At 54.2% G+C, this 56,423-nt stretch carries 51 protein-coding genes, 3 tRNA genes and 1 other RNA gene (2 of these 55 running past the window's edge); 27 read left to right on the forward strand and 28 right to left on the reverse strand.

The genetic code is table 11. The annotated features are described in order from the left end of the window. On the reverse strand, positions 1-611 hold the 5' portion of the coding sequence (locus A3L09_RS10300) for a DUF835 domain-containing protein (RefSeq protein ID WP_232473534.1). It extends 415 nt beyond the left edge of the window; only the first 611 of its 1,026 coding nucleotides appear in the window; its start codon is at positions 609-611; its stop codon lies beyond the left edge, outside the window. A gap of 276 nt (positions 612-887) precedes the next feature. Between A3L09_RS10300 and A3L09_RS10305 the strand changes: the two genes are divergently transcribed. Both A3L09_RS10305 and A3L09_RS10990 read left to right on the forward strand, forming a co-directional pair. Beyond that, entirely contained in the window at positions 888-1,700 is an 813-nt protein-coding gene (locus A3L09_RS10305; RefSeq protein WP_088858873.1) for a hypothetical protein, read from the forward strand. A 53-nt stretch (positions 1,701-1,753) separates the two neighbouring features. Further along, positions 1,754-1,918 (forward strand): C2H2-type zinc finger protein, encoded by a 165-nt coding sequence (locus A3L09_RS10990; RefSeq protein ID WP_198362273.1) that lies wholly within the window; start codon positions 1,754-1,756, stop codon positions 1,916-1,918. Between the two features lie 56 nt (positions 1,919-1,974). On the opposite strand, the gene A3L09_RS10310 is transcribed toward A3L09_RS10990, so the two are convergent. From A3L09_RS10310 to A3L09_RS10330, 5 genes are all read right to left on the reverse strand, one after another. Then, positions 1,975-4,113, reverse strand: coding sequence for a hypothetical protein (locus A3L09_RS10310; RefSeq protein ID WP_232473535.1), 2,139 nt, complete (start codon positions 4,111-4,113; stop codon positions 1,975-1,977). A 53-nt stretch (positions 4,114-4,166) separates the two neighbouring features. Beyond that, positions 4,167-10,445 carry a carboxypeptidase regulatory-like domain-containing protein gene (locus tag A3L09_RS10315; RefSeq protein WP_157727234.1) on the reverse strand — a complete coding sequence of 2,093 codons (6,279 nt, stop codon included), beginning with the start codon at positions 10,443-10,445 and terminating at the stop codon, positions 4,167-4,169. A gap of 216 nt (positions 10,446-10,661) precedes the next feature. Then, positions 10,662-11,798, reverse strand: coding sequence for a glycosyltransferase family 4 protein (locus A3L09_RS10320; protein ID WP_088858876.1), 1,137 nt, complete (start codon positions 11,796-11,798; stop codon positions 10,662-10,664). 2 nt (positions 11,799-11,800) lie between these two features. Continuing rightward, the gene (locus tag A3L09_RS10325; protein WP_088858877.1) at positions 11,801-12,910 is read right to left on the reverse strand and encodes a glycosyltransferase family 2 protein; all 1,110 of its coding nucleotides are present in this window, start codon (positions 12,908-12,910) and stop codon (positions 11,801-11,803) included. 48 nt (positions 12,911-12,958) lie between these two features. Next, the gene (locus A3L09_RS10330; RefSeq protein ID WP_088858878.1) at positions 12,959-13,762 is read right to left on the reverse strand and encodes a hypothetical protein; all 804 of its coding nucleotides are present in this window, start codon (positions 13,760-13,762) and stop codon (positions 12,959-12,961) included. A 104-nt stretch (positions 13,763-13,866) separates the two neighbouring features. Between A3L09_RS10330 and A3L09_RS10335 the strand changes: the two genes are divergently transcribed. From A3L09_RS10335 to A3L09_RS10350, 4 genes are all read left to right on the forward strand, one after another. Then, on the forward strand, positions 13,867-16,215 hold the full coding sequence (locus A3L09_RS10335) for an STT3 domain-containing protein (protein ID WP_088858879.1): 2,349 nt from the start codon (positions 13,867-13,869) through the stop codon (positions 16,213-16,215). Further along, the gene (locus A3L09_RS10340) at positions 16,206-17,375 is read left to right on the forward strand and encodes a lipopolysaccharide biosynthesis protein (RefSeq protein ID WP_088858880.1); all 1,170 of its coding nucleotides are present in this window, start codon (positions 16,206-16,208) and stop codon (positions 17,373-17,375) included. Before A3L09_RS10335 ends, A3L09_RS10340 begins: the two co-directional genes overlap by 10 nt. Before the next feature lie 28 nt (positions 17,376-17,403). After that, positions 17,404-17,481: transfer RNA gene (locus A3L09_RS10345), tRNA-Glu, on the forward strand. Between the two features lie 13 nt (positions 17,482-17,494). Further along, positions 17,495-17,572: transfer RNA gene (locus A3L09_RS10350), tRNA-Ile, on the forward strand. Positions 17,573-18,017: 445 nt separating this feature from the next. Here A3L09_RS10350 and A3L09_RS10355 read toward each other — a convergent pair. Both A3L09_RS10355 and gcvT read right to left on the reverse strand, forming a co-directional pair. Continuing rightward, positions 18,018-18,881 carry a DMT family transporter gene (locus A3L09_RS10355; RefSeq protein WP_088858881.1) on the reverse strand — a complete coding sequence of 288 codons (864 nt, stop codon included), beginning with the start codon at positions 18,879-18,881 and terminating at the stop codon, positions 18,018-18,020. A gap of 133 nt (positions 18,882-19,014) precedes the next feature. Beyond that, positions 19,015-20,211, reverse strand: a complete 1,197-nt coding sequence (gene gcvT, locus A3L09_RS10360) for a glycine cleavage system aminomethyltransferase GcvT (RefSeq protein WP_088858882.1) — start codon at positions 20,209-20,211, stop codon at positions 19,015-19,017. A 101-nt stretch (positions 20,212-20,312) separates the two neighbouring features. On the opposite strand from gcvT, the gene A3L09_RS10365 reads away from it, so the two are divergent. Beyond that, positions 20,313-21,164, forward strand: coding sequence for a universal stress protein (locus tag A3L09_RS10365; protein ID WP_088858883.1), 852 nt, complete (start codon positions 20,313-20,315; stop codon positions 21,162-21,164). Positions 21,165-21,253: 89 nt separating this feature from the next. Here the strand turns inward: A3L09_RS10365 and A3L09_RS10370 are convergent, their stop codons facing one another. Beyond that, complete coding sequence (locus tag A3L09_RS10370; protein WP_088858884.1) at positions 21,254-21,841, reverse strand: endonuclease dU; 588 nt, start codon at positions 21,839-21,841, stop codon at positions 21,254-21,256. Then, on the reverse strand, positions 21,838-22,152 hold the full coding sequence (gene cutA / locus A3L09_RS10375) for a divalent-cation tolerance protein CutA (RefSeq protein ID WP_088858885.1): 315 nt from the start codon (positions 22,150-22,152) through the stop codon (positions 21,838-21,840). The genes A3L09_RS10370 and cutA overlap by 4 nt, the downstream gene beginning before the upstream one ends. Before the next feature lie 69 nt (positions 22,153-22,221). Here cutA and A3L09_RS10380 point away from each other — a divergent pair, with 69 nt between their 5' ends. Next, on the forward strand, positions 22,222-22,497 hold the full coding sequence (locus A3L09_RS10380) for an acylphosphatase (protein WP_088858886.1): 276 nt from the start codon (positions 22,222-22,224) through the stop codon (positions 22,495-22,497). Here A3L09_RS10380 and A3L09_RS10385 read toward each other — a convergent pair. After that, positions 22,481-23,074, reverse strand: a complete 594-nt coding sequence (locus tag A3L09_RS10385; RefSeq protein ID WP_088858887.1) for a regulator of amino acid metabolism, contains ACT domain protein — start codon at positions 23,072-23,074, stop codon at positions 22,481-22,483. The genes A3L09_RS10380 and A3L09_RS10385 overlap by 17 nt on opposite strands. 103 nt (positions 23,075-23,177) lie before the next feature. Between A3L09_RS10385 and priL the strand changes: the two genes are divergently transcribed. Genes priL through A3L09_RS10400 form a run of 3 tightly spaced genes read left to right on the forward strand, consistent with a single transcriptional unit; the run spans position 23,178 to position 26,267 of the window. Beyond that, positions 23,178-24,380 (forward strand): DNA primase large subunit PriL, encoded by a 1,203-nt coding sequence (priL, locus tag A3L09_RS10390; RefSeq protein WP_088858888.1) that lies wholly within the window; start codon positions 23,178-23,180, stop codon positions 24,378-24,380. After that, positions 24,373-25,413 carry a DNA primase catalytic subunit PriS gene (priS, locus tag A3L09_RS10395; RefSeq protein WP_088858889.1) on the forward strand — a complete coding sequence of 347 codons (1,041 nt, stop codon included), beginning with the start codon at positions 24,373-24,375 and terminating at the stop codon, positions 25,411-25,413. Before priL ends, priS begins: the two co-directional genes overlap by 8 nt. Beyond that, positions 25,410-26,267, forward strand: a complete 858-nt coding sequence (locus A3L09_RS10400; protein ID WP_088858890.1) for a DMT family transporter — start codon at positions 25,410-25,412, stop codon at positions 26,265-26,267. Before priS ends, A3L09_RS10400 begins: the two co-directional genes overlap by 4 nt. Here the strand turns inward: A3L09_RS10400 and rnpB are convergent. The 4 genes from rnpB to A3L09_RS10420 all read right to left on the reverse strand — a co-directional run bounded on the left by rnpB (position 26,253) and on the right by A3L09_RS10420 (position 29,074). Beyond that, positions 26,253-26,574: RNase P RNA component (rnpB, locus tag A3L09_RS10405), an RNA gene on the reverse strand. The genes A3L09_RS10400 and rnpB overlap by 15 nt on opposite strands. Positions 26,575-26,612: 38 nt before the next feature. After that, the gene (locus tag A3L09_RS10410) at positions 26,613-28,295 is read right to left on the reverse strand and encodes a COG1361 family protein (protein ID WP_088858891.1); all 1,683 of its coding nucleotides are present in this window, start codon (positions 28,293-28,295) and stop codon (positions 26,613-26,615) included. A 90-nt stretch (positions 28,296-28,385) separates the two neighbouring features. Next, positions 28,386-28,661 (reverse strand): hypothetical protein, encoded by a 276-nt coding sequence (locus A3L09_RS10415; RefSeq protein ID WP_088858892.1) that lies wholly within the window; start codon positions 28,659-28,661, stop codon positions 28,386-28,388. A 5-nt stretch (positions 28,662-28,666) separates the two neighbouring features. After that, complete coding sequence (locus tag A3L09_RS10420) at positions 28,667-29,074, reverse strand: DUF61 family protein (RefSeq protein WP_088858893.1); 408 nt, start codon at positions 29,072-29,074, stop codon at positions 28,667-28,669. 218 nt (positions 29,075-29,292) lie between these two features. Between A3L09_RS10420 and glnA the strand changes: the two genes are divergently transcribed. Continuing rightward, a complete protein-coding gene (gene glnA / locus A3L09_RS10425; RefSeq protein ID WP_088858894.1) occupies positions 29,293-30,624 on the forward strand; it encodes a type I glutamate--ammonia ligase in 1,332 nt (443 codons plus the stop codon). A gap of 61 nt (positions 30,625-30,685) precedes the next feature. Here glnA and A3L09_RS10430 read toward each other — a convergent pair whose 3' ends face one another. The 7 genes from A3L09_RS10430 to A3L09_RS10460 all read right to left on the reverse strand — a co-directional run bounded on the left by A3L09_RS10430 (position 30,686) and on the right by A3L09_RS10460 (position 39,241). Continuing rightward, entirely contained in the window at positions 30,686-31,558 is an 873-nt protein-coding gene (locus tag A3L09_RS10430; protein WP_088858895.1) for an EamA family transporter, read from the reverse strand. Positions 31,559-31,562: 4 nt separating this feature from the next. Further along, entirely contained in the window at positions 31,563-32,033 is a 471-nt protein-coding gene (locus A3L09_RS10435) for a hypothetical protein (protein WP_088858896.1), read from the reverse strand. A 30-nt stretch (positions 32,034-32,063) separates the two neighbouring features. Then, positions 32,064-33,071, reverse strand: a complete 1,008-nt coding sequence (locus tag A3L09_RS10440; protein WP_088858897.1) for an ABC transporter ATP-binding protein — start codon at positions 33,069-33,071, stop codon at positions 32,064-32,066. A 10-nt stretch (positions 33,072-33,081) separates the two neighbouring features. Next, positions 33,082-34,041 carry an ABC transporter ATP-binding protein gene (locus A3L09_RS10445; protein WP_088858898.1) on the reverse strand — a complete coding sequence of 320 codons (960 nt, stop codon included), beginning with the start codon at positions 34,039-34,041 and terminating at the stop codon, positions 33,082-33,084. Between the two features lie 10 nt (positions 34,042-34,051). Beyond that, a complete protein-coding gene (locus tag A3L09_RS10450) occupies positions 34,052-35,536 on the reverse strand; it encodes an ABC transporter permease (RefSeq protein WP_088858899.1) in 1,485 nt (494 codons plus the stop codon). Between the two features lie 11 nt (positions 35,537-35,547). Further along, positions 35,548-36,591, reverse strand: a complete 1,044-nt coding sequence (locus A3L09_RS10455; RefSeq protein ID WP_088858900.1) for an ABC transporter permease — start codon at positions 36,589-36,591, stop codon at positions 35,548-35,550. A 169-nt stretch (positions 36,592-36,760) separates the two neighbouring features. Further along, the gene (locus A3L09_RS10460; protein WP_232473536.1) at positions 36,761-39,241 is read right to left on the reverse strand and encodes an ABC transporter substrate-binding protein; all 2,481 of its coding nucleotides are present in this window, start codon (positions 39,239-39,241) and stop codon (positions 36,761-36,763) included. Between the two features lie 255 nt (positions 39,242-39,496). On the opposite strand from A3L09_RS10460, the gene A3L09_RS10465 reads away from it, so the two are divergent. Genes A3L09_RS10465 through A3L09_RS10475 form a run of 3 tightly spaced genes read left to right on the forward strand, consistent with a single transcriptional unit; the run spans position 39,497 to position 42,963 of the window. Then, a complete protein-coding gene (locus tag A3L09_RS10465; protein WP_088858902.1) occupies positions 39,497-40,714 on the forward strand; it encodes a dihydroorotase in 1,218 nt (405 codons plus the stop codon). Further along, on the forward strand, positions 40,704-41,405 hold the full coding sequence (locus tag A3L09_RS10470) for a dihydroorotate dehydrogenase electron transfer subunit (protein WP_088858903.1): 702 nt from the start codon (positions 40,704-40,706) through the stop codon (positions 41,403-41,405). Before A3L09_RS10465 ends, A3L09_RS10470 begins: the two co-directional genes overlap by 11 nt. A 43-nt stretch (positions 41,406-41,448) precedes the next feature. Next, positions 41,449-42,963, forward strand: a complete 1,515-nt coding sequence (locus A3L09_RS10475) for a HEAT repeat domain-containing protein (protein WP_232473537.1) — start codon at positions 41,449-41,451, stop codon at positions 42,961-42,963. Here A3L09_RS10475 and A3L09_RS10480 read toward each other — a convergent pair. After that, on the reverse strand, positions 42,960-43,298 hold the full coding sequence (locus tag A3L09_RS10480) for a nascent polypeptide-associated complex protein (protein ID WP_088858905.1): 339 nt from the start codon (positions 43,296-43,298) through the stop codon (positions 42,960-42,962). The genes A3L09_RS10475 and A3L09_RS10480 overlap by 4 nt on opposite strands. Positions 43,299-43,437: 139 nt before the next feature. On the opposite strand from A3L09_RS10480, the gene A3L09_RS10485 reads away from it, so the two are divergent. From A3L09_RS10485 to A3L09_RS10495, 3 genes are all read left to right on the forward strand, one after another. Then, complete coding sequence (locus A3L09_RS10485) at positions 43,438-44,193, forward strand: hypothetical protein (protein ID WP_088858906.1); 756 nt, start codon at positions 43,438-43,440, stop codon at positions 44,191-44,193. A gap of 279 nt (positions 44,194-44,472) precedes the next feature. Further along, positions 44,473-44,640: a transcriptional regulator gene (locus tag A3L09_RS10490; RefSeq protein WP_232473538.1), complete on the forward strand. Its 168-nt coding sequence runs from the start codon at positions 44,473-44,475 to the stop codon at positions 44,638-44,640. Further along, complete coding sequence (locus A3L09_RS10495) at positions 44,637-45,002, forward strand: type II toxin-antitoxin system VapC family toxin (protein ID WP_088858907.1); 366 nt, start codon at positions 44,637-44,639, stop codon at positions 45,000-45,002. Before A3L09_RS10490 ends, A3L09_RS10495 begins: the two co-directional genes overlap by 4 nt. Positions 45,003-45,036: 34 nt before the next feature. Here the strand turns inward: A3L09_RS10495 and A3L09_RS10500 are convergent, their stop codons facing one another. Genes A3L09_RS10500 through A3L09_RS10510 form a run of 3 tightly spaced genes read right to left on the reverse strand, consistent with a single transcriptional unit; the run spans position 45,037 to position 47,286 of the window. Beyond that, on the reverse strand, positions 45,037-46,068 hold the full coding sequence (locus A3L09_RS10500; protein WP_088858908.1) for a tetratricopeptide repeat protein: 1,032 nt from the start codon (positions 46,066-46,068) through the stop codon (positions 45,037-45,039). Then, positions 46,044-46,580, reverse strand: coding sequence for a methylated-DNA--protein-cysteine methyltransferase (gene otg, locus A3L09_RS10505; RefSeq protein ID WP_088858909.1), 537 nt, complete (start codon positions 46,578-46,580; stop codon positions 46,044-46,046). Before otg ends, A3L09_RS10500 begins: the two co-directional genes overlap by 25 nt. Next, entirely contained in the window at positions 46,567-47,286 is a 720-nt protein-coding gene (locus A3L09_RS10510; RefSeq protein WP_088858910.1) for an RNA methyltransferase, read from the reverse strand. The genes otg and A3L09_RS10510 overlap by 14 nt, the downstream gene beginning before the upstream one ends. A 47-nt stretch (positions 47,287-47,333) precedes the next feature. On the opposite strand from A3L09_RS10510, the gene A3L09_RS10515 reads away from it, so the two are divergent. The 6 genes from A3L09_RS10515 (at position 47,334) to A3L09_RS10540 (ending at position 51,884) form a co-directional block, all read left to right on the forward strand. After that, a complete protein-coding gene (locus A3L09_RS10515) occupies positions 47,334-47,870 on the forward strand; it encodes a hypothetical protein (RefSeq protein WP_088858911.1) in 537 nt (178 codons plus the stop codon). A gap of 4 nt (positions 47,871-47,874) precedes the next feature. After that, positions 47,875-48,804, forward strand: coding sequence for a 2-dehydropantoate 2-reductase (locus A3L09_RS10520; protein WP_088858912.1), 930 nt, complete (start codon positions 47,875-47,877; stop codon positions 48,802-48,804). A gap of 2 nt (positions 48,805-48,806) precedes the next feature. Beyond that, on the forward strand, positions 48,807-49,454 hold the full coding sequence (locus tag A3L09_RS10525; RefSeq protein WP_088858913.1) for a TIGR00153 family protein: 648 nt from the start codon (positions 48,807-48,809) through the stop codon (positions 49,452-49,454). Positions 49,455-49,465: 11 nt separating this feature from the next. Beyond that, positions 49,466-50,380 (forward strand): hydroxyacid dehydrogenase, encoded by a 915-nt coding sequence (locus tag A3L09_RS10530; RefSeq protein WP_088858914.1) that lies wholly within the window; start codon positions 49,466-49,468, stop codon positions 50,378-50,380. A 131-nt stretch (positions 50,381-50,511) separates the two neighbouring features. Next, positions 50,512-51,372: a fumarate hydratase gene (locus A3L09_RS10535; RefSeq protein ID WP_088858915.1), complete on the forward strand. Its 861-nt coding sequence runs from the start codon at positions 50,512-50,514 to the stop codon at positions 51,370-51,372. Further along, positions 51,363-51,884 carry a FumA C-terminus/TtdB family hydratase beta subunit gene (locus tag A3L09_RS10540; protein ID WP_232473539.1) on the forward strand — a complete coding sequence of 174 codons (522 nt, stop codon included), beginning with the start codon at positions 51,363-51,365 and terminating at the stop codon, positions 51,882-51,884. Before A3L09_RS10535 ends, A3L09_RS10540 begins: the two co-directional genes overlap by 10 nt. Here the strand turns inward: A3L09_RS10540 and A3L09_RS10545 are convergent. Next, complete coding sequence (locus A3L09_RS10545) at positions 51,859-53,163, reverse strand: NAD(P)-dependent malic enzyme (protein ID WP_088858916.1); 1,305 nt, start codon at positions 53,161-53,163, stop codon at positions 51,859-51,861. The genes A3L09_RS10540 and A3L09_RS10545 overlap by 26 nt on opposite strands. A gap of 135 nt (positions 53,164-53,298) precedes the next feature. Here A3L09_RS10545 and A3L09_RS10550 point away from each other — a divergent pair, with 135 nt between their 5' ends. The 3 genes from A3L09_RS10550 (at position 53,299) to A3L09_RS10565 (ending at position 56,332) form a co-directional block, all read left to right on the forward strand. After that, positions 53,299-54,918, forward strand: coding sequence for a metallophosphoesterase family protein (locus A3L09_RS10550; RefSeq protein WP_088858917.1), 1,620 nt, complete (start codon positions 53,299-53,301; stop codon positions 54,916-54,918). 84 nt (positions 54,919-55,002) lie between these two features. After that, positions 55,003-55,080: transfer RNA gene (locus A3L09_RS10555), tRNA-Ala, on the forward strand. 502 nt (positions 55,081-55,582) lie between these two features. After that, positions 55,583-56,332 (forward strand): lipoate--protein ligase family protein, encoded by a 750-nt coding sequence (locus A3L09_RS10565; protein WP_088858919.1) that lies wholly within the window; start codon positions 55,583-55,585, stop codon positions 56,330-56,332. Here the strand turns inward: A3L09_RS10565 and taw3 are convergent. Beyond that, a protein-coding gene (gene taw3, locus A3L09_RS10570; RefSeq protein WP_088858920.1) for a tRNA(Phe) 7-((3-amino-3-carboxypropyl)-4-demethylwyosine(37)-N(4))-methyltransferase Taw3 crosses the window boundary here: on the reverse strand, positions 56,329-56,423 show its final stretch. Its footprint extends 544 nt past the window's final position; only the last 95 of its 639 coding nucleotides appear in the window; its start codon lies off the right edge, out of view; it ends in the stop codon at positions 56,329-56,331. The two genes, A3L09_RS10565 and taw3, sit on opposite strands and share 4 nt — an antisense overlap.

Below are 56,423 nucleotides of genomic sequence, written 5' to 3' on the forward strand. Positions count from 1 at the left end.
AGCTCTTTGACCTCTGGAACAGTGGGAAGACCCACGAACCATTCTGCTGTCGAAAAGCGCACAACTGCCAACGCCAGGAGTATCGTCAGCGCAGCGCTTATACTAAAACCAATCGGGGCAAACCATCCCACCGGCCTCAAGAATGGATAGTCCATCTCATGGAGCCCATATAAGATAAGAAGGGTTCCAAGATACCTAACATCGTTTCCATAGAGCTCAGTCATGCCGAGCAATACAACGCCAGAGAAAACCATAAACAGACCGGAAACCCCGTAGGTAACTCCAACGGTGGCCATCCAGTCAGCGGACACCCCCAGGGCCTCAGAGGCTAGCATATACAGAGCCAGCGCAAAAGGAGTGGATGATATTACCAATCCCTTATGGAGGTTTAGGGAGAAGCCCTCCTCATTGAAAAGGAGCATCACCGCGTAAAAGACAAGAGAAGCGGCCATTGCTTCCATCACGGAAGTTATCCTCTCGTAAGAAAGAACGTCCCCCACAACCTGAAGGGCCATGAATAGAAAGGCAAGGGAGAATATCACAGCCGACTTTCGAAGGCTCTTTCGGTAAGAGCGCAACAGGTAAGCAAAAGCTGTTATCTTCGCGCCCACACTTAGACTTTGGCCTATTAGCAAAAAAACTGGGTTCACAGGATCACCATGGGATATACGAAAATACAGATAAATACCTTTCGGAAATTCGGCAAATTAAAGAGGGATCAAACTCAGACATCATTATTAAAAACCCCTGGCTATGTATATTAATCCCAATGAAGTACAGAGATAATTGAAGAAAAAACAAATGGGTATTTCCTGCCCCCTTCAGAGAACGCGTGAAAACCGTCTTTTTTATTAAGTACTTCGCCCAAATTATAGAAGGGTGGTACAATGCGGTTTGAGGTGCTGTCTAAGGAGGATATGAATGCTCTTTCCAGGGAGCTCAGCAGGGCAGGAATAATGAACAGAAAGGTTGAAGAAGTCTCCCACGAGACCGCCCACTACATTCTAATCAGGGGGCGATACGGAGAGATCTTCAAAAACGCTGAAGAGATCGAACCCGTTGAAGAAATCCTCCAAAATCTCGGGAAAGCCTATGATAAGCTGATTATGCCACTTGGACTAGGAGAGGAGATCTCGGAAGAGGAGTTCCTCAGCGAGCTGGAGGTTGAGAGGCTGATCCTGCTCACGGCGCTGATCGAAGCCAATGCCGCGGAAGAAAACAACGGTAGGATAAAGCTCCTGAAGAAACCCAAACTGGAAGACCTCATCATAGAGCTCAGATTTCCCGTGGAAGAGCTTGAAGAATACCTAGACATCCTCGAGGAGAAGTTCGATGTAAAGATGCTCAGTGAGGTTTCAATGGTAAAGAACTACTACGTCGATGTGCTCGAAGTCGACAGGGAGTTAATAGAGCAGGCGCTGGAAGTTGCAGAGGAGTACGCCACAGAGGAGAGCTATGTGGAGGCCATGTTCATCGGCATAGCAAGATCGATCCTTGCGGAGACCATTCTCAACCTGGCGGAGAAGTACAGGAGAAAGGACGAGCTGATCAAAGCCCTTCTCGAAGGGGAGCCCGTAGCAGTGGAGGGGGAAAACGAGAGGATCTACGTCTATTTTGATGAGGACGCCATCGAGAGCTTTCTAAAGGAGCTCCAGAGCTTGGGCTACATAAAGGTCAAGGGGAACAGGATATGGGCATGAACCCATAAATTTTAAAAAATCGAGCTGGGGATGAATGGAACGGAGGTGGGACGATGGTAGGGCTCAGGGCTCTCACCTTCGTTGATAGGGACGGCGAGCTCTACTATCGGTGCCCGCGCTGTGGGAGAATCTTCAAAAAGAGCAAAGACTACATCAGGCACGTTAACAAGGCCCACGGCTGGATCTTCAGGGAGAAAACAGCCCCAGAAAAGGCTTAAAGATTCTAACTTTTTTTCGGGATGAGGAGAGCTGGAGTCTGATCAATGATGAGCGGTTAGGGCTTTCCGACCGTTCCAGACTTCACAATTTTTATATCATCGCCGGGGCTGAAGCCGTTGTTGTCTCCCTCAAAAGCCCTCAAAAACGGCAGTACTTCTCCGTCCTTCTCGCGCCACTCTCCCACTACCCAGGAAGTCCTTTCCCACCTTCCCGGGTTCTGGAGGATATCTTTCGAGATGAACCATACACCGGCGGCAACGCCATCCATGGAGGGAGCACTTACTACCAGTGCACGGCTTCCGTTGACCTCAACAGCTTGAATCACAAAATACGAACGGGTAACATCCCCCCGCTTCATGCCCTCCTTCACCGCATAGTAGTACTTGAAAGTCGGCCCCACTATTATGGAGTAGTTAACCAGGATCGGGATCAGATACTCCCTCTCCAGAGACGCTATACCCGGGTTCAGTGTTGAGTTTCCCAGAAGGAGGAGGGAGCTATTGGAAGAGACCCGTCTCCCTCTCCCCCTAGAAAGGAGAGAGTTGGCCCATTCTTCGAGCCCCGCCGGTAGCGACCCAGGGACCACGCTCAAATTGTCGAAGTTCACGGAAAGAATGGGCACTTCAATGTATGGATACGGAGAGTGGCAGAGGGAACCGACGCAAGCGTCCGGGGGAATGAGCCCGATATCCCCCCCAGCCGGGCGGAGGTTCACACCATAAGCCCATCCAAGGAAGGAAATAGCAAGATCATTCTCAGGAGGGGCCCCACTTTCAGCTTCATACACAAAACCCGGTCCGACTTGGGGAACAAGCTTGAGGTCATCCCCAGTCCAGTAGTATGGATAGCTGTAGATCGAGGGCGGTCTGGCGACGTTAGCAATGGTGGTGACAATTCCCAGCAACAACAGCACCGCAAATGCCTTCCTCCTCCAGCCGCGGGATACAATGGCCCGGTTTATCCTGCCTGCAACTAACGGAATAGAAAAAACAACTAGATACTGATATACCCTCACCATCCAGTTGGTAAAGCCAAAGCTTCCAAATCCACTGGGCATTACAGCAGAGACCGCGAGAGCGAGGAGTCCAAGGAAAGCCAGGAGGAGAACCAGCAACACCGGCTCTCCAAACCGTTCATTCCCTAGGGCTTCTACGATACTCAGAATGAGAAGGACATTGAAAACCAAGTTCCCAAACTGCATTAGAAGCAGAAAGGCGAAGTTTTCGCGGTAGACCTCACCATAGGTAGTCCTACCCAGGTACACCTGAAGGACGATGGCCAGACTCATGATGATGATCCCCACGAGGACGTATAAGGAACCCCTCTTCCTGACTTCGGAGCGCACGAACGAGGAAATCCAATGGAAGATCCTCACCTTCCCTTCAAGAAGAAAGAGCAGGGGACCGGCGAGTATTAGAAGGAGGAAGCCCAGAAGGATGAAGGGAATGAAGTGCCACCCCACCATCCTGAGGGGGGACAGGCTCGAATGCTTGAGCATCCACTTCGCGGAGAAGAGGGTCATATCATACTGGGGCAGGAGCAGAACAATAATCGGGGCTGAGGTAGAGGGAAGCATCAGAAGAAGGTAGGTCTTAATGTCCGCGCTCCTGAGGAGATCTAGAAGAGAGAGAAACCAGACCAGAGCCACAACTATGACAAGGGAGAGAACGTGAGAAAGGGCCAGGATGATCCAGCCAACTGCCGTCATCACTAGGTACAAGTTCCGCCGAGCGGGGTTTTCCCTATCGTGGAAAATACCAGTGTAAAGAAGGAGAACCCAGAGACCAACCAAGAGCCCAATTCTCTGAGGCCTGACCTCGTTAGAAGACCAGAGGTAGTGACTGCTGAGAAGAAGGGCCAGGAAGAAGCCAACCACAGAACCTTTGTAGGTGCTGAACCTCCTGTGGAAGCCGAGGAGGAGAAACGGGTACAGGATAAAGAAAACGAACGAAGTCAGGAGAAGGGTCCAGACAGGATTTTGAAGTACTGAATTAAGAAGCCTCAAAAGGTAGGGGGTTAGAAGTCCAGAGTAGACGCCTCCAATTTTAACCGTTGAGATGTAGTACGCCTCGTCGAAGGTTGTGGTGATTCTCCCAAAGCTGAACCTTATGAAGAGCCAGATGAGAGCAAAGATGAGAGCAAAGATGAGAGCGAACAAAACTGAACGTATTTTATTGGAGGAGATCAAGAGCACCACCGGCAGAATTCAATAAAATCAATAGAAAAGAAAAGTTTGGAGAGAGGGCATCAGCCCTCTATTATTACTCCAATGTTGTCGCCTGGGCTGAAGCCGTTGTTGTCGTCGCTGGCAAACTGGAGGAACGCCGGGCTGTAGATGAGGCCGTCGGTCTCCTCCCAGTAGCCAACGACGTAGTTGCCGTGGAGCTCGCTGAAGTGCTGGCTGAAGTAGTAGGCGGCAGCCCAAGTGCTGTCGGCGTCGGTACCGTAGATCATGTAGACCGTGGCGCCGGTGTCCGGGTCAACGACCTTCTGGATGACCCAGTAGCCCTTGCTGACGTTCCACCAGACCGCCGGAGCGGTCCAGTTGGCAACGGTCTCGTTGTCGACGACGATGCTGATGGTGCCGTTCTCGGTGACCATCTTGACCGGAGCGATCTCCTGGTACTGGGCGGTTATGCTGTTGGCCTCAGGACCGCCGACCGCTATGATGACATCGCCACTCTCGATGCTGAGGGTGCTCGGAGTGTAGGTCGGCTTGACACCAACGAGGTCGAAGATGAACGACATTGCCTGGTAGTCGACTGAGGTGAGGGCGTTCTCACCAAGGACGATCTTAGCGTTGCCGGTCTGGACGTCGTGGACGAAGGCGGCGAGTCCCTGCGGGGCCTCGGTGTATCCGACGACTATGTTGGCCGGTGAGGTCTGGAACGGTGAGACTCCGACCTCCGCGAATCCAGCCGGGGTGTTGCCCATGAAGGCAACGACCCTGTAGACGCTGAGCGGCGGGAGGGCCGGTATACCGTCGATCTCGTAGTGGCCGTGGGCGTCGGTTGTAACGCTGAGCTCGTTGCCAGCGTAGTCAACGGCCGGGACCCACTCGGTTCCGTTGAAGGTGTAGACGACTACCTTGACTCCAGCGACCGGGTTGTTGTTCTCGTCCATGACGATACCAGCGACGCTACCGATTCCGCCGAACCTAACGGTCTCGACGTTGCTCATGATGCCGTCGTAGGTGGCGTAGACGTTGACGTCGCCCATGAGGGTGAGGAGTTCGTCCGGGGTCATGCCGGTCTTGGCAGCTGAGTAGACCTTGAAGGTGGCAATACCGTTCTCGTCGGTCGTGGCGTTGGTTGGCTCGACGTAGGCTATGTCGCTGTCGACGTTGAACTGGAGGAGCTTGTTGGCGAGCGGACCGTTGGCGGCGCTGATGTTGCCGGCCATGGCGTAAATCTCGTTGATGAGGTTCTCCTTCTCATCGTCGGTGAGGAATGTCCAGGCCTGGATCTGCGGTACTATCTTCTCCTGGAACTGCTGGTCGAACTGGTCCTTGGCGTTCTCGACATAGAGGATGGCCTTGAAGTCGAAGTAGGATCCCTCCTTGGCTGGCTGGATGTCCATGTCTGTGACGCGCTCGATCTCAAGGGTCGGGGTGAGCTGGATGATCTCGCTGAAGCCCTCGAGCGGAGTGACCTGAGCTATCTCCTTGGTGACCTTAGTGTAGATGGCATTGCCCCAGACTGATGAGGCCTGCGGCTCGATCGGGATGGCACCCGGAGCCATGGGCGGCTTGTAGGTGTATGTGAAGGTCGTTATGTTTCCGTCGACGTTGACGGTTATGCTCCAGGTGGTCTGATCGATCTGCTCGACCTCCGGGGTGACGTTCTTGTAGATCTTGGTGACGTTCCAGGTCTTAGCGAAGGTTGAGATGTCCTCGATGACCGGCACGTCCTTGGCGATCTCAAGCGGAACGGCTATGACGTAGAGCTTGAACTCCTCGACCGGAGCGAGCGGGAAGACTGCTTCGGTGGTTCCGACGACCTGCTTGTGGTTGACGAAGTCGTAGGCCGGGACGTACGGGCCTTCCCTGTTGTTGAAGGCGACGTAGATGACGGTGGTCTCGTTCGGTGACTCAAGGCTGCCCTCCTTCTTGATGCTGGTGTAGACCCAAGCGAGCTTGCTCATGTCAGGCTCGGTGACCGGAAGCTCAAGCTCTGCGGTCTTGCCGTACTTGTCCTCGCCGGAGATGAAGTACTTTCCGATGTCCGGAGCGTAGAGCTGAATGTTGGTTGAGCCAACACCATTGGTCATCTCAACGGTGAAGCTGGTCTTGATCGGGTAGAGGTCGGTGTTGTTGAAGACGGCCTCACCGGTGAAGGTGTCGTCGATCTGGGCAGTGATTGACTCGTTCCTGTCAAGGACGGCCTTGACGGTGATGGTTATGGTCCTGAGCGTTGCGGCCGGGAAGCTGTCCGGGTCAGCACTCATGACGAGGTGCCAGCCCTCAACGGTGATGTCCTCAGTATCGGTGACGTTGTAGACGGCGTCATAGACGGTGATGGTGTAGTTTCCAGCCTCGAGAGTGACGTCGGCAGCGTAGACTCCGTCGCCGATGTAGGTCAGCTCGGTTCCGTCAAGGGTGACGGTGATGTTCTCGTAGTCGTTGGCACCGGAGTGGACGTAGACCTTGACCTCGGTTGGGATGCCTGCGTAGATCGTGGTGGGCTCAACCTTCACGATCTTGACGAGCTCGTCGACCGGGATCTTGACGGTCTTGGTGACGTTGTAGGCGCCGATGACCTGGACGACGGTCAGGGTGGCGTTTCCGGTCTGGTTGATGACTGTCTTGCCGAAGTCGATGGTTCCCTCACCGTTGACAACGTCGAAGGTTCCGGTGAAGTTCTGTCCGTCCGGAAGGACGAGGGTGACGTTAGCGGTTCCGGTGAACGGGACGGTGTCACCGTTCTCGTCAACATAGGTGAACGGGAAGACCAGGCTGTTCTCGAACTGCGGGTGGACGTAGAGCGGGTGAGTGTCAACCTCGATACCCCAGTCAAGGACGTCGACGGTGTAGGTCTCGTTGTACATGAGGTACTTGTTGCCGAGGTCGCTGACGTAGTAGACAGTGACGGTGTAGTTGGTGTCCTCAGTTAGGACAACCTCCGGGAAGGACTCGGTGTAGAGCTCGCCGTTGACGTAGATCTCAAGGTCGTCCGGGCTGATGGCGGTGACGTTCGGGGTGGCCACGACGCTGAGGTTGACAGGGATGTACTTGTAGACCTTCTCCGGCTCGAAGGTGACGTCGACCTTCCACGGCTTGACGTTGACGGTGGCAACGCCAGCGATGGTCGGGTCGGTGAGGTCCTTGACCTCAACTGTTATCGGGCCGGTGGCGTCGAGCTTAATGCCGGTTATCGTGGCGTGGCCGTTGTTGTTGTGCATCGGGACTATCTGGCTGTAGGCGATCTCGCCGCCGACGTAGACGGTCACGTTGACCATGCTGTCGGCGTCGATCGGGTAGATGACGTTGCCGCTAACGCCCATGTACTGGAGGTCAATCGTGTAGGTGCCGGTCTGGTACTGGTAGATCTCGTCAGGGGTGACCTTGACGTCGATGTACTTCTTGTTGTACTCGATGTTCGGGAAGACCGGGATGTACTGGACGGTCTTAACGAGGCCGTCGCTACCAACGTCGCTGACGGTTATCTTGGCGACACCAGGAACGGTTATGTCCTCACCCGGTATCTCGAAGTAGACGTCGAAGTCCTTCCTGTAGTCGCCGGTGGCCAGCTTCCAGAACTTCTGGCCGTTCGGAAGCTCGATGGTGACGTTGTAGGTCCTGTACCTAAGCCTGCTGTCGTCCGGGTAGACGCCGATGTTAACGCCGATGATGGCATCCTGGCCGACGGTGAGGCTGTCAGGCGTGGGCTCGGCTGAGACGTACCACTTCTTAACCGGGAACTTCTCAACGCCGGCGTAGGTGAACGGGCTGATGTTGAGAGTATCGTCCCAGTAGGTTATGCTCCAGTCAACGGTGACGTAGCCGGTCTCGTTGAACTGGAGGTCCTCGAGGATCTCGTTAAACATGTCATTGAAGTCCGGACCGTCAGAGCAGACGTCCTCGTAGGTGAATGTCTCGTTGATCCACTTGTCGTAGTTCGGACCGGTGACGTGGACGCTGAGGTTGGCGTTGACCGGGAACGGGAAGGAGTCCTCGCCGAAGACGTGGAGGTCGTCCATCACTCCGATGTAGAAGACGTTGTAGTGAACATAGGCATCAACGTTCGGCCAGTCCTGGACGAAAATGGCGTGCTTGTCGTAGCCGCTTATTGTGGTGTTGTAGGTGCTGCCGTTGGCGAAGATGAGCATGGTCCACTCAGCCTTTACATAGCCGCTCTTGTTGAACTGCATGAAGTCGCTGACGTTGAGGTGGACGTAGGAGATCGAACCGCTGGTAAGACCGCCGTTGGTGGTGTTCACATAGTACTCGAACGGGCCGTAAACTGTTCCATCCGGGCCGGTGAAGGTGACGTTGACGTAGGCCTCGTCGATCGGGAAGTCAACCTCAATGTCGTAGGTGAGGTTGGCCGGGATGTGGTCAACGAACTGACCTGAGTTGATGTGAGTGCAGTGGGCGAGGTTGTTTCCGAGGTTGTAGACGGTGTGAGCACCGAAGTCGCTCTCAATCGGGGCGACGTAGATGTAGAAGATGTCGCTCCTTCCGTAGACGGTGTCGGTGATGGTAACCTTGACTTTTCCTTCGGCATTGAACTTGATGAGCTCGGATATGGCGTAGAGGTCAAGAACGTCCGTAACGTTGAGGAGGTAGCTCTTGGTGAAGCCCGGACCGCTGACGGTGACGTTGAGCTGGGTCTGCGGGACGAACGGGAGGTCCCCTGAAAGGTAGGTAACGTTCTTGTAACCAATAACACAGCCGCAGTCATCGTAAATGGGCACTGTGGTCACTACGGCCTTCTCAAAGTTCACCCAGAACGTGAAGTTAGCCGGTATGTCGACGTAGAAGTGGTTGGTCGCCGGAGGCTTACCGAAGGTGTAGATGTAATAATAGTCGTGCCAGGCGTTGATGCCCCAGTCGTAGACGTTGATCTTCTTGTCGCCCCACTTGGCATAGTTGTTGTCCTTAACGACGACCCTTATCTTCTTGGTGGCGTCGTGAGCAACGAAGCTGACGTTGGTGAGGTTGACGAAGATCTGACCCTGGCCGTTAACGACCGGAACCGAGTTGTTAACCCATATGAGGTCGTCACCGTAGTAGACCTCAACGGTTGCGGTGCTGTTTATAAGAACGAGGTGACCTGGGAGGGTCGAGTTGGTGTAGTTGAACTTGACGAGCATGGTTGCTGGGATGTCCTTGTAGAATCCGTAGCCATAGTCACTTGAGGTGAGGGTGTTCGAGGTGTTGTCGTAGATGTATATGTCAGCGTCAACGTTGATCTGCCAGTCGTAGACGTTTATGGTAACGGTCCTGCTGACGCCGTAGTCTGGCAGGCTGAATGTGACCACGAGCGGGTCGGCGGAGACGTTGTAGATCGTGGTGGTGTTGGTACCGTCGGTAAGGTTGAATGTGCCGCTCATCGGGGTCGCTTCGGATGCTCCCTCGAGCTGGAAGGTTCCAGTTGCATCGAGACCGAGTTTACCGAGGGAGCTGTTTGAGGTTATAGTGAAGGTCACGTTGAACGGGGCAAACTTAACGACCGCGGTGTTTCCGAGGGAGTTGTCCCAGCTTCCGCTTATAGCGGAGGTAACGTTGAGCCACCAGTTGTGAACCTCAACAACCTTTCCAGTCTCGTTGAGCGGTATGGTGTAGGTAAGGCCGTGCTTGGTGTCCTCGAGGACGAGGGTCAGGTAGCTTATGTTTGTGCTCTTAACGTTCGTGAAGTTAATGAAGTAGTCGTTCGGAGAAACGGCGAGTGTGGTGTTAACTACACCAGTGGCTATCTTGTCTGAACCAGCGTAGAGGTATGCCTTGAGCTCGGTCTCGTTCGGGAGGAGTGAGCCGTAGCCAGCCACGAGGGTGTCGTTGAAGTCAACCTGCAGGGTGAGGTTGAACGGTATGTTCTTGAATGCGGCGTTGTTCTGCCAGGCGGATCCGTCCCAGTAGGGGACGCTGCTGACGATGTTGATGTCGTTGTAGTCCTCAACCGGGCTCTCCTTAACGGGGATGTGCTTGGTGGTCTCGTAAGCGACTGAGATCTCTCCACCAATTATTGCGATAACCTGAGCCGAAACTATGACCTCGGAGGCGTTCTTCGGGATCTCAGGGAGGGTGAGGTTAACAACCTCCCAGAGGTCGTCACCGAGGTTGATAAGGCCGCTCTGGGTCTTAAGGACGAGCTGACCTGACTCGTTGTAGTAAACAAGAACCTGGAAGTTGTAGTTGTAGTCACCGCTGACATTCACTGAGAGGTTCGCTGGATACCCCACGAAGGGGTTTGAAACCTGGTTGCTGCCAAATGCTCCCAGGTAAAAGTCAGTGCTCTCAATCTGAATTTGAGGCGCTGCGTTCACTGGCTTAAAGAACGTCCCTGGAAGCACTGAAGCCACCATTAAAAATACCAACAACAAACTAAAGGTCTGCGCTTTCCTGCGCTTATTCATACTACTTCACCTACCTTCCTTTTTTGCCACACTTTGAGGCCGGCCTCATGGAAGGCCAATACCATATAAGCAGGCGAAGAAATATAAACCTTTCGCCCGATTACCGAGCATTATTTAATAATTGAAGGCACAAAAGCTAATTTCATAAGAAAACGCCCATTATCTTCAAAATTTTTCCAAAAGATTAGGGTCTTGAAGAAGCCTGGCCCACTTAGACCCACAGGACAGCCTTTTTAGTATGCCGTCTTTAATACTCCTCCTAAAAACCTTTTTTAAGGCTTTCGGATCAGAAAGTAGCTCGTCTAACATCGAGGAGAGTTCCGCTTTTTGTCGTAGGGTTATGAGGCCCTTTCCATCCTCCAACCCTAGAGTGGTGAAGTTGGGGGCAATGGCGGATGAAACCACCGGAACGGCATCAAAAATCAGCCCCTCAACCACGACCAACCCGAAGGACTCGAAGGAAGACGGAAGGACAAGGATCGTGGCTTTTCCATAGATCGCGGCAAGCTCCTTTGGATCCGCCACCTGACCAAAGAAGCGAACCCTCCCCGAGATCCCAAGCCTTTCCGAGAGAGAGCGGTAGTGATCAAGCAGGTCGCCTCCGCCGACGACCCAGAGCTCCCAATCAGGATGTCTCGGGGAGACCTCGGAAAAGGCCCTCAAAAGAAGGTCGAAGTTCTTGAAGCTGTGGTATCTGGAAAGCTGGCCGACAAAAAGAATGACCTTCTCTTTTCCCATAGGATTATCCAATTTAACGAGTTTAGATTTAGGTCTGGGGAGGACCACGGTAGAGCGGAATCCCTTCTGCTGAAGGGAATCTCTAACTGCAGGCGAGACGGACACTATCCGTTTTGCCCGGGAGAGGACGAATCTCTCAAGGGTCCTCGAGTACAGAGAAGCCAGGACATCGGTTGCAGAACCCTTCTTTAGTCCAACCGTGTGATAAACAATGAGGAGGGGAACGCCAAAGAGGAGGGAAGCCAGAGCGCCGGCATCCGCAGCAGAAGGAACCGGCGTGTGGGCTATTATCAGGTCCGGATTCCACGACTTCACAGTTGAGATTACCCTGAGAACGAACCTCAAGCTCAGGGGTGTGTTGGAGATGACAAAACCAGCTTTGACCCTTTCCACGGGAAGAACAGAGTCCCCAACGCGGACTCTCTCGCGGGAGGATCTCCTTCTGCTCATGCAGATGATCCGGACCTCGTGCTCCTTCGAAAGATCCTCCGCCATTGCCGAAGCATAGCTTTCGAGGCCGCCGCCCTCGGGTGGAAAGTAGGGAGCCAGCAGGAGGATCCTCAACCTCAGCCCTCCTTGAGCATGTAGACGCTTATGAAGAACGAGAAGAAGATAACCTGAAGTCCTAGGGTTATGAGTGTAAGGATGAGCACTGCCTCCCTTATGTGGAAGAGCGCGCCGTAGCCGGTCGCCCTCCACTGGAGGAAGAGCTTAAGCCCCAAGGCGAGGCCGATGAGGAACATCAGACCCCCAAGGAGAAGGCCCTCCTCAAGGATGGAGTAGCGCATGAAGAAGCGAGTTATCCTATCGGGCCTTTCAAAGCCCTCTTTGACGGCGTAGACCTTCGCAGAGACCCCAAAGCCGAGAATCTGGGTTCCAGAGATTACCAGAAGGGAGCCCAAGATGAGGGTGTGGAGCCTTATCGGCTCAAAGAAGTAGGTGTAGCCCATGAGAAACAGACCCAGCAGAAGGAGGAAAAGGCCCGGAAGGAAGAAGAGGTACGTTGGGGAGTAGAGGAGCATGAGGCGGAGGTGCCTCCAGCCGTCCCTAAAAGAGCTCAGCTTTGATTCACCGATCCTGCGGTGGTACCTTATCGGCACCTCCTTTATCCTGAGCCCGTGCTTCGCCGCTTCGATCACCATCTCGCTGGCGAATTCCATGCCCCTGCATTTGAGGGGCAACTTTTCAAGGGCGTCCCTTCTTATCGCCCTCATGCCGCAGTGGGCATCGGAGATGCCGGCTTTGAAGAAGAAGTTGAGGATCCACGTGAGAAGGGGGTTGCCGATCTTCCTGTGAAGCCACGGCATCGCCCCCTCGTCCATCTCACCCTTCAGACGGTTGCCCATGACGAGATCGGCTTCATCCTTCAGCAGGGGTTCGAGGAGCGCAGGTATGTCCTCTGGATCGTAGCTCCCATCGGGATCCATCATGAGGATGAACCTTCCCCTAGCGGCCCTAAAACCCTCAAGGTACGCATCGCCGTAGCCTCTGCCCCTCTGCCTTATAACAACCGCCCCGAGCTCCCTGGCGATCTGGGGAGTTTTATCGGTGCTCCTGTCAACGACTATAATCTCATACCTAAGGCCGGTTCTATCGAGCACCGCTTTTATCCGGGGCAGAACAGTTTGTATGGCCTCCTCCTCGTTCATCGTCGGCAGAACCACTGACACGTCCATGGGCCGCACCGGTGAAAATAGAAAAAGAGGCTTTTAGATTTAACGGAGCTACCCGAGCCCGGACTTCATCTGCTTCAGCATGTCTATGGCCTGGTCTATCATCGAGTCCAGTCCAAGATCGCTCGCTGTAAGGTTAACCGTGAACTCCATGTCTATGGGAACCTCAAGCTCCTCGTTTATGGGCACCTGGATGACGTCATCGAAGGGAACGTCAACCACTGTATCCACTGGAACGCTTAGGGTGTCCCTGAACGGGACGTCAACGGTGGTGTCGATGGGAACCTCAACTGTGGTGTCGAGGGTGGTGGTGACGGGCACGGTGGTCTTGATGTGCGTCTTCACAGTAGTGTTTATGGGGACGTCAACCCACTTATCTATAGGAACCGTGACGTTGAGGGTGAGGTTCTTTTCGGCGTTGTAGGCTGTGGTGTTGACGGTCTGTACTATGTGGACGCGGGTCACGGTGTTTATCGGCACGTCAACGACTTGATCAATGGGAACGTTGAAGCTGACCTCCTGGCTTATCGGAACGTCAACGGTGTCGGTAAGGTTCACCTTAAACGTCTTGTCCACGGAGACCTCGACCGTCTTGTTGATGTGCACTTGGAACACCTTGGAAACGTGAACGTCCACCGTCGTGTTGATGGGAACTTTGACAGTCTTGTGAACCGGAACCTTGACCTCAAAGGTCTTCCCCTTCATGTCCTCCAGGGAACTTATGGCGTCGTCAACGGCAGAGGATGCTTTTCCCTTGAGCTTCATTGCGAACATAACCGCCCCCAGATCCACGACGAGGAGCAGGATCACAAGAACAGTTAAGATGCTGAGCCACACCTTGGTTCCTTTTTCCATGATCCATCCCCCACGCTTAAACAATAAGGGATGAGGATGCCAAAGTATAAATCGTTTACCCTTAATATTTATAGGGATGAGGTTAACTCGAATGGGTGGCACAGATGGGCAGAAAAAAGAAAAAGACCGATGCCGGGGATACCCCAAAAAGGATGATCAAATCACCGCAATTTCCCGGATGGAGCAAGAGGCTTATCCCGTTCCTGATATTCCTCATGGCACTCACAATAAGGCTCATACCCTACAGACTCAAATACCTCGTCGGCTACGACCCATACTTTCACCTCGCGTACCTTGAGTACGCCTCCCAGCACGGGTGGGTCAACTACTTTCCCTACGCCCTCGGCCCGTGGGGCTTTCTGATAAACCACTTCCACCCAAAGGGAATGTGGCTGACACCCTACTCGATCTACAGGATTGGGAATCCCTTCGGCCTCTCAATCGAAGGAGCTTTCAAACTGACGCCCCCCATATTAGGAGCCCTAACTGTGCTGCTCGTCTATTACATGATGAAAAAACTGTACTCGTGGAAGGAGGCATCCCTCTCAGCTCTCATCCTGGCGCTCTCATTTGGTCACGTCTTCCGCTCCATGTCAAGTTACTACAGGGGAGATAACTACGCGCTCTTCTGGTACTCGGCAACCCTGGTTTTGATGGGCTACGGATTGAATGAGAAAGAAGATAGAAGAAAGGTCTTCATCTACCTGACGGCGGGACTGGTGGCAGGGTTCTCAAGTGCCTTCTGGAGCGCCTACTACGTGGTTCTCGCGCTACCCCTCTTGGTTTCAATAGCACTGGCCGCATATTCCCTCTTCCGCGGGGGCTACTTTGGGGATTCCACGCTCACCGCGGCATCGACCGCCGTCGGTGCACTGATGGCTTCAGCGCTGGGACACGTCTTCGGCTTCGGAATGTTCTGGATCCAGAACTGGCAGGGGGAACAGCTGAGATCCATAACCGGCCTGAGCCCGGGCCCCTTAGAGGACGTCTACCTAACACTTCACCTGCTCGTTCTCGTGCCCCTAACTCTGGCCCTCACGGCTTCTCTCTGGGCGGTCAGGTCCAGGCTTCCGGAGGGAACGCGCAGAACTGGCACCATAGGGGTTGTTGCCCTGGTCACAGTCATCTTCGTGGCGATTCTCTGGAAATACGGTGGAACGATGGAGATACTCTCCGCAGGATTAAGCTCCTTCGGAAGCGCAGCCACGGCGGAGATGTCCAGACCCGGCTGGTGGGACATCAAGATGGCCTACCATGCGTTTCTGGCGTTTCTCCCCTTCTACCTCCTCTCCTTCAGGCACTTCCGCGTCCGCGATGCGTTCATCCTGGGAGTTTCAGCTCCACTAATAGCACTGGCGTTCTACTGGACGCGATTCCTGTTCATAGGGTCCCTCGGAGTGTCGCTGGCGGCTGGAATCGGGGCGAGTGAGCTCGTTGAGTTAACAGGAAGATGGAACATGAAAAAGGCAGGGGTCGCTCTCATCATAGTCCTGGTAATCTTGGGCGGCTACCATGGGGTTAAGGCAGCGGCCGATGTCAAGCCAATAGTTGATGAAAACTGGGCCAGCGCGCTGATCTATCTTAAGGGGATCTCGAACGAGAACGACATCGTCTTAACTTGGTGGGATCACGGCCACTGGGTCACCTACTTCGCTCACAGGGCGGCGGTGGCTCAGGGGACACCTAGCAAGCTGGTATCGAGATTCTACCTCGGGAATGCCTCCAGGGAGGAGCTGCTCGAACTGGGGGTTGACTACGTTACTGTTTCCTTTGACACGATCCTCAAATGGGGCTCCGTCAAATCGACGGCGGGGTACACGGGAAGCGAATACGTTCTGATACCCCTGTTCCCCAGCGGGGTTTACGGGGATGCCGTGATCTTCGCCAATGGGCCGTATCAGGTGGGCGTGAGGAAGGCAGAAAACGGGACATGGAGCGTTCTTGTAAACGTGAAGGGCAACACTTTTATCCCCGAAGAGGTCTGGATAGAGAGCGGGGACAAACCTTTCCGGGCCAACGTAACCGGAAAGAAGGCCGGAAACGCGTACCTGTACGTTAATCTCAAGTACGGCTACGCGGTTCTAATGGACGGCAGGACGTTTTCAACGCCCTTTGCTAGGCTCATGTTCACCTCAGAGTACTCCAAGGAGTACAGGCTTGTCTATTCAGACGGGGGAAGGGTGAAGATATTCCAGCTCCTCCACCCCAACGTTGTCCTCGACAGGTCCAACGGACTCGTTCTGCGCTTCACAAACGCGACCGGAGACAGACTGAGAATATACGGCTACACTGACTCGGGGAAGAGAGTATTCTACCGGGAGTACAACGTCTCAGGCCTCAGCGAGTTCCGGGTTCCAGAGACAGTACCCGGGGACGTCATAAGGTACACCTACCTAAAGGGGAGCATCATACTCGACAGGGGTGTCTTCAGGAGGTCTGGCGGGTGGAGCTGAGGGACCTCGCCCGGCCCACTCTCCACCTAACCACCGCGACCCTGATAAGCGCGATAACGGGCTTGATATTCTGGTGGGCTGCCTCAAGGTTCTACTCGGCTGGGGATATTGGAACAGCCTCAGCGGTGATATCCTTCCTGAACCTGGCCTTCGCAGTCTCGACCCTCGGCCTCAACGTTGGCCTCATCCGCTTTTACGGCGAGTTCAACGGAAGAGGAGCCGGGACGACATTAATCATAATGACCGCGCTTTCGCTCGTCCTAACAGGGGTCTACGGGATTCTGAACCCCGGCAAAGCCCTGGGGAGAGAACCGAGCTTTTTTGGGCTCCTGCTGGCAACTGCAGCAGCAGGGGCACTTTACAACGTTCTAGGATACCTCTCAGTGGCATCGGGAAAAACGAGAACTTACGTTGAGATGAGCTTAGCTTACGGACTGAGGGTTATTCCGGTTCCGCTGATGAGATCCCTAGGGGCTCCCGGCCTTTTGGGATCCTTCGGGTTCGGGCTTGTACTTGGACTCTCCCACGGATGGAGAAAGCTCAGGAGCCACATCGTCCCGTGTCTTGATAGGGAATTCCTCAGGGCAAGCTTCGGGGTCTCCCTGAGCAACTACATCGGGAACATCGTCAACCTCCTCCCCGTTTACCTCATGCCAACAATAATCCTGGTCGAGCTTGGAAGGGAGTGGACCGGATACTACTACGTCGGATTCACCCTTGGGAACATCATCCTGGTGCCCATCACCGCCCTTAGCACGATTCTCCTCCGGGAGGAGAGAACAGGTCAAAAGTTCAGAGAGGCCCTTCTGCTGATTCTGATTTACTGGGGCGCCTCGGTGGTGGGAATATGGCTCTTTGGGAACTACGCCCTCCTGCTCTTTGGAGAGGGATACACCAGGGCCATGGACATGCTTAAAGCGGTGGCACTGGGAATAGGGCCCGCAGGGGTCACCTACGTTGGGCTGGCAAAGCTCACCGTGGAAAAGAAACCGGTTTATATCTCCATTCTCAACGTCCTCCGCGGTGGGCTCTTCCTCCTTATCGGATACCTTCTCCTGGGGAGGTACGGCATAGCAGGGGTTGGAATGGGATGGAGCCTCGCCCACACCGCAACTGGCCTTGGGATTGTTGTGCTCTGGAAAAAGCCGAAAAGTTTTTAAACCCTCCCCACTCCCTAATTTCGGACGCGCCCCGGTGGTGTAGCCCGGCCAATCATGCGGGACTCTCGATCCCGCGACCCGGGTTCAAATCCCGGCCGGGGCACCAGAACCTTTCTCGCGGGCCCGTGGCTCAGCCTGGTCAGAGCGCCCGCCTGATAAGCGGGAGGTCCGGGGTTCGAAGCCCCGCGGGCCCACCACAGAAACTTTGCCTTCGCAAAGTTTCATCAAAGTTTGTAGCTCTTTCTAAAAGGCAAATTCAATGTGATTTTCTCATTGACGGGGCCACTTGAATGTGAGAACTCTTAAAGTGCTCCCTTGGGGCAGTTTAACTCTAAAAATCGACGCCCTGAGGGCGTCAAAGAATGATAAACTTTTTTCAGGAGTCCAGATTTAACGTGTTCTCCTCTGAAAATGGGCACTTATAGTGTAAAATCCCCGTATACAGCTTTTTTTCTTAGGGGAGCTACAAACTTTTGGTCAAGCTTTTGGAAAAAGCTTCCTCTAAAATTCTCGAAGTAGCCCGGTCCCATAACCCTGTTTTTCTTAAAACTATCGGGGAACCAGCGCCCCACACTCCAAAATTATCTGTGTGACATTAAGGGTAAGCTTTAACGTACGGGACGATAGTCCCGTTGAGTTTGATCAAAGTTCATGGTCCCGTCTAGCAGGCCCTCTCCCGTTTTCCCGCCCGATGATTATCCCACCAACTATCATCGCCAGCCCCAGAACGGTAGCTGGGACTATCCTCTCCCCGACGACTATAGAGATGAAGAGGAGGCTCAGAAAGGGAACGAGGTATGCTAAATTAGAGGCGAAGGCCATGTCACCCTCTACTGCCCGGTACCAGAGGAGGAAAGTGACGCCCATCTCAAAGAGGCCGACATAAATAGCACCGGCAAGACCCTCAAGGGGAGGAACGACGAATTCGCCCGAAAATAAGAGGAGACCGGAGACGCAGGCGAACCCGAAGAGGAAGTTCCAGAACATCTTCTCTACGAGCGGCCTTTCGTCCCTGAGGTTGAGGAGCCAGTAAGAGGCCCATATCACTGCACTTCCGAGGCCAAGGATCACACCGAGGGGGTCGGAGAAGTTCAAACCAGTCAGGTTTCCCTTGGTGGCCACGACTATAGCTCCGAGGAAGCCTATGAAAAGGCCCAGCACTGTTCTCATCCTTGGTTTTCTCCCGAGAAGGGGGATTGAGAGGAGGACGAGCATGAGGGGCCACGTGTAGTTTAAAGCCTGCGCTTCCTGGGCCGGAAGGCGGTCGTAGGCCGAGAAGAGAACAGTGTAGTAGAGGAAGGGGTTTATCAGGCCAAGGTAGGCCGAGCGGAGGTTCTCTTTTCTGGGGGAGAACTCGCGAGAGTACAGAACCCCGAACAGGATGAGTGAAGTCAGGGAAGCGTAGAATAGAAGCTGGAATGGGGTTAAATATCTAAGCGAGACCTTGAAGGCAGAGGCAACCGTTGACCAGAGGAGTACCGCACCAACGGCGTGCTTCTTGGACATGGAGACTGAAGGGAGCCGCGGCTTAAAAACCAATTGTTTGAGTCCCCAAATAAAATTTGGTTATGCCCCCGTTACCAAGTAACGCCCCCATTACCTCGGGAATTGAGTTATAGAGAGAAAGAAAAAGGGGAACTCACTCCTCCCTGAAGGCGCCGTACTTCTTGGGGTCATAGAAGGGCGGCGCAACGGTAACGGCCTTCTTGGACTTGCCCCTTATCTCGACCTCTATCTCGACGCCCGGCTTGGCGTATTCCGGCTTAACGAAGGCTATTCCGATACCTATGCCGAGGAGCGGTGAGAGGGTTCCGCTGGTAACCTCACCGATGAGCTCACCGTTGGCATAGACCTTGTAGCCCTCCCTCGGGATGCCCTTGTCAACCATCTTGAAGTGCACCATCTTGCTGGGCAGTCCGCGCTCCCTCTGCTTCAGCAAAGCTTCCTTGCCTATGAACTCCTTGTCCCAGAAGAGGGCGAAGTCGAGGTTGGCCTGGAGCGGTGTCACCTCGTCGATGTCCGTGCTGAGGAGCTGCTTCTCCTTGGTCTCGTTGCCGTAGAGGGTGTAGCCGGCCTCAAGCCTGAGGGTGTCTCTAGCCCCAAGTCCGGCCGGCTTTATGCCGTACTTTTCGCCGGCCTCAAGGATGGTCTCCCAGACGTGGAGGGCCTTCTCAGGCTTTCCGCGCTTGCTCTCATCCGGGTGGTAGGGGTTGGCATCCTCAAAGTAAACCTCCCAGCCGTTCTCGCCGGTATAGCCGCTCCTTGAGAGGAGCATCTTTATGCCGTCGAGCTCGACCTCCTTGGCCTGGAACCACCAGAGGTCGTTGATGTCGATTCCAAAGAGCTCCTTGGCTAAATCTCTAGCCTTCGGTCCCTGGATTGAGAACATCGCCATGTCGTAGGTCTTGTTCTCTATCTCAAGGTCGAGGTCGCCGAACTTCTCTATTCCGCCTTTGATGGCGTTGAACCAGGCCTCGAGCTTCTCAAATGCATCGCTGTCGCAGACCATCATGTAGGTGTCGTTACCCATGTTGAAGACGAGGGTCTCGTCCTTTACGGCACCCCTCTCGTTGAGAACTAGTGTGTAGGTTCCGCTTATCGCGGGCGGCTTGCTTATGTCGTTGGTTGTTACATACTGGAGGAACTCAAGGGCGTCCTTACCGCGGAAGATGAACTCTCCCATGTGGGAGACGTCGAAGATTCCGACGCCGTTCCTAACCGCTAAATGCTCCTCCTTTATGCTGGAGTACCATATGGGCATCTCCCAGCCGGCGAACTCCTCAACCTTCTTAGCGTGCTCCTTATGCCAGTCGAATATGTGAACCCTCTTAACCATTGACATCACCGATAAAACTCCGGCCTGAGCGTTATAATCCTTTCCAATTCATGGGCAACTATAATAAACACTGGAGTACAAACTAATACTGGGGTGATCACATGTTTGGAAAGATCCTATACCCTACCGACTTTTCCGACGTCTCACTTCATGCACTAAGGAACTGCATATCCGACGTGCTGCGTCTGGGGGTCAGAGAGCTTCACCTCGTTCACGTGATAGACATCACAGCCCTCGACTTTGAGGCGTTCTCGGTTCAAGAGATATACCGGGAAAAGATCTCCGAGCTCGCAGAGGAGCTGAGGAAGAGCGCTGGAGGGGAAGTTGAGATAGTAACGGACGTTCCGATAGGGATACCCTCAGTGGAGATAGCGGAGTACGCGAACAGGGAAAACGTCGATCTCATCATCATTCCAAGCGCCGGGGAAAACATCTGGAGGAGAATGTTCATGGGGAGCACGGCATCCAACCTGGCCAGAACCTCAAAGAAGCCGGTCCTCATCCTCAAGTACAAGGAGAAGGGAGATGGAAAGTTTGAGCCTGCCTTTGGCCCCTGCGGGGAGATATTCAAAAGGCCCGTTATCGCCCTGGACTTCTCGAAGTGCTCCCTTCGGATCGTTCGGGAGATCAAGAAATTTGAAGAGGCCGTAGAAAGCGGGCTTCTCATTCACTCCGTCGACTACGGGAAGATAGATGAGCTCGAGCACAACATAGAGCTGGCCAAAGAAAACCTCAGAAAAACATCAAAGGCCTTCTCGAAGCCCCTGGAGATAGAGGTAACAGTAGGCACCGCTAGCCAGGCGATAATCGGAATGGCCCTTGCAAAGAAGGCCACGCTCATCGTCATGGGCAAGAAGGGAAGGAGCTTCATCAAAGACCTCCTCCTTGGGAGCACCGCCGAAAGGGTCATGAGGGACGCGAAAATGCCGGTGCTTTTAATCCCATGTGAGTGAGCTCAGACTGGAACGGCTTCCACATCAACTTCGGTAGCTACCCTGTTGCCATCATCGCTCAAGAACCGTACTCTTCCAATTTTATAAAGCTACTCCCTCGTGCTCTCCCCCCTCATGACGGCACTCGCGATCATGTGTGCCAATCGGAGAGGCTCGGGGATCAGCCCGGTTCTTGTGGTAACCCGGACTATCTCCGCGGCAGTTCTCTCGTCGATCCCAACCGCCTGAAGGTAAAGTCTGTCAGGAATGATCTCAACAAGGGGCGGGGCACTTCTGAGGAGGCGCATCCTACCCTCCGCGTCGGGAAAGTGCTTCCTAAGCGCCCTCTCCATTGCCGCCAGATCCGGCTTCTTCCTAACGACGACGACCACGGGGAGCCCGGTTTCCTCATGAAGCCTCTCAAGATCGACGACGTTGAAGCCGCCGTAGGTTATTCCCTTGAGCATTAACACGCGAAGATCCTTAAAACGGGAAGAGACCACTGCATCCACCATCGCATCTGTAACATCGGTTCCATCGACGGTTATCCAGCGCGAGAGAACCCCGACTACCTCCTGAGAACCCTTCATGAGGACGCCTATGAGGATCGTCTTTTCACGGCCGAGCTTGGAGGAAAAAGAAAACGTGCCGTCATCAAAGCCGAGGACGCGGATCTGAGGTTTGACCTTCCGGATCATTCGAAGAGCACCTTCCCCATCCATTCCGAGTACTCCCTGTTGAGTTTGTCAAGGTCTATCCTCGCTATCACTGGCACCTCGTAGGGGTGGAGCTCCTTTATGGCCTCCCTGAGTTCCTTCCACTTGCTCACCTCAGTCTTGAGGATGGCGCCCACCTCTTTGCCCTCCTCGATCTTTCCTTCCCACCAGTACATTGCCTCGTGTTCACGCATGTTGGCGCAGACTATTAGCTTTCTCTGAAGAAGCTCCCTAACTATCCTCCTCGCGCTCTCCCAGTCGGGAAACGTTGTATAGACGAACACCGCCTCCATGCTCCCACCATCCAAGGATCGATGGATAAGCTTAAATCGGTTGCGGGAGTAATAACAGGGGGATGAGAGATGGAGAGGATAAGGGCCCACCTTAAAATCTACGGCCGCGTTCAGGGGGTTGGCTTCAGATGGAGCATGCAGAGAGAGGCAAGAAAGCTGGGGGTAAGCGGATGGGTTCGGAATCTGCCGGACGGAACCGTTGAAGCTGTGGTAGAAGGGGACGAGGAGAGGGTGGAAGCCCTAATAGGGTGGGCGCACCAGGGGCCGTCTTCGGCCAGGGTAACGAGGGTGGAGATAAAGTGGGAGGAACCGGAGGGGCTTGAGGGCTTCAGAGTCGTTGGCTGAGGCGCTCGATGAGAACCCTCTTGGGGCAGTACTCTACCTCACAGTACTCGCACACGTACTTCTTTTTGTCCTTCTCCGGTGTGCGTATTATCAGCTTTCTAAAGCCCTCCGCTTCCTTGATCCTCACGAAGGCCTCAACCGGTAGCGTGCCGTCTATGACGATGTAGAGCTTGCTGGGCTCATCCCGGAGGTTCCTGCTGAAGACTTCCATGACGGGAACGCTGTGCTCGTGGAGGAGCTGGAGAACCCTGTGGAAGCCCTTCAGGTAGGAATCCTTGTCGAGCTCTATCTCCAGCACTTCCCAGCCCATCAGGGGGGCGACGTCTATGAGGCTTGGAAGGGGATTCAGCCTCTCGAAGATGAGCTTGAGTGGATAGGTTTTCTCTATGTACTCGATTGTGTGATAGATTATCTTCCTGTTGACCCCTATGACCCGCGCAAGCTCGCTGATTGGCACCTCCACATCACGGAGGTATATCTTGCCGTTTTTAACCGAGAGACCGTTCTCAAAGAGAAACTCAGCCACCTTCCTCCTGGCCGGGTAATTTTTGAAGTACTCCTCAAGGATCAGCATCATTTTTGTCCACCTCTTACTCAAAGATGGGTAGAAATGGATATTTAAGCTTTTCCCCGAAAGTGTTTTATCCGGTTTCCACAACATCACCCAGGTGTACCTCGGAATGCTCGACCCGTTCGGCAGGAAGGCCCGGGAAACAATAAGCGAGTTCGGTGGAATCGAGGACTTCCTCCTTAAAATCCCCGAGTACATTGATATTGAGGAAGCCCTCCAGAGGGTCAGCTGGAAAGATGAACCCCCGGAAGACGTCTTAAATATGGAGGACTGGAAAGACCTCATGACGTTCTATGCCCTCCTTGGAGCACTCTCGATTTCCCCCTACGGATTTGAGATGGAGCTGGTAAGGGACAGAAACGTCGAGATCTACCTAAGACGGATCAGGGATAGCCAGAGCCTCGAGGAGCTCTCCCTCAACGTAAAGCGGGTGGATGAAAAGGAGATCCCTGAGAGGGACAGACTGATCCTGGAAAAGCTCGGGCACATGGAACTGGGGGATGAGGAGAGGGAGAAGTTAAGGATAGCGTACAAGATGTGGCTCAGACACTTTCTCCCCCTCTGGGACGGCAACTTGAAGGGGATCTACATAAAGAACAGCTGGGCGTACCTGCGGAGAGACGACGTCCTGAGCCTCTGGAGAAAGGCTTTCGAGAGGAACATCGAGAGGGCCGTGAACCTCCTCTACGACCTGAGGGACGATTTACCGGGTTTCTACTCGGAGCTCCACGAACGGCTGAGCGAACTGGCGAGGGAGCAGTTCAAGGAGAGGATAGAGGCGATTGGGTCCGTGGGTGCCGAGCCGCTCCGCTTTGACCTGTTCCCTCCCTGTGTTAGAAGGGCCCTGTCCGGCGTTGGAAGCGGGCTGAGAAACTACGCGATAACCGTGCTCTTAACGAGCTTCCTGAGCTACGCTAGGATCTGTCCAAACCCACCGAGAAGAAACGTTAGGATAAAGGATTGCGTGAAGGATCTAAGCGTCATCGAGAGGGAGATTCTTCCGCTAATAATAGAGGCCGGGAACCGCTGCTCACCGCCTCTGTTCGAAGACCAGCCGAACGAGATAAAGAACATCTGGTACCACCTAGGCTTCGGCTTCACTGAAAAGCCGAGCATAGAGGACAGCGGGAACACTACATGGTACTTCCCCCCGAACTGCGATAAGATACGGGCCAACGCACCGGAGCTTTGCAGGCCAGATCGGTTCTGCAGGGGGATAAAGAACCCGCTGACGTACTACCTCAAGAGGCTCTATATCGAGCGCAGGAAAGGCGAGGGAAAGAAAGAAGGAAAAGGTGAGGAAAATGAGTGAACTCTTCAGGGAGGCGAGGCCAGAGGAACGGCGGGAGTACTACCGGAGGGAATGGAGCGCCAAAAGGCTCCCGGATTTCATCCTCGAAACCCTTGAGAACAGGGAGTTTGGCTTTGACCACACCGGTGAGGGACCGAGCGACAGGAAGAACGAGTTCCACGACATCAGAGATCTTGAGGACTACGTAAAGGCCACCGCCCCCTACGCCATCTTCTCAAGCGTCGCCCTCTACGAGAACCCCCGGGAGATGAGCGGATGGCTGGGAGCCGAGCTGGTCTTCGACATAGACGCAAAGGACCTGCCCCTGAGGCGCTGTCAGGGAGAACATCCCAGCGGGCAGGTGTGCCCCATCTGCCTTGAGGACGCGAAGGAGCTCGCGCGCGATACCCTGATCGTTTTAAAGGAGGACTTCGGCTTTGAAGACGTCCATGTGGTATATTCGGGAAGGGGGTATCACATCAGGGTTCTAGACGACTGGGCCCTCGACCTGGACGCAAAGGCGAGGGAAAAAATCCTCTCCTACGTAAGCGCCGCTGAGGAGGTAACATTCGACGACCTCAGGGAGAGAAAGGTGATGCTCTCATCCGGCTACTTCCGGGTTTTCAGACTCCGCTTTGGGTACTTCATAAAGAGGGCAAGCCCCAACCACCTCCTCAACATCGGCCTCAAAAAGGGTCAGGCCGAGAGGATAATCGAAAAAAAGGAGGAGATATACGAGGGCTTCGTCAGAAACGCCCTCCTCACAGCTTTTCCCCAGGGCGTAGGATATAAAACACTGATCAAGCTGTTTGCCCTCTCCAGTACTTTCTCGAAGGCGTACTTCGACGGCAAAGTTACGATAGACGTGAAGAGGATCCTTAGGGTTCCATCGAGCCTCCATTCCAAAGTTGGACTGGTGACCACGTACATAGGTCCGGACGAGCGGAAACTGAAGCGCTTCAACCCGTTTGAGGACGCGGTTCCAGAGTTCAGGCACAGGGAAGTGAAGGAAGCCTACCAGCTGTGGCTAGAAGAGCACGGGGATGAAACATGAACGGTCGAGCTAAAATAGCGGTTTCCATGCTCATATGGGGTAGTGTAGGAATTTTTGGAAGATTTTCAGGCCTGTCAGGTCTGGGAGTGGCCTTCGCAAGAGTTTCCCTTGGAGCCCTCGTCCTCGTCGGGATAATAGAAATCTTAGAGAGAAACAAACTCCCTGATCTCCTCACACTCTTCAGAAGGCGGTGGAAATCCCTCCTGGCCCTTGGAGCGGCTTTAGGCCTTAACTGGGCGTTTCTCTTCACAGCCTTCAACTACACGACCATAGCTAATGCCGTCCTCGTGTATTACACGGCCCCAGTTATAGCGACACTAATTTCGTGGCGCTTCCTTGGTGAGGAGATGAACGCGAAGAGGTGGGGGCTGATCGGCCTAGCCTTCCTCGGGCTGGTACTCATAATGAGCGGCCAGGAGGTAAATCTGGGCAATAGGGACTTTACCGGAATAGTTCTGGCTCTCATCGCGGCCTTCTTCTACGCCCTCATTCCGAACTTCGGCAGATCCCTAAGGGACGTCGATGGGAAGGTTTTAACCCTCCTCCAGCTGGCTATAGCTTCCATCGTCCTCGCACCGTTCGTGGCCGTTCAGAATACGGGAAATCCAGTCTGGTGGGCGATTCTCGTCCTCGTGCTGGTTCACACGGTCCTGGCGTTGTTCCTCTACATGGACGGGCTAAAAGAGGTTGAGGTGAACGAGGCAGCTTTGCTGAGCTACCTAGACCCAATGAGCGCCGTCGTCTATGCTTTTTTAGTCTTTGGCGAGGTTCCGGGGATTAGAACCGTCTTGGGCGGGGGACTCATACTTCTCGCTTCTGCGCTCGATGTTGTGAATAGGGCGAGGGGGCCGTAGCCCGCCTTCTGTATCAAGGGGGCATTCGACTGAGCGGCCTACCACGGGGCTCACACCGGGAACTCATCGCCCCTTCCTCGGCCTTGCACCCCGCGGGACGGCCGTTTCACCGCATCCCCCGGGATCGTCTGCGGGTTAGCTCGGGCGCCGTCGCCGGGCCCTTCGCCGCTTTCATCCACATCCCCCGGAGGCCGTGTCGTTTCTGCGCCGTTGCCCCGCCTCTCGGCGGGTGCCTTGCGGCACCGCGGCCCCGGTGCGGTGGGCGGAACTTCCTCGGGAGCACCCCGAGGGCCCCCGACCCCCTCGCCTGACGGAAGTTAGAAGAAGAGGGATAAAAAGGTTTGGTCACTTCTTTTTCTTCCTCGTCTTTGCAACGGGCCTTCTCCTGAACTTCCTTGGGAGCTCGCGGTTCTCAATGAACTTCGGGAGCTTTGGCCTCTTGAACCTGCCGAGTGGAGAGCGGCGTTTGGGCTTCGGCTTCGTTCTGGGCTTTCTAGCCCGCTCCCACGGGCTTACATAGCCCTCCTCTCCACGGGAACCGAGGAAGAGGCCAGCCAGTATAACAGCGATGATAAAGATCAGACCTGCTACAAGGACAGCCTTTTCGTCATTCCCACCCCCTCCTCCTTCAACCGCTTCCCCGCTAGTATTCACGGGAGAAGACGAAGGCGATGGCTGTGCGGCGGGAGGTACAAACAGAGAACCCGAACGCCTGTCGAACTCAGTTCCATCCTCACCGAGCAGGAGGAAGGTATAGCTTACTGTGGTATTCCTGGGAACTTTGAACTCGAATTCTTTCTCTTCTTCGCCCGGATCAACAACAATAGATTCAGAGTCAGAGTACAAAATGGCGTTCCCCCCGCTCATGTTGTAGTAGAGGCGGAGGTCGAAGGGCAGGGAATTTGGATTCACTATCGAGACGTTCACCTGGAGCGTGTCCCCCCTGGGTGAGGCAGAGATCTTCTCAAAGTACGGGTACTCAAGAACGGTGTACTCTGCTGTGGAGCTAGCGAGGACCCTTCGGCCGTAGGAGATGCTAGCCTTCAGGGTGATCTCACCGGAAACGTTCGTTGGAAGGTTCAGCTCAAAAACGTTGGTGCCCGGCTTAATAAGCAGGGGGTTTTTGTAGCTCCAGATTTCGGAGCCCTCTTTCAGAGCCGAGACGGAGAGATTGAGATCAATGCTCCTCTCAGAGATTATGGTGGCATATCCTTTGAGGGGCTTCCCCTTGATAACGGAGTCGTGGGCAATGGAGACGTTCATGTAGTCAATCCCAGTGGAGAGGCCTATAACCTTCCAAAAGCCCTCGGAGCCCCTTAGGGATTCTACCGTGAGGCTGAGGTTGTATTTCCCAGAAGGCCAGTCCCATCCAAAGGGCACCCTGAACTCCACATCCCCTGGTCCCGGGGGCATAACAAGGTTCGTGGAGTTTTGGAAGACAGCTGCACCACTCTCAAGTGAGGTGAGGTTTAATGAAACCAAGACGCCTTCCGGGTGTCTTCCTATGTTCTTCACATGGGCGATGACCAAAAGGGTCTCCCCGTTGAATGGATTGAGCCCCGACTTCGGCCTCTCAAGAACGCGAAGTTCAACGGACTTGAGAACCACAGGGTTGAGGCTCACCCTCACGGGAACCTCAAGGGACAGGGTGTGGATAGACCCATCCTCAGCCATGGCCCTGAAGTTCAGAATCAGTGTGTAGATCCCGGGAGAAACCTCGGGAGAGAGGGAAACGTTGAACGGTATCTCCTGGACCTCCCCGGCCTTCCAGTCCTTGAAGATCGTGTAAGCGGGCGTGAAGTTCAGGGATCCCACCGGAAGCCCCCCTGTCGAGTAGCCGGTGTAAACCACCGCGGTGAAGTTTAAACCTGCGAGGTTCAGCGCACTTATGGTGTCCGACGTTTCCTCCCCAGGAAGCAATATGAGGACGTCACTGGTTTTAAGTCCCGGGGACTGGGAAGCAGAAGAGACGTGGGGAATGAGAAGAACCGAAACGATGATTACGGAAAGAATTACAGCCTTCTTCATACGTAGCACCACCGGGTTGTTCTGAATCATGATAATAAGAGGCCCACAACTTAAAAATATTTCGAGAGGCCCCTGAGAAGTATAAACAAGCTAGAGAGAGGAATAAATCAAAAACACGCCGACCAGCATCAGTAGAATCGATCCAAAAAGCCCAAGGCGGTATATCCAGTTAGAGCGAAACTGGGGATAGACAATAGCGTGAACGATTAAAAGCATCAACCCGTAGAGTGCCGAAAACACCCCCAGTGCGAGGGTGATGCTTATCCTTAGAACGAAGAGGAGCCCCAGAACGGCCCCCACAAACACCGAGATATGGGGAATCGTGAAAGTGTAGTAATCCCGAAGGATTCTCGTTTTCTCGTCCATTCCCATCACTCCGATATGAAAGCGTAAGTTGTGGCAGTGGGGAGGATCCTCCGTATCCTTGGAAGGAGGTATCGGGGGTACCTCCCCTCTTCCCTCTCGTTAAGGGGGTCGAACTGCTCAAAAATTTTGTCCACAACCTTGACCGCGAGCCTGCCCCGAACCCTAAAGTACCCCCTGTCAACAGTGCTTATCTCCAGAACTATGGGTAACCTCAGCCTGTCCGCCTCCCCTGGATCGAGAAGCGAAGCAAGATATTGGAGCTCCGACCTTTTAAAATAGTGCCTGCTACCGTCCCTCAGCAAGACACTCGGATCGTCCATACCCAGAAGCTCAGAAAGGCTGACCCTCTCCCTCGGGAGGTGGAGGTTTATCCTGAAGATCTCCCTCTTCAATACATCCTCAGCGGTCGGCATGGGCGCACTTCTCATTCATCCCTGAAAAACCTTGGTTGACATGTTTATGACTATTTTATCATTTTAAAAAAGAACTTTAAACATTTTTAAATTAAAGAGCGATGGGAGGATGACCTGTTGACGATCCGACAAAAAATCAAACAAAAGCGTTAAATAACAGTTATCGTTCATAAAAAAGCGTTATTTACTGATCAATAGTTCATTAAGGTGATGAAAAAATGAACGACATTAAAACAGTCGGGACTTCCCTCAACGGAAGCAGCGAGAAGCCCAGGTTCCTGCAGCTGGTTTTTGTCGATATCAACGGTGCCTCAAAGGGCATGGAGATCCCAATGGAGAGGTACGAGGAGGCCATAAACGAAGGGATAGCATTCGACGGCTCCTCCATACCCGGGTTCCAGGGAATAGAGGACAGCGACCTCGTGTTTAAGGCAGACCCCTCAACCTATGCAGAAGTGCCGTGGGAGGGAATAGGGAGGGTTTACGGCTACGTATACAAAGGCGGAAAACCCTACGGGGCGGATCCCAGGGGAGTCCTCAGGGAGGTGTTAGAGGATCTCGAGAAGAGGGGGTTCAAAGCATACATCGGTCCAGAACCAGAGTTCTATCTCTTCAAGAAGAACGGCACCTGGAAGTTCGATATTCCTGACGGCGGCGGTTACTTCGACCTCGTAACCCTCGACAAAGCTAGGAACGTCAGAAGGGAGATAGCGCTCTACATGCCTTCCTTCGGCCTGATTCCAGAGGTTCTCCACCATGAAGTAGGAAGGAGTCAGCACGAGATAGACTTCCGATACGATGAGGCCCTGAGAACGGCGGACAACGTAGTGAGCTTTAAGTACATTGTTAAGGCAGTGGCGGAGATGAACGGTCTCCACGCCACGTTCATGCCCAAACCTATCCACGACTTCCCCGGCAATGGAATGCACCTTCACATAAGCCTGTGGGGGGAAGGGGAAAACGTTTTCATCGGCGAAGAAGGGCTCAGCGAGACGGCCCTCCACTTCGTAGGGGGAATCCTTAAGCATGCGAAGGCCCTTGCCGCGGTCACGAACCCAACGGTCAACAGCTACAAGCGTCTGGTTCCCGGCTATGAAGCCCCGGTCTACGTGAGCTGGGGATATCGGAACAGGAGTACTTTGATCCGCGTTCCAACGTTCTGGGGCAATGCTGCCAGGATAGAATACCGCTGTCCGGACCCCAGTGCAAACCCGTACCTGGCATTTGCGGCGGTTCTCACCGCGGGACTCGACGGGATAAGGAAAAAGATCGAACCGTCGGCTTACGTTGAGGAGAACGTTTATGAAATGGGCGAAGCGGAGAGGACCGAGCTCGGTATAGAGACCCTCCCTTCGAATCTCGGAGAGGCCCTCGAAGAATTGAAGAGGGACAGAGTCATCAGGGATGCCCTCAGCGGGATATACAGGAACTTCATTGAGTACAAGGAGAGGGAATGGGAGAACTACGTCGAGTTCCTCAGCTCTCGGGAACTGCCACTGGAGACGAAGGAAGTAACCGAGTGGGAGCTGGAGAGGTATTTCTACATTTGACCCTTCATTTTCTCCTGCGGGATGCGTAGAGGTCAGCCAGAGGGCGGGAGTGGCCCCACGTCTAATGGGCCTCCTCAAGGACGGCCCCTTCCGGCTCTTCTTTCCCGCCTATGTGGACGAGGATGGAGCCCCCGATTATCATGGCGGCACCGACGAGCTGTTTTGGTGTCAGCCTCTCCCCAAAGAGGAGAAAAGCCAGGAGTATTGCCACGACAGGCTCTATTGTTGCTATTATACTCGCCCTGCTAACCTCAACCTCTTTGAGGGCGTGGTTGTAGAGAATGTATCCAAAGAACGTCGGAAACAGGGCCAGTGCAAACAAGTAAGGAACTGCACCAAAGGGAACCTTGAAGTCGGTGAAGGGCACCAGGAAAAACAGGCCGAACAGAAGGGTGTAGAACAGCGCTTTCTCAGGTTCTTCCTTCCTCACCGCGAACTTGGCCAGCACCCCGTATAGGGCATAGGTGAATCCGGTGAGGAGGCCGAAGATAAGGGCTCTGGTAGAGAAACCGTTTCCAGCGCCGTTGACGAGCACAACTCCAACCATCACGAGGAGGAGGGCAAAAAGCTTCTCTGAAGTGAGTTCCTCTCCAAATATCAATCTCCCCAGGATTATAGAGTACACCGGCGCGGTGTAGAGGAGGAGAACAGCAAAGGAAACGGAGGATATCGTGACCGTGTAGAAGTAGAGGGTATAGAAGAGGAATATGCTGAAGAAGCCGTAGAGGGCGTAGAACTTGAGCCTGGAGCGGTCAATTGAAAAGCCGATGCCCCTAACGCTGAGATACGCCGCCAGAAGGATTATGGCAAACAGAACCCTGTAGAAGACCATCGTGAAGGTACTCAGTCCAAAGCCGTTGAGGTACTTGGCGAATATGCCGAGGGTCCCCCACATGCTCGCGGCCAGAAAAACGAAGAGGTAACCGCGCCTCATTGGCTCACCTCTTTCGGGAGGATCTTATGTCACCTATCATACGGATGTAGCCCTGAACGGCCAAGACCAGGCCAACTATGAAGAACAGGAACGCGAGGAGGGAGAGGTACGCAAGCGGGTAATCTGTAGCCCTAACCGTGTAGTCGTAGCTGACGTTCCCAGATAAAACCTCAACACTGGGGCGAAGGGAGGGGGTCACGTTAACCAGGCCGGTAACCGAGTAGGTGACGTTGTTAACTGAGACGCTGGCGTTAGTCGAGTTCAGAAGGAGAACCCTTTTGTAGGTGTAGTAGGCTCTCTCAAAGTGATCGTCACCAATAACGTGGAGTCCGGGGCCCAGATGGCCGCTCTCATGGTAATTCTTCTCGATCCCGTACATGCTCGCCAGGGAGAGAACGAGCGCAAGGACCAGAAGGAGAAAGCCCACCTTTATCAGGGCGTACTTAAAAGCCAACCTTAGGGGTTCGAGAACCATTTCCACCACCAAAATAAAAGTTGAGAAAGGTCAGAACTTGCCGACCAGGTGGCACTCCGCGAAGTGGTTGTGCTCGTATTCTATCAGCTTGGGGTGCTCCACGTCGCAGAGACCCTTCTGGGCGTAGATGCACCTCGGGTGGAAGCGGCATCCGGGCGGCACGTTGGCGGCGCTAGGAACCTCACCCTTGATCGGAAGCTCCTTGATGACGTTCCTCCTCTCGGGCTTCGGCTCTGGAACTGCAGCGAGCAGGGCCCTGGTGTACGGGTGGAGCGGGTTGTCAATGACGCGCTTTGCCGGTCCCATCTCAACGATCCTTCCGAGGTACATGACAGCCATCCAGTCCGCGAAGTACCTTGCCGTGGACATGTCGTGGGTGATGTAGAGGTAGGTGACGCCCATCTTCTCCTTGAGCTCCTTCATGAGCTCGAGAACCTCTGCACGGATCGACACGTCGAGCATCGAAACCGGCTCGTCGGCGACGATGAACGTAGGATTGAGGATCAGCGCACGGGCGATGGCAACACGCTGCCTCTGACCACCTGAGAGCATGTGCGGGAACCTTCCGACGTAGTCCTCTGGCGGCGTTATCTTGACCATCTCAAGGGCCTTGTAGATGAGCTCCTCGCGCTCCGCCCTGGTCTCACCGATGCCGTGTATGAGGAGCGGCTCCTCGAGGATGTCGAATATCCTGAACCTCGGGTTCATTGAACTGAATGGATCCTGGAATATTATCTGGACCTTCCTCCTGTAGGCCAGGACGTCCTCCTTGGACCTTATGTCGGTGACGTCCTGCCCCTCGAGGTATATCCTGCCGTCTGTCGGCTCCAGGAGCTTGACTATTAGCTTTCCAGTTGTGGACTTACCACAGCCGCTCTCACCCACGAGGGCAAAGACCTGCTGTTTCTCAATCTCAAAGTTTATGCCATCGACGGCCTTGACGTACCTCTGCGGAGCACCCTTGAGAGTGTCCATGAACGTCCTCTTAATGGGGAAGTACTTCTTAAGGTTCTCAACTTTAAGTACCGGCTCGGCCATTTCTCACACCTCACAGCAACCAGCATGCGGCGTAGTGGTCCTTATCAATCTCCTTCAGCTCGGGGATCTGCTCCCTGCAGACGTCCATGGCGTAGGGGCACCTCGGGTGGAAGCGGCATCCGCTCGGCGGGTGGATGAGGTTGGGCGGCTGTCCGGGGATGAACTCGAGTTTGTCAACGTCTTCGTGAAGCCTCGGAATGGAAGCCAGGAGCTTCTGGGTGTACGGGTGGGCCGGCTCGTAGTAGATCTTCTCACTGTCGCCAATCTCGACTATCTTTCCGGCGTACATGATGGCAACGCGGTCGCTGATCTCGGCGAGGATGCTGAGGTCGTGGGTGATGAAGATCATCGAGAGGCCCAGATCCTTCTTGAGCTTCTTCAGGAGGTTTATGATCTGAGCCTGAACGACGACGTCGAGGGCAGTGGTTGGCTCATCCGCTATAACGACGTCCGGCTCAAGAAGGAGCGCCGAAGCTATGACGACACGCTGCTTCATACCACCCGAGAGCTCGTGGGGATAGCGGTAGACGATGTCCGGATCGAGACCGACGAGCTCGAGGTACTTCTGAGCCCTGTCGATAGCCTCGTCCTTGCTCATGTCGGTGTGGAGCAACAGCGGCTCTATCATCTGATAGCCAACTGTGTAAACTGGGTTAAGGGCGTTCATGGCACCCTGGAAGATCATGGCTATCTTCTGCCAGCGTATCTCCCTTCTCAGTACGTCCTCGGGGAGGCCAACTATCTCCCTTCCATCGATCTTAATGCTGCCGTCGACTATCTTTCCCGGAGGGGTCGGCATGCCCAAAAGGGTGAAGCCGAGGGAGGACTTGCCGCATCCGCTCTCGCCGGCAAGTCCAAGGACCTCACCCTTCTTGAGGTTGAAGGTCAGGTCGTCAACGGCCCTAACGACACCCTTACTCGTGAAGTAATACATTTTGAGGTTCCTAACTTCAAGGACGTTCCTTGCCATTCAAACCACCTCACAGCCTCCTGAGCCTCGGGTTGAGTATCCTATCCAGGGCCGTACCTATGAGGACGAACGTAAGTCCGACGACCGCAATTCCAAGTCCAGGTGGAAGAACCCACCACCAGTATCCCTTAGTGGCCGCGGACTGCACCTCTGCATCGTGGAGTATCTGGCCCCATGTAACTGAGGTCGGATCACCGAGACCGAGGAAGCTCAGGGAAGCTTCACTGATAACCGCGATTGGAACGTTGAGGGCTATAACTGCGAAAGCGTACGGGAGGAGCTGCGGGAGCATGTGCTTGAATATGATCCTTCCCGTTCCGGCACCAAGGGCCCTTGCAGCCTCAACGTAGGTCTGCTCCTTGATCTGAAGGGCCATACTCCTCGATATCCTCGCTATTCCCATCCATCCGAAGACGACGAGCAGGAGGACTATCATGCTGAGGGGAATGTGTCCCATGGTGGCTCCTATGAGGATCAGGATCGGGAGCGAGGGAATTGAGCTGAAGAGCTCGTTTATACGCATGAGCACTTCATCCGCGTTTCCTCCAAGGTAGGCGCTGGTAACACCGTAGACTATTCCTATGATAGTGCTGAGGAGCGAGACCGTGATACCGATAACGAGGGAGACCCTGCTTCCCCAGATGATGGCCGCCCAGAGATCCCTGCCCTGATAGTCGGTACCCATGCTTCCATAGACGCGGCCGAGGAAGGTTACGTGCAGGTTGTCAACTTTCACGTCAGTTCTGAATGGTTTGGTGATAGTAACCTTTAGAGTGTAGGTACCGTGAAGGGTCTGCGGGTTGCTGATTATCTCATCCACGAGCCCAGTGGCGTTCTTGGAGCTGTATGCGCTGGGATCCACAACGGCGAAGAGGGGCCTGACCATATCCCTGATGAGGACGACCTCAACCGGAACGTCATCGGGGCTGATGGTCTTGCCGGTGACCTCCTTGTAGAGCCAGATGTAGGTGGCCTTCTTGATGTTTCCGTCCCTTCCTATGGCTATTGACATACCCGAGCTGAGAGGCTTTTTCTCCACGAGGGGCACGGTCCTCCCATCCGGCCTCTCAAGGTAAACGCTTATTTTGGGCTGGAACGGTGATCCAGGTGGGACTGTAACGTTGAAGCCCTTGATCAGTATACCCTTCGGCCCGTAGTAGTAATCATCGGAGAGGTTGTACTGGACCTCTATCGTCATGCTCCTCTTCTGGTTGTCAACGTGGACGTTGGGGGAATCAACAGTGTAAACCTGCTGGGGCACGAGATCCTTACTCGTGAACATGTTGTACCAGGTTGGCGGAACGGTCTGGGGGTAGGCCTCCCAGTACTGGGGGTCCCTCCACTTGTCCGGGAAGTTGGGCTCGGTTATTATCGGGGCGGCGGCCGCCACGACCACGAGCAGGATAAGCAATATCAGACCCAGCATTCCAGTCTTCTCTCGTTTGAACTCGTTAGCGAACTCTGATAGGCTCTCCTTAAAGTCAACCCATCTCATTCCTTACCACCTCACATCTTGGCTGAGGCACCGACCTTGACACGCGGGTCGAGGAATCCGTAGATCATGTCCGCAAGCACGACGCCGCTGAGGTACAGAACCACCGAGAAGTAGGTAAGACCTATGACGATGTTGGTCTCACCCTGGTTGAGCGCCATCCAGTAGAGCATTCCCATTCCCGGGTAGCTGAAGACCTGCTCGCTGATTATTGCTCCACCAAGGGATCCGAGGAGGGAGAATATGACCATTGTCACTATCGGGGGAGCTGCTGCACGGAGGGCGTGGCCGTAGATGACCTTCCTCTCGGGGAGACCCTTGGCCCTGGCGGCCATGATGAAGTCCTCCTGGAGGGTTCCTATCATGATGTTCCTAGTAGTCCATGCCCATCCACCGAAGGCCACGAATACGAACGTCAACACGGGGAGGGCGAGCTTGTGTATCTTATCAAGTATCGTGTCAGTTGGGAGGAAGTTGGACTGAAGCGGGAACCAGCCGAGCTTGTAGGCGAATATGAGGATGAACATCATTCCTGTCCACCATGTTGGAAGACTGTACGTCAGGAGGGCGAATATTGAGAGGCTTCTGTCAAAGACGCTTCCAGGCATGTTAGCGGCCCTGACTCCAAGGTAGATACCAAGGATCATTGTGATGATCGTTGCCGTGGTGAACAGCACTATGCTCCTCGGGAGGTACATGAAAACTATGTCGCGGACGTTGTTCGTTCCACCAATTGAAACGGTGCTCTGTCCAAAATCCCACATCAAGGATCGTTTGGTTTTTTCAATGACCTGTCCCCAGAAGGATTTGTCCAGGTTGTACTTCTTTCTGAGGTTCTGCTCTTCTATAGCACGCTGCCTCCAGTATTCTTCCTCACCAAGAGACTGTTTTATCTTTTTACCTTCCGTCTGATCCCAAGATCTAAGCTCCTCAAACAGTTTGGACTTGTTGTCCTCCCTAGCGACTTTAACGAAGAGGGCGGACATAATAAGGGTGGCGATCACCAGAACCAAAAGCGCGTTGAGGATTCTAAACACGAGGTACTTGCCGTATCCCATCTAGGTCACCTCCAAGTTTCTCGGAGTTCCTGAGCGATCTTTTTCGGCTTTGTAAAACTGCCTTTAAATACCTTACTGAACAGAAATGAGCATAGCAATCAAACATGTACATCAAAAACGTGCTCGATATCTGGATAAACGCAACGAACAAAAGAAAGAAGGGAAGGGATCACTTCCTCCTCCTGAGGAGGAGCGGTATTATTGCCAGGCCGACGAGAGCGGCCGGACCGCAGATTCCTCCACCACCCTGCTTGCTGGTAGTGGTGGTCTTGCTCGGTGATGAGCTGGTGGGCTTGCTGGTTGTGGTCGGCTTGCTGGTTGTCGTGGGCTTGCTGGTAGTAGTCTGCTGGCTGGTAGTGGTGGTTGGCTTGCTGGTTGTGGTCGTGGTCTCTTCGGAGGAGGTGGTCGTGGTGGTCTCGGCCGGACCAACGAGCTCGCCGACGAACTTGAGGAACTCCCTCACCGTAACGGTGTTCCTGTGGCCGTGGTCAACACCCATACCGTTCGGGGTGTATCCGTACCAGTTGGTGTAGAAGAACGCCATGTAACCGTCAACCCACTGGGTCGGGAGACCGCTGGTACCCCAGCCGCCGGTGTAGAGGTTCCACTTGTAGTTGGCCGGGTCCTCAGCAAAGACGACGCTACCGGTCTTCTTCCTGTCCCACAGGTACTTCTCGACCTTGAAGCCGACCTTGGTCTCAAGGAGCCTGGCTATGTAGAGACCGATCTCCTTCCTCTCGTCCTCGGTACGGATGAGGAACTTGATGGAAACCGGCTTTCCGTCGAAGTACCAGTAACCGTCGCTTCTCTTCTCAAGGGTGTGGCCGTACTTGGCGACCTGCTCCTTGGCCTTCTCCATGCCCTGCTCGATGAGGTAGAGGGCATAGTCCTCGTTGCCGCTGGTGGTCATTCCAAGGGTGTCGTAAACGATCTGGAAGTACTTGTTGGCCGGGTGGCTGGGCCTGATGCAGCCGAGCATTGGGGCACCGCTACCCTGGTAGATGTTCTGGACGATGTAGTCCCTGCTGATGAGCCAGTTCATAGCGTACCTGACCTCCCTGATGGCGAACGGGTTGAAGTAAACGCTGTCACCAACGGTGACTATCGGGGCATCCTTGTCCGGGTCGTGCCAGTCGTTGATGGTCAGCTCGTTGTAGGAGCTGGCGCTCTTGAAGAGCTTGAGGTTGTTGAGGACGTCCTCACCAAGGCCCTGGAACTTGCCGGCCGGGAACGCGTAGGAGAGGATGTCGTAGTCGCCCTTGGCAACTGAGAGAATGGCGGTATCCTGACCCTGGACACCCACGTACTCGATCTCGTCAGGCACACCGTCGATCGGAAGCCCGCTGTCGGTGCCGAGGACGTGCCTCTCGCCGGTGAACTTCTTGAGCTTGAGGTAGAGGGCGTTCGGGTCATACTTAACGAGCATGTAAGGACCGTTGCTTATAAAGAGGTGGTTGTACTGGTTGAAGAAGTTGATGTCAGCCTGGAACCTGTCCTTGGCGGCGCTCCAGTCGATTCCCGGGAAGTTGTCCTTGGCGTTGCCGTTCATTATCTCCTGCATGATCTTGACGACGTCAGCGGCGTGCTCCTTGGTGATGAGGTCGAGCCAGAGGATTCCCTCGCCAGAGCTGCTGAAGGAGTAGGTCTTGTCGATGCCGTACTTCTTAGCGTTGGCGACGAGCTCGCCCATGGCCCAGTAGAGCTCCCACGGAACGCTCGGGTACATGCTGTAGTAAGCAGCGATCTGATCGTCCGCAAGCGGGTGGGTGTACTTACCGTAGACGGTGAAGCCGTCGTCAGTGAACTCGTAACCGAGGATGTTCTTGAGGTAGGCACCAGTTGAGGAGAGGCCAGAGTCGTAGTACGGGTCGTTCGGGTAGTCCTCGTATGCCCAGGTGTAGTAGAAGGCGATGTAGTTCTTTATGTCGTTGATGTCGCCCTTAACGCCGTTGTGCCACTCGCCGATGTCGCAGTGGAAGGTAACCTTGGCCTTATAGTCCTCGCCTGCGTGGGCGGCTATCCATCCCTGGGTCTGGTTGTAGATGACGGCATCATCTGGAACCTTACCAGGGGTCTTGTCGATTTCCCAGGTGCACCTGTATGGGGAGTAGATACCGTCGAAGTTGGTGGCTCCACCGTAGTCAGTTATGAGGGTGGAGACCCTAACGCTGTAAACGTCGGTGAGGCCGCCGACCGGGTTGAACGGGCTCATGAACATGGCACCGGTTGAGGCGAACTGGGCGATTTTGAGCTTTCCGTCAGGGGTCTTGGCGGTCATTGGGCTCCAGCGGGTTGCAAGACCAACGTTCGGGTCGGCAACGATGTCCTGGATCCTGTTCTTGTTGGCCGGGAAGAAGGTCCAGGTCTCGACGATGAAGACGCGCGGGCTCTCGAAGATACCGAGACCCATATTGATCTTCGCGAGATCCCAGAACTGGTCTGGGTTGGTAACCTCAATGGTCTTGTTGTGGAACTCGGCGGTGAAGTATGCAGTCAGCTCCGTGGAGTTGTCAAGGGTCATGTCGAGGATGTCTCCAAGATCCTCGGCCGTCTTGTAGTACTTCGTTTCAAACGCCTGAAGGGCTGCATTGATGTATGCATTCTCATCCTCTGCAGCCGCTGGCTGGACAAAGAAAACACTAAACACCATCAAACCTATTATAAACAAACTGAAAACTTTCCTGCTCATATTTCACTGCCTCCTTTCAGTTTTGGCACGTCTGCCTTCTATAGGCTATGGCAGCATTAGTTTATACATCCGATCCCTTTTAAGGATTACGATACTCAGGAGGTTATCCCCGTTAGGGATAAAGCTCTGTGGCGTCGATCAACGAAAAGGAGGAAGATCTTAGTCGAAATCCAAAAGCTTTTTTAAAGACAACCCCCAAACGTCTTGCGGGCTCTCATGCACGAGCTTGTGATCGCGGGAAAATTCGTAACTGAAGAGGGCATCTTTAGAGGGAGCGTTGGAATCGACGATGGAAAGATTCGGGCTATCTCCACAGGCCTTCTAAGGGGAGAGGAAGTTCTGAACCTTGGGGAGGACCTTATCCTTCCAGGATTAATAGACGTCCACGTCCACCTCAGAGATTTTGAAGAGAAGCACAAGGAAACAATCGAAAGCGGGACGAAAGCGGCAATACACGGGGGCATAACCACAGTTTTTGATATGCCAAACACGAGACCGCCGATAATGGACCTGAAAACCTTTGAGAGAAGGGAGCACACTTTCAGGGGACGAGCTTATTCCGACTACGCAATGGGTTTTCTGGTCTCCAACAACTGTGAAGACGCCAAGATGAGCGGTGCTGACTTCTTCAAGGTGTTCATGGGCGCGTCCACTGGGGGGATTTATTCTAAGGACTTCGAGAGTGACTACTCCTGTGCGCCGGGTGTTGTGAGCGTCCATGCCGAAGATGCGAGGACAATTCAAAAAAGGCCGGAGAGGCCGCCAGAGGCAGAGATAAAGGCAGTGGAGCGAGTACTGCTGGCGGCAGAGAAGCTGAGAAAGCCCCTTAACATCTGCCATGTATCAACCGGAGGGGCGATAAAAGCTGTTACACGCTCAAACCTGCCATGGGTCAGCTTTGAGGTGACTCCCCATCACCTATTCCTCAGCAGGGGGGATTATGAGAGGAACGGGCTCCTGAAGGTTTATCCCCCTCTCAGAGGGGAAGATGACATAAGGACGCTGTGGGAGAACTTCCGCAGAATACCCATAATAGCGAGCGACCATGCCCCACACACCATCGAAGACAAGAAAGAAGGAGCCGCGGGGATCCCGGGTCTGGAGACAGAAGTGGCCCTTCTTCTTGATGGGGTAAACAGGGGCCTGTTGAGCATAACAGACATAGTGAAAAAGATGCACCTCAACCCAATTAGGGTATTTGGGATAAGGAACAAAGGGTTCAGGCTCGGCGCAGATGCAGACTTCACGGTAGTCGATCTAAAGAGGGAGTGGATCGTGAAGCCCGAGGAGTTCTACACAAAGGCGAAATGGAGCCCATGGGAAGGGAAGAGGCTCAGGGGGAAGGCCGTAATGACCCTGCTTCGTGGTGAAGTCGTCATGGAAGAGGATGAGATAACTGGAAAGCCACGGGGGGTTAGGATAGATGTACGCTAAGGTGCTCATCAATGAGGTATTTGAAGCGGCAGATAGCGTCAGAGTCTTCAAGTTTGATAGAGGATTCCAGTTCGAGCCGGGACAGTTCGTTATGGTGTGGCTACCAGGAGCAGGAGAGAAGCCGTTCAGCTTGGCAGATCGGGATACCCTCATCGTCAAAAAGGTGGGGCCGTTCACTTCCAGACTCTTCGAACTGAAGGAGGGGGACTCCCTCTGGGTACGGGGCCCTTACGGGAAGGGTTTTGAACCGGTTGGAGAAAGGGTAGCTCTCGTCGCAGGGGGGATAGGGATCCCACCTATATACGCCCTGGCAAAGCTCTGGGGAGACAGATTCAAAGAAAAGATACTTCTCTATGGGGCAAGAACTTCCGATGAACTAGCCCTCCTTGACATAGAGAACTACGTCGATGAGATAGTCATTTTCACCGACGACGGATCCACTGGCAGAAGGGGTTATCCAACGGACGGTCTTAGGGAAATAAAAGGTGAAGTCGAACAGGTCTATGCCTGCGGACCGGAGCCCATGCTGAAAGCCGTCCTTGAAGTAATGAACTACGAGAGGGTGCAGGTGTCTATGGAGAGGTATATGAAGTGCGGCATCGGTGTGTGCGGGAGCTGTAACCTCGGGAAGTACCTGGTGTGCAGGGACGGTCCAGTCTTCAGGGGGGAGCTCCTCAGGGGAGTTATATAAACCAAAGACTTAAATCAAAAAGCACCGTAGGCTTAAATTAGGGATGGTCATGGGTAGGGAGGAGATAATACTCGATAAGGATGGCATTCGGCGGGATTTAATGGCATGGAACATTAAAGAAGTCGTGAATCTCGCGGGAACTTACGACAAAGCGTTCCAAATTCTTCTAGATCTGCTCCACGATAAAAATCCAATGGTGAGAACCAACGCCCTGCAGGTGATCAAAGAGCTACTCAAGGCAAATTCGCTAAATCCAGAGAGAATCTCCCTCGTCGTCGATGACCTGGTGGAGCTGGCCAGGGATAAAAACGAGAGAGTGTCCCTAAAGGCCCTGGAAGTCCTGAACCTCCTCCTTGAGACGGGTGGGATAAGCGAAGAGGATTACGACAAGATAACGGACGCACTCGTTGAGATAATCAAGAGGGGAGCACCCATACTCAGCGAATACGCCTCAGAGGGCCTAGGAAAAGCGGGTGCAAAGGTAGTGAGGATAGCCAAGAAGCTTATAGGGTGGCTCTTCTCCCTCATCCGCTCCTCAGAGGATAGACAAGTTCAGAGCGCTGCGATAACGGCCCTGACAGAGATGGCATACAGAACGGAGGATTCAAAGGTGTTCAATGAAATATTTGACAAGATGGTAGATCTGGTAGATCACGTTGACCCGTACATTCAGGAGAGGGCGCTCCTCTCGATAGACAGAATGCTCTCAAGGCCGGAGATGCTGACGAAGAGGAACAAGATAAAAGCAGTAAAAAAGATAAGTAAGATAAAAAACAGCGTCCGATTGGCCTCCAAGGCCAGCCTTCTGCTGGAGAAGCTCGAGAAAGTAAGCGGTGAAGAAGAGGAGACCCTAACTCCCGAGGAAGTCAAGAAGAAGCTTGAGATAAGCGAGTACGGGCCTGAGGACGTTGAAAAACTGCTCGATGCAGGAAAGACGGATATAGTGGCGGAACTTGCAAAAATCGATCCCATAGTCATGTCAATGATAATAGACATGCTGAACTCCGACGATCCAACAAGGCGAATGGATGCACTTTGGGTCCTCTCGAAGACTGCATCCCAGCTCACCCCCACCGACGCATACTCGGTGCTTCCTGTTCTGGGGGAGTTCCTGAAGAGCAGGAACCCCTGGGCCAGGAGCACCGCCGCTGAAACCCTCGCCGAAATATACTCCCTCTACCCAGGAACGGCCCAGTTCTTCACCTCCCTCCTCGACGTTCTCCTGAAGTCGAACAGGGAACCTGACATAGAGGGGGCCCTTGAGCTGATCCAGGCACTTCAGAAGCGTATGCCAACGCCGGAGTTCCAAATGGCTATAGTAAACATTTTAGAGGGCCTCCTACGGAGGAAGGAATCGCGTGCTACGACACTCCGCTTCATGGCACGGGAAGCACAGAGCTTGATAGACCTGGACTACGAGACCCTGGTACGGCTGGAAAACGTGCTGAAGGAGATCTACGGGGAGGAGGGAGGGAAGTACGACAACATAATAGCATCACTCATAGACCTGATCGATGACCTCATCCGGATGAAGGGAGGAGAAACGGAAAGCGACTAAGACTCTTCCGCGAGCTTCAGAATTGCCTCTGCAAGGTCTCCCTTTGCCTCCTCCAGGGCCTTCTTCGCCGCTTCATAGTCAACTCCTGCCTGCTCCATGACGAGCTTTATATCCTCCTCTGGTATCTCTAGAACCTCACGGACTTCCTCGCTTCCGGGAACTATCTGATAGCTTTTTTCGCCGTGAGCCGTGATGACCGTTATCGCGGGATCCCTGAGAACTATCTCCTTTCCTCGCATTCTGATAACTACCTCCTCAACGCCCTCAAGCTCCTCCATCTTGATGCCCATCTGCTTCATGAGCTTCCTCATCTGCCTTGGGTTCATCCCCATCATAACTATCACCTGGAAGAAATTGGAGGAGGATTTTAAAAAGGTTGGTAGATTGCGTTGCCCGGCATTTAACGGGCCTTTTCGAACAGTTTAAATAGATGAATGTCACATTATACCCCAAGCGAGGGACGGGGGGTCTAGAGTGAAGGCCCAGATCTTCAGGGAGCCATTATCACCTGGGTCAATAGTGAGCATAATCTACGACGGCTACTCATCGGCGTGGATGATGGGATTCGCAATACTCAAGAGGGAGATCCAGGAGGGAGGTTTCGCGGTCATATCCAACTACAACCTCCCAATTCCGGGACTCTGCAGATCGGCAAGACAGGTCGGGTTGGAGATAGAGAAGGAGCTCAGCGAGGACAATCTAGCCATAATAGACGTCTTTGGATCAAAGTACAGCGCCAGATACGATAAGAAAAACGTGTTCTACGTGGACAACGTTTCCCCCGAAACAATAAACCCAAAGATAGACCTGATATACCGGGATCACATAATGCCACTCATAAAGAACAGAAAAACCGTGAGGCTCATAAACACTCTTGACGGGGCCGCTTTGATGTTTGGAGAGATGGAAACCCTAAAGCTACTGAACCAGACCATAGCCGGCCGCTCAAAGGACGTACCGGACTCGGTTCTAATACTCCCGATAAACAGGGACGTTGTCTCAGCTAAATTTACTGGATGGATCGCGGGAATAAGCGACTACGTCATAATATCCTCGACCCAGATGGGGGAGGATATAGAGGAGAAGATCTACCTCGTGAAATCCCCAGAGGAAGGCTTCACCTCCGCGGTCTACCGCCTCTGGATAACGGAGGAGAAGAGCCCCGAGAGGATAAAGGTAAAGAGAATAGGGGGAAGCAGAAAAGCCAGCTCCGGCTCCTCCTTCCGATGACTTCTCAATCAGAGGGATGATAGGATTGGCCCCTCTGGCAGTTCTCCCCCAAGACCCCTTCGAAATGGAGAGGAGATATGCAGAGCGGAATGAAAGAGAACCTCAGGAGAAGTAAAAGAACTTGAAGATGAAGGCAAGGTTTACTGACGCCCACACCATCCTAATTTCCAAAAGGCACTTGAATGGTAAAACCTTAGCTTTTACCATGAGCACTGAAGTTGTCAGACTGGATGAAAACGGCAGGCTGTATCTCCGGCCTCCCTGCGAAAGAAGCTGAAGGTGAAGGAGTTCTACGTTGAGGAGAGAAACGGGGAGATAGTTCTCATTCCCGTCAGGAAAAAGATCGAGAAGTACTGGGGCATCGTGAAGGGGGAGAAGCTGAACGCCGAGGAGATTGACAGGGTGATTGAGAAAGAGACGGAAAAGCTCCTGAGGGATGAGCTTTGAAGGTTTACGTAGATGTCAACGTGATTTACTACATTCTCACAGCCAACGAGCAGTTCGGCCCGAGGGCGAAGGAACTGGTTGAGGAGCACTACGGCAGGATGATAACCTCGGCACTGACCGTCTGGAAGCTCTACATCCTCCTCCTGCATTCGGGAGCTAAGCTTAGGACAAGTCAGGTTTTGGAAGATTTGGGAGTAAAAGTCGTCGCCTTAACTCCTAAGATTATCAAAATGGCTGAGGAATGCGAGAAGCTCGACTTCGACGATGCCATACACTACGCCACGATGAAGGCACACGGGGTAGGGGTTATCCTCTCAAACGACAGGGACTTCGATAAAGTTGACGTGAAAAGGGTGTTTTAGATTCAAATAAAGGGAGGTAGAAAACGGAGCAAACTCACTCCTTCTTCTCTTCCTCCGGGAACTTCGAGGTCTCCTCGTTCGCCTTCATGATCTTCTGCCTGTACTCCTCGTACTTCTTCCTGGCCTCTTCCGCCTTCTCCTTCTCGCCAAGGTACTCGTATGCCTCAGCAACGTGCTTCCACCACATCGGGTCTTCCTCAGCTTCCTTCAGGCAGTACTCGAGGAACTTCTGATACGCTTCCCTGGCGAGGTCTTCCATACCGAGCTTTCTAGCTATGTTCCCAACGTCCTCCCAGAATACTCCTTCCTCCTGGGCCTCGCCCTTGTAGTACTCAAGGGATTTCTCCCATGCTTCCCTCGCCTTCTCCTCGTTTCCGAGCTCCTCGTAGAGCTTAGCTACGTCCTCCCAGAACCAGGGTTCTTCCTCTGCATAGCGCTCAAGGGCCTTCGCTGCCCTCTCCATATCGCCAGCCTTCTTCCAGTACTCGTGGGCCTCCTTGAGGTAGTATGTGTCCTTCTCCTTCTCATATAGCTGCTCGTATATTTCGGCGGCCTTCGCGTACTCTCCGGCCTTCTCGTAGGCCCAGGCGGCGCTCTCCATCCAGCCGAGCTTCAGATACATCTCCGCGGCCTTGAGATAGTTGCCAGCCTTCTCGTACTTTCTGGCTGCCTGCTTGTACTTCCCGGCCTTTTCAAGGCTCTCGGCGCTCTTGAAGCGGTCGACTAAGCCGAGGTCGGGCTCGCTGATGTACCAGATGCCGAAGGCAACCACCGCTATGAAGAAGACGATTATCCCAGCAACCACTTCGAGGTTCTTCCAGACCCAGCTGAGATAGAGGCCGTAGCCGCTTATCACTGTGAAAACCGCCAGTATCGCCCCGTACTTCCAGCTCTCGGCGTAGAACGTCAGCCCCGTGAAGAACAGCAACATTAGGGTAACACCGAGGAAGCCGAGCACTAGAATGACTTGCAGCAGAAGCTTCCAGCCGCCGTACCAGACTATTCCAGCCGCTATGGCTATTACCGCTATTAAAAAGCCTATTAGGTAAGCTTTGAGTTTGTCCATCTTTTCACCCCCTCTATTTCCAGCAGGAACACTTTTTCATCAAGCCTTGGGGTGTAGTAGCCGATTCCGTCCCTAGCCACTACCCTGTGACATGGAACTACTATAGGATACGGGTTCCGCTTCATGGCCCCTCCGACGGCCCGCGGTGACGTGCCGAGGGCTCCGGCAAGGCTACCGTAGGTTATAACATTACCTCTTTTAACGTTTTTCGTGAGCCATTCGTAAACGCGCCTCTCGAACGGTGTAACGCCCTCGAATGACAGCTCGGGAAGAACCTCTGAGTTATCTATCCGTCCAATGACGACGTCGCGGACTAAGCTCGGATAATCAGACGCCTTTTGGGTTAGATCCACCTTCACTCCCCGCCTCTTCAAAAAAGCCGCAACGCGCTCTATGTTCCTCTCGAACTGCTCCTCATCGAGAGCGAAAGTTATCCCCTGGATTCTCTCCCTCCAAAGGACAGCTATCCAGACGCTCCTTCCAGCGATCTCAAATCTTTCAACGCTCAGCATTGTGGCATTCCTCCAGCTTAATCCGTGCCTTCCTCAGAGGCCCCATCAACGTGTGAACCTCCCTTCCGTAGAGGACGGCCCTTCCAACGAACCGCCTGAAGACCCTGATGAAGACCTCCCTACGTTCAGCGTCCTTAGGATAGTTGAGGGCCCTAAGAAGCCCCGCCCAGGTTTCAACCAGCTTCTCTTTCTCCTTCCTGGTGGCGGGTTTTAGCGCCTCAACTGCCGGCTCAGGTTTCCTCTTGAACAGCTCGTATAGGATCACCGCGACGGACTGGGCGAGGTTCATGATTGGGTAAGCCTCGCTCGTCGGCACGGTCACCGTGAGATCCATTTTCGCCAGCTCCTCGTTCTTCAGCCCTATGCTCTCCCTGCCGAAGAAGAGGCCCACCCTTCCGGAGTAGCCTTCGAGGGTTTCCCTCAGCTCCCAGGGCATTATAGGGGCTCTGTCAGGAATGTAGTTCTTCCCGGGCTTTCCGGTGGTTCCGACGGCAAGGTCGAAGAGTTCGAGGGCATCCTCGAAGCTATCCAGGATAACGGCGCTATCGAGCACGTCCTTTGCATGGACGGCATAGGCGTAGCTCTCCTCCGTAAGGTTGGGATTGACGAGGACTAACTGGGAGAATCCAAAGTTCTTCATAGTCCTCGCAACCATGCCAACGTTTGCAGGTCCCTCTGGCTCCACCAGAACTACCGCGGCGTTCATACGAATAAAATATAAGGGAAGACGATTAAATGGCTTCCGGTGGAAGGATGGGCAAAAGACCCGAACTGATTCCATTCACACTCGGACTTTTGATAATGGCCTATCTGCTCACATGGATCCCGAGGGACAAGGTGATCTACGTCCTCCCCTACGGCGTTCTTTCCCTTGCCGCGCTCAGGAGAAGGGGATTCTCTTACGGTGCGGCGTCGCTCTTTGGGGGATCTTTTGTTGAGTGGATCCTGACTGGAAGTTACCTGGCGCTGGTAGGAATGGCGGCGGCTTTTCTGGCGATGCCAGTGAGGGTGGAAAAACAACCCGTAAAGCTGTGGGAAAGGGCTTTAAATGCGGTTGCCGCGGGAGCAGTTGCCTACGCCTCCATCCTATCCCCCAGACTTGATTTTAAGGTTGTGGGGCTCCTGGTCGCCCTGGGGATACTATCAAGCAACAGAGGGATTTCAGGAGGGGGGCTCCTCGTGGCCTCTGCCGTTTTCATGGCAACAGGCGAAGGGCCCGAGACGTCCAGCTGGGCGGCCCTGGCGCTGATGCTATACTCCCTCCACCACCTTAGAAAGCTCCTGAGGTGATCGTGTGAAGGTCTACGTCCTCGGTGCCGGATCCATAGGCTCTCTCCTGGGGGCACTGCTCACTAGGGGAGGCCATGAGGTAACGTTGATAGGAAGGGAGGAGCACGTAAAGGCAGTGAAAGAAAAAGGCCTCCTGGTTACCGGGATGGAAGAATTCAGGGTATACCCAAAGGCAACGACCCTGGCCCCCAAGGAACCCCCGGACCTTCTTCTTCTGACCGTCAAATCTTACTCAACCAAAACCGCACTCGAGTGCGCAAAGCACTGCATAGGACGAGAAACGTGGATAATGAGCCTCCAGAACGGGCTGGGAAACGAGGAGCTGGCCTTAAAGTACACCGACAGGGTCATCGGGGGGATAACGACCAACGGAGCAATGCTGACGGATTGGGGAAAAGTTCGGTGGACTGGAAAGGGAATAACCGTAATAGGAAAGTACCCCACGGGGATCGACCCCTTCATAGAGGAGGTTGCTGAGGCCTTCAACCGTGCAGGGATAGAGACCCACACCACAGAGAACGCCGTCGGCTGGAAGTGGGCAAAGGCCATAGTGAACTCGGTCATAAACGGGCTAGGGACCGTCCTGGAGGTCAGAAACGGCTTCCTGAAGGACAACCCATACCTGGAGGGGATATCAGTTGAAGTAGCCAGGGAGGGGTGTATAACCGCCCAACAGCTTGGGATAGAGTTTGAGGTACATCCACTTGAGCTCCTCTGGGACACCATCGAGAGGACGCGGGAGAACTACAACTCAACCCTCCAGGACATAATGCGGGGAAGGAAAACAGAGATCGACTACATAAACGGCAAGATAGTGGAATACGCCCAATTGGTGGGCCTCGAAGCCCCCAGAAACGAGCTCATCTGGGCCCTTGTCAAGGCCAAGGAGGCAAAAATAGATAAACCCGAAGCAAGAAACACTGACGGGGGATGAAAATGGGGATATTCGGAGGAAAGGAAAACGACGTCTTCAACACCCTGGAGGATCACCTGAACGTTGTTAGAGAGACCCTAACCGCCTTCCGGGCCCTAGTGGAGAGTTATATAGATGGGAAAGTAAGCGAGGCCGAGAAATTTGAGAACGAGGTCAATGAGCTCGAGACGAAAGCCGATGGGCTCAGAAGGAGCATAGAGATGATGCTCTACGAGGGGGCTTTTCTGCCCGCAAACAGGGGGGACTACGTAAGGCTGAGCGAGCTCGTGGATCAGGTCGCGGACGCCGCCGAGAGCGCGGCCCACACTATAATCCTAGCAAGGCCAAAGGTGCCTGCGGAGCTGAGGGAGGAGTTCATGGAGCTCATCGACGCCGGAATAAAAACCTACGAAATTCTGATGGATGCCGTGAAGGCCCTCAACACTGACGTGGATCAAGCTATGGAACTAGCCAAAGCCGTGGAAGATGCAGAAGAGGCAGCGGATAAGATTGAGTACGAGCTCAAGAGGAAGGTTTTTGAGAGCGAGGAGATAAGCACTTACGCGAAGCTGATATGGAACCAGATCCTCACGAAGATCGGCGACATAGCCGACCGCGCCGAGGATGCATCCGACCAGGTACTGCTCATGTCCGTCAAAAGAAGGGGATGAGGTGGTAGAAGATGAAGGTTCTTGTTGCGGCGCCGCTGCACGAAAAGGCGATAGAGGTTCTGAAAGAAGCAGGTCTTGAGATCGTTTATGAGGAGTACCCCGATGAAGAGAGGCTCGTTCAGCTCGTCGGGGACGTAGATGCCATAATAGTCAGGAGCAAGCCCAAGGTGACCAGAAAGGTCATCGAAGCCGCTCCGAAGCTCAAGGTCATCGGGAGGGCCGGCGTCGGGCTGGACAACATAGACCTCGACGCCGCCAAGGAGAGGGGCATCAAAGTAGTCAACAGCCCCGGCGCTTCGAGCAGGAGTGTCGCCGAGCTCGCGATAGCGCTGACCTTCAACGTGGCAAGGAAGATCGCCTTCGCCGACAGGAAGATGAGGGAAGGCGTCTGGGCCAAGAAGCAGGCTATGGGAATCGAGCTCGAGGGCAAGACGATCGGAATCGTCGGCTTCGGAAGAATAGGATACCAGGTGGCAAAGATCGCAAACGCCCTTGGTATGAAAGTCCTCCTCTACGACCCCTACCCGAACGAGGAGAGGGCGAAGGAAGTTGGAGGGAGGTTCGCCGACCTCGAGACGCTCCTGAAGGAGAGCGACGTCGTTACGCTCCACGTCCCGCTCATCGATGCGACCTACCACCTAATCAATGAGGAGAGGCTCAAGCTCATGAAGCCCACCGCGATACTCATCAACGCGGCAAGGGGTGCAGTCGTTGACACCAACGCCCTCGTAAAGGCCCTCCAGGAGGGCTGGATCGCAGGCGCCGGCCTCGACGTCTACGAGGAGGAGCCGCTCCCTGCAGACCACCCGCTAACCAAGCTCGACAACGTCGTTCTAACTCCACACATAGGGGCCTCAACGGTTGAGGCCCAGATGAGGGCCGGCGTCCAGGTTGCCGAGCAGATAGTAGAGATTCTCAAGGGCTGATCCCCTCTTTTTCAATTTATCAGTATAGTGAGGAACTTTTAATGGAAAGTTTATATAATGGTGAAGATCGTTGCGCTTCTAATGGCAAACTATTTTAAATCCATCATGAATTTTTAACAGGTGAGTGTCCATTGGAAGCCCTCGTTCATCCCATCGTTGAGGCCATCAAACTCGCGGTTACGAGGATTCCGGACGATACCGTTTCCGCCCTGAGGCGGGCCTACGAAAGCGAGGAGAGCAAAGTAGCGAGGTTCAACCTCGGCAACATCCTCATGGCAATCGAGATCGGGAGGGACCGCTCGATACCGGTCTGCCAGGACACTGGAACCATGACCTTCTTCGTGAGGGCCGGCGTTGAAAGCCCCCACCTCGGAAAAATCGAGGCCGCCGTTCTGGAGGCAGTGAAGAAGGCCACCATAGAAGTGCCGCTCAGACCTAACTCGGTGGACGTTCTAACTGGCAGAAACTCCGGCGACAACACGGGAAAGGAGGTTCCCATAATCCACTGGGAGCTGACTAGAGGGGACGAGGTCGAGGTGGCGGTCTTCCCCAAGGGAGGGGGAAGCGAGAACTGCTCCGCTTTAGCTATGCTGACTCCAGCCGAAGGCTGGGAGGGCGTGAAGCGCTTCGTCCTTGAGAGGGTTATGGAGTGCGGCGGGAAGCCCTGCCCGCCGGTTGTCCTGGGTGTTGGCGTCGGCGGAAGCGCCGACCACTCGCTCAAGCTGGCCAAAAAGGCCCTGCTGAGAAGGATCGGCGAGAGGAACTCAGATGACAGAATAGCCGAGCTGGAGGAGGAGCTGCTCGAAGAGGTCAACTCCCTCGGAATAGGCCCCATGGGCATGGGCGGAAAGACGACAGCGCTCGACGTTAAAATCGAGGTCGCCCACAGGCATCCGGCGAGCTTTCCAGTAGGTCTGGCTGTCCAGTGCTGGGCCAACAGGAGGGCGTTCATCAGGATAAAAGCCGACGGGAGGGTCGAGCTTTGGCAGTGAAGCTGAAGACACCGCTGAGGGTGGAAGACGTCTTAAACCTCAGGGCCGGTGAGGTCGTTTACCTCTCCGGGCCCATCTACACGGCCAGGGACTCCGCCCACAGGAAGATTCTCCGACTGGCAGAAAAGGGGGAGCTCCCGTTTAACATTGAGGGGGCCGTCATCTACCACTGCGGGCCGGTCGTCAGGAGAAAGGATGAAGACTGGGGGATAGTTTCAGCAGGCCCGACCACGAGTGCGAGGATGAACCCCTACCTCGATGATATCTTGTCCCTGGGTGTTAGAGGGATAATCGGAAAGGGCGGCATGGAGGTTGAACCTTTCAAAGGCCGCGCCGTTTACCTGGCCTTCACCGGAGGGGCGGGCTCTCTGGCCGCGGAGAGCGTAAAGAGGGTGGTCGATGTCTACTGGCTCGAGGAACTCGGAATTCCTGAGGCGGTATGGGTTCTCGAGGTGGAGGACTTCCCGCTGCTTGTGGCCATAGACTCTAGGGGGAACTCCCTCTACCGCTAAAGGCCTTTCTTTTCTCGTTCAATGGCTCGATGAACGCTGAATAGAACTCCCTCCACCTTCTCAGATTCTCTTCCACTTCCTTCCCCTTGACCTTCCTCCTGGCTACTCCCTCCCTCATGGCCTCCTCCGCAACGGCCCTAGCCACCTTCGGGTGAACCTCCGGGTGGAACGGGGAAGGCACTATCTCCTCCTCGCTCGGCTCCACCAAGGAAGCCATCGCCTTTGAAGCCGCGATTATCATCCCGTCGGTTATCGTTCTGGCCCTAACGTCGAGCGCCCCCCTGAATATAGCTGGAAAGCCGAGGAGGTTGTTCACCTGGTTGGGGTAGTCGCTTCTTCCGGTGGCGACTATCCTCGCCCCGGCCTTTTTGGCCTCCTCTGGTAGTATCTCGGGGGTTGGGTTAGCCAGGGGGAAGACCACGGCATCGTCGGCCATCCCCTCCACCCACTCGGGCTTTATGACCCCCGGTCCCGGCCTGGTGAATGATATGAGGACGTCGGCATCTTTCAACGCTTCCTCGGGGCCGCCGCTGAGCCCCTCCCCGTTGGTCTTCTCCAAGAGGTAACCCCTGTAGGGGAAGAGCTCCTCGAGGGGCAGGTCAGGCGTCAAAATCCTTGGCTTTCCCTCAACCAGCTCGACGACGCGGACGTTTTCAGGCCTTACTCCAGCCTTCGTGATGAGCCTTAACACCGCGAACCCGGCGGCCCCCGCTCCGAAGAGGGCAACCGTTACCTCGCCGAGCCTCTTGCCAACGAACTTCAGGGCGTTCATCAGGGCCGCCAGAACGACGCTGGCCGTTCCCTGCTGGTCGTCGTGGAAAACCGGAATGTCAAGCTCCTTCCTCAGCCTCTCCAGGATGTAGAAGCACTTGGGGGAGGCTATGTCCTCGAGGTTTATCCCGCCGAAGGAGGGGGAGACCGCCTTTACGGCCTCAATGAACTTATCATGGTCTTTCTCCGCCAGGACTAGGGGAAAGGCATCGACGCCGCCGAAGGCCTTGAAAAGGAGAGCTTTTCCCTCCATCACGGGGAGGGCCCCGAGGGGTCCGATGTCGCCAAGACCGAGGACTCTCGTCCCGTCGCTGACGACCGCCACGGTGTTGCCTCTGTTGGTGTAGTCAAAGACTTCATTCGGGTTCTCAGCTATTCTCCGGGAGACCTCGGCGACGCCTGGAGTGTAGGCGAGTGATAGCGTTTCATCCGTGAGCGGGATCTTGGGGATGACTTCAATCTTCCCGTTGCCGGGGAAGTTGTTCCTGTGAAGGTCGAGCGGCTTCATGACATCACCGGAGTGACTTGACTGGTATGAGTTAAAAGCTCTCCGTTTCCAGTGGAAAATAAACTCAAATTTGTTCAGAGAGGCACATGCAAAAGTACTTTAAGCTGGGGCGGTACTCCAGGAAAGGTGAAGTCCATGAAAAGGGTGCTCCTTTCGATCCTGCTCGCCTTTATTGTTGCAACCGCGGGATGTATGGGCTCTCAAAGCGAATCATCCAAAAGCCCAACCACCTCCAGCCCCCAAACCGGAGGAATAGACTTCAACGCATACGGAAAGGGCCAGGTGCTCGAAAAGTGGGCCGAGCTGGCGGATACTTCAAAGGTGTACGTGAGCAGTGGATACGAAGACCTAGCAAAACACTACTTCCCAAATGCGCAGATCCTTCCGGTTAGCGAGTACAAGGGGGGAGTGGCGGTACTCTCACCCCAGGACGCCCGCCCGCTCATGAGGGGCCGGCCGATAGTCATGACGGTAAGGGACTACTTCGGGTACATCGTTTACACCTCAAGCGTCAAGTTCGTGGGCCCGGATAAGGGAGTATTCGCCGTGTTCAACAGCGATGGGAAGTCGTACTTCGTCTTCACTGGAACCAGCAAGGCCGGTGCAGGGGCGGCCATCGAATACGCAATGAAGCTGAAGGAAGGAAAGGAGAAACCCGAAAACGTCTTCAGAGACCGCGAGTTCGAAGGGGTTGTCCTGAAGGTGATAGGGGACAACGACTGGGACGGAATTCAGGAGGAAGGCGAGAGCTGGTACCTCACAACCCTCAAGTTCACAGAGCCCTTCATCTACTACTGGCGCGTCGTCGATGGGGAGAACGTCACCGTTAAGGGCGGCTTCATAAGGCTCGTCAACGGCTCTACCATTTACATCCACGCCCTCGGCTTCAACGTCAGTGTGGAGGTCAAGAACTCAACCGGGGCAAAACTCACGTACGTCATTGAGAACACCAACCCAGAGGTGCTCCAGCTCCCAGAAGGGGCCGAAAAGGGGGACACGTGGGTTAAGTTCACAACTTCCAACGCATCCTTCAGGGTGGAGGCAAAGCCCATTGAAAACTACAGGATACTCGCATTCGGCGACCACAGGCCGGGCGGGGGAACGAAGCCTCCAGCGGTGTTCCTCAAGATAAGGGATAGGATGAACTCCGACGAGGGAATTTTCATCATCGACGGCGGCGACCTCGTCTACACCGGGGAGCTGGACGAGTGGGTCGACCTCATGAAGGAGTGGAAGTGGAACAGGCCGATATTCGTGGCACCAGGAAACCACGAGTACAACGGTGAGGGGATAAACATCTTCCACATGCTCTTTGGACCGGACAACTACGCCTTCTCCCTCGGAAATTACCGCTACATAATCCTCAACGACGTGGAGGAGAACTACGGCCTCAGCGAGAAGACCTTCCAGTGGCTTGAGGATCAGATGAAGCTCGCCGTCTCGAAAGGGCAGAGGCCGGTTGTAATACTCCACGCCCCGCCGATAGACCCGAGGCCGAACGGACACCACGCGATGAACCCCAAGGACGGTCAGAAACTCCTCAGCTTGATGAAGGAATACAACGCCTTTGGGATCTTCAGCCACATCCACATCTACTGGTACGGCGAAGAGGACGGGGTTCAGATGCTCATAACCGGCGGAGGAGGGGCTCCCCTCTACGCGTCGGAGGATCAGGGGGGCTTCTACCACTACGTAAGGCTCGACATGGGGGCCAACGGGACGATAAGCGTAGAACCCGTCAAGGTGGAACCGTGAAAACCCCCTTGGCTTTTTGTTTTTAACCCCTGTGCCCATACCAAAACTTTTTAAAGCTCGGGCGGGTTCACTAATACCGGGTGCGGGCCGGTAGCTCAGCCTGGTATGAGCGCCGCCCTCGCAAGGCGGAGGCCGCGGGTTCAAATCCCGCCCGGTCCACCACAACAGCCCTTTCTTACGAAAGCACTGACAGAAAGTTGGTATGCTTTTGAAAATGCCTTTTCTTCGGGGGTTACTTGTAAATTTGTCATTCTTTGCGATTTCCTCACAATATAGTGCCCGAAAGGCACTAAAAAGAAAGTTAAAATCACAATTAATGAGAAAGTTTGAGATTAAACCCGCGCGAGCTTGCCTTCTGAGCGAGCATACATTCACCAAGGAGCAAATTCAAAAGAAGGGCACACTTTTGGTCAAGCTTTTTCCAAAAGTTTGATTAAGGTCATGGTTTCTTCTAGAATCGCTATCCTATGCGGAGTTTCACAACACACAATCCAAAATGTATGAATTTCACCTAACATTGCCCATTAACAAGCTTCAAAACAAGAGGACAATGGACGAAAGCCGCTCAGTGGTGACCGCTCTCATCACCCCTCAGGAGGGCTTGGGCCTCATCATCGCTGGACTTAAAAGCACCCGGGAGTTTTTAACCCTGGTGGTCAAGGTGATGCGATTCATTCCCCTCATAGTCGCTAGGCCTGAAGTCCAGATGGCAATAGACGAGGCTATAATGAGGGCGAGGATCGAGGGGGAGGTCCCCGATACGATTCGACTGTACGCCTTCTCGCCCAGCTCAGTTACTATAGGCCGCTTCCAGAGCGTCGTCCACGATGTCAACCTCGACGAGGCAAAGAAGCTTGGAATTCCAATAGTCAGGAGGATAACCGGTGGGGGAAGCGTATTCCACGATGAGTTCGGCGAGATAACTTACTCCGTCGTAGCCGGCGAAGACCTTCACCCGGCCCTGAGGAACGTGGAGGAGAGCTACCGCTACCTTGCCGGCCCCCTCGTGGATGCGCTCAAGGAGCTCGGCCTCGATGCTGGATTCTCCGGTTTAAACGACATCGTTGCGAACGGGAAGAAGATAAGCGGCTCAGCTCAAACGAGAAGGAAGGGGGTTATCCTCCAGCACGGCACGTTCATGTACGCGACAAGGGTGGAGGTGCTCGGAAAGGTTCTCAGAGTTTCAAAGGAGAAGCTGAAGGATAAGGGAGTTTCAAGCATCTGGGAGCGCGTCACAACCCTGGAGCGCGAGGGGATAAAGCTAACCCGCTGGGAGGCCTACGAACTCCTAAAAAACAGCTTTGCCAATGCCTTTGAACTTGAGGATGGCCAACTGACGGACTACGAGCTCGAACTGGCAGAAAAGCTGGTGGAGGAGAAGTACGGAAATAGGGAATGGAACGAGATGCGTTAGGGGAGCTTCCAGTTTTCTCCAATTTTATACTCCTCCGCAAGCTCGTAGAAAAGCTCGTCCGTTCCAAGCTCTTCCCTCAGCTTTCGGAAGT

Origin of the sequence: Thermococcus profundus (genome assembly GCF_002214585.1) — an archaeon.
In the GTDB taxonomy this organism is placed as follows: domain Archaea; phylum Methanobacteriota_B; class Thermococci; order Thermococcales; family Thermococcaceae; genus Thermococcus; species Thermococcus profundus.

What these genes read in the sequence shown, in the direction of transcription:
- A3L09_RS10315 (WP_157727234.1), bottom strand. Translation starts at nt 10,445, where the DNA reads ATGGTGGCTTCAGTGCTTCCAGGGACGTTCTTTAAGCCAGTGAACGCA.
- A3L09_RS10565 (WP_088858919.1), top strand. Translation starts at nt 55,583, where the DNA reads ATGCGATTCATTCCCCTCATAGTCGCTAGGCCTGAAGTCCAGATGGCA.
- A3L09_RS10440 (WP_088858897.1), bottom strand. Translation starts at nt 33,071, where the DNA reads ATGGCCGAGCCGGTACTTAAAGTTGAGAACCTTAAGAAGTACTTCCCC.
- priS (WP_088858889.1), top strand. Translation starts at nt 24,373, where the DNA reads ATGAGTGAACTCTTCAGGGAGGCGAGGCCAGAGGAACGGCGGGAGTAC.
- A3L09_RS10380 (WP_088858886.1), top strand. Translation starts at nt 22,222, where the DNA reads ATGGAGAGGATAAGGGCCCACCTTAAAATCTACGGCCGCGTTCAGGGG.
- A3L09_RS10530 (WP_088858914.1), top strand. Translation starts at nt 49,466, where the DNA reads ATGAAGGTTCTTGTTGCGGCGCCGCTGCACGAAAAGGCGATAGAGGTT.
- A3L09_RS10365 (WP_088858883.1), top strand. Translation starts at nt 20,313, where the DNA reads ATGTTTGGAAAGATCCTATACCCTACCGACTTTTCCGACGTCTCACTT.
- A3L09_RS10385 (WP_088858887.1), bottom strand. Translation starts at nt 23,074, where the DNA reads ATGATGCTGATCCTTGAGGAGTACTTCAAAAATTACCCGGCCAGGAGG.
- A3L09_RS10410 (WP_088858891.1), bottom strand. Translation starts at nt 28,295, where the DNA reads ATGAAGAAGGCTGTAATTCTTTCCGTAATCATCGTTTCGGTTCTTCTC.
- A3L09_RS10420 (WP_088858893.1), bottom strand. Translation starts at nt 29,074, where the DNA reads ATGCCGACCGCTGAGGATGTATTGAAGAGGGAGATCTTCAGGATAAAC.
- A3L09_RS10450 (WP_088858899.1), bottom strand. Translation starts at nt 35,536, where the DNA reads ATGAGATGGGTTGACTTTAAGGAGAGCCTATCAGAGTTCGCTAACGAG.
- A3L09_RS10480 (WP_088858905.1), bottom strand. Translation starts at nt 43,298, where the DNA reads ATGATGGGGATGAACCCAAGGCAGATGAGGAAGCTCATGAAGCAGATG.
- glnA (WP_088858894.1), top strand. Translation starts at nt 29,293, where the DNA reads ATGAACGACATTAAAACAGTCGGGACTTCCCTCAACGGAAGCAGCGAG.
- A3L09_RS10400 (WP_088858890.1), top strand. Translation starts at nt 25,410, where the DNA reads ATGAACGGTCGAGCTAAAATAGCGGTTTCCATGCTCATATGGGGTAGT.
- A3L09_RS10525 (WP_088858913.1), top strand. Translation starts at nt 48,807, where the DNA reads ATGGGGATATTCGGAGGAAAGGAAAACGACGTCTTCAACACCCTGGAG.
- A3L09_RS10355 (WP_088858881.1), bottom strand. Translation starts at nt 18,881, where the DNA reads ATGTCCAAGAAGCACGCCGTTGGTGCGGTACTCCTCTGGTCAACGGTT.
- A3L09_RS10460 (WP_232473536.1), bottom strand. Translation starts at nt 39,241, where the DNA reads ATGGTGTTTAGTGTTTTCTTTGTCCAGCCAGCGGCTGCAGAGGATGAG.
- A3L09_RS10445 (WP_088858898.1), bottom strand. Translation starts at nt 34,041, where the DNA reads ATGGCAAGGAACGTCCTTGAAGTTAGGAACCTCAAAATGTATTACTTC.
- otg (WP_088858909.1), bottom strand. Translation starts at nt 46,580, where the DNA reads ATGCTGAGCGTTGAAAGATTTGAGATCGCTGGAAGGAGCGTCTGGATA.
- A3L09_RS10510 (WP_088858910.1), bottom strand. Translation starts at nt 47,286, where the DNA reads ATGAACGCCGCGGTAGTTCTGGTGGAGCCAGAGGGACCTGCAAACGTT.
- priL (WP_088858888.1), top strand. Translation starts at nt 23,178, where the DNA reads ATGCTCGACCCGTTCGGCAGGAAGGCCCGGGAAACAATAAGCGAGTTC.
- A3L09_RS10550 (WP_088858917.1), top strand. Translation starts at nt 53,299, where the DNA reads ATGAAAAGGGTGCTCCTTTCGATCCTGCTCGCCTTTATTGTTGCAACC.
- A3L09_RS10455 (WP_088858900.1), bottom strand. Translation starts at nt 36,591, where the DNA reads ATGGGATACGGCAAGTACCTCGTGTTTAGAATCCTCAACGCGCTTTTG.
- A3L09_RS10475 (WP_232473537.1), top strand. Translation starts at nt 41,449, where the DNA reads ATGGTCATGGGTAGGGAGGAGATAATACTCGATAAGGATGGCATTCGG.
- A3L09_RS10335 (WP_088858879.1), top strand. Translation starts at nt 13,867, where the DNA reads ATGGGCAGAAAAAAGAAAAAGACCGATGCCGGGGATACCCCAAAAAGG.
- A3L09_RS10545 (WP_088858916.1), bottom strand. Translation starts at nt 53,163, where the DNA reads ATGAAGCCGCTCGACCTTCACAGGAACAACTTCCCCGGCAACGGGAAG.
- gcvT (WP_088858882.1), bottom strand. Translation starts at nt 20,211, where the DNA reads ATGGTTAAGAGGGTTCACATATTCGACTGGCATAAGGAGCACGCTAAG.
- A3L09_RS10305 (WP_088858873.1), top strand. Translation starts at nt 888, where the DNA reads ATGCGGTTTGAGGTGCTGTCTAAGGAGGATATGAATGCTCTTTCCAGG.
- A3L09_RS10415 (WP_088858892.1), bottom strand. Translation starts at nt 28,661, where the DNA reads ATGGACGAGAAAACGAGAATCCTTCGGGATTACTACACTTTCACGATT.
- A3L09_RS10990 (WP_198362273.1), top strand. Translation starts at nt 1,754, where the DNA reads ATGGTAGGGCTCAGGGCTCTCACCTTCGTTGATAGGGACGGCGAGCTC.
- A3L09_RS10500 (WP_088858908.1), bottom strand. Translation starts at nt 46,068, where the DNA reads ATGGACAAACTCAAAGCTTACCTAATAGGCTTTTTAATAGCGGTAATA.
- A3L09_RS10470 (WP_088858903.1), top strand. Translation starts at nt 40,704, where the DNA reads ATGTACGCTAAGGTGCTCATCAATGAGGTATTTGAAGCGGCAGATAGC.
- A3L09_RS10515 (WP_088858911.1), top strand. Translation starts at nt 47,334, where the DNA reads ATGGGCAAAAGACCCGAACTGATTCCATTCACACTCGGACTTTTGATA.
- cutA (WP_088858885.1), bottom strand. Translation starts at nt 22,152, where the DNA reads ATGGAGGCGGTGTTCGTCTATACAACGTTTCCCGACTGGGAGAGCGCG.
- A3L09_RS10370 (WP_088858884.1), bottom strand. Translation starts at nt 21,841, where the DNA reads ATGATCCGGAAGGTCAAACCTCAGATCCGCGTCCTCGGCTTTGATGAC.
- A3L09_RS10435 (WP_088858896.1), bottom strand. Translation starts at nt 32,033, where the DNA reads ATGGTTCTCGAACCCCTAAGGTTGGCTTTTAAGTACGCCCTGATAAAG.
- A3L09_RS10325 (WP_088858877.1), bottom strand. Translation starts at nt 12,910, where the DNA reads ATGGACGTGTCAGTGGTTCTGCCGACGATGAACGAGGAGGAGGCCATA.
- A3L09_RS10465 (WP_088858902.1), top strand. Translation starts at nt 39,497, where the DNA reads ATGCACGAGCTTGTGATCGCGGGAAAATTCGTAACTGAAGAGGGCATC.
- A3L09_RS10330 (WP_088858878.1), bottom strand. Translation starts at nt 13,762, where the DNA reads ATGGAAAAAGGAACCAAGGTGTGGCTCAGCATCTTAACTGTTCTTGTG.
- A3L09_RS10430 (WP_088858895.1), bottom strand. Translation starts at nt 31,558, where the DNA reads ATGAGGCGCGGTTACCTCTTCGTTTTTCTGGCCGCGAGCATGTGGGGG.